Origin of the sequence: Gordonia desulfuricans NBRC 100010 (genome assembly GCF_001485495.1) — a bacterium.
Lineage (GTDB): Bacteria > Actinomycetota > Actinomycetes > Mycobacteriales > Mycobacteriaceae > Gordonia > Gordonia desulfuricans.
The window spans coordinates 1-46,565 of the sequence record NZ_BCNF01000078.1 but is presented as its reverse complement, the minus strand read 5'-3'; the positions used below and the strand labels follow the sequence as shown (position 1 = coordinate 46,565).

44 protein-coding genes and 1 pseudogene are annotated in these 46,565 nt (G+C 68.3%); 17 read left to right on the top strand and 28 right to left on the bottom strand.

The window, feature by feature from the left end; genetic code table 11:
• Positions 1 to 156: 156 nt before the first annotated feature.
• From GD1_RS13485 to GD1_RS13450, 8 genes are all read right to left on the bottom strand, one after another.
• Positions 157 to 909 (bottom strand): sirohydrochlorin chelatase, encoded by a 753-nt coding sequence (locus GD1_RS13485; protein WP_020793803.1) that lies wholly within the window; start codon positions 907 to 909, stop codon positions 157 to 159.
• Positions 906 to 2,096 (bottom strand): uroporphyrinogen-III synthase, encoded by a 1,191-nt coding sequence (locus tag GD1_RS13480; RefSeq protein ID WP_059037496.1) that lies wholly within the window; start codon positions 2,094 to 2,096, stop codon positions 906 to 908. Before GD1_RS13480 ends, GD1_RS13485 begins: the two co-directional genes overlap by 4 nt.
• Complete coding sequence (nirD, locus tag GD1_RS13475) at positions 2,093 to 2,506, bottom strand: nitrite reductase small subunit NirD (protein ID WP_059037494.1); 414 nt, start codon at positions 2,504 to 2,506, stop codon at positions 2,093 to 2,095. Before nirD ends, GD1_RS13480 begins: the two co-directional genes overlap by 4 nt.
• Entirely contained in the window at positions 2,506 to 5,106 is a 2,601-nt protein-coding gene (gene nirB / locus GD1_RS13470; protein ID WP_059037492.1) for a nitrite reductase large subunit NirB, read from the bottom strand. The genes nirD and nirB overlap by 1 nt, the downstream gene beginning before the upstream one ends.
• A 30-nt stretch (positions 5,107 to 5,136) precedes the next feature.
• Positions 5,137 to 6,663, bottom strand: coding sequence for a nitrate/nitrite transporter (locus GD1_RS13465; protein ID WP_059037491.1), 1,527 nt, complete (start codon positions 6,661 to 6,663; stop codon positions 5,137 to 5,139).
• A gap of 220 nt (positions 6,664 to 6,883) precedes the next feature.
• Positions 6,884 to 7,738: a TIGR02569 family protein gene (locus GD1_RS13460; RefSeq protein ID WP_059037489.1), complete on the bottom strand. Its 855-nt coding sequence runs from the start codon at positions 7,736 to 7,738 to the stop codon at positions 6,884 to 6,886.
• 122 nt (positions 7,739 to 7,860) lie between these two features.
• A complete protein-coding gene (moeZ, locus tag GD1_RS13455) occupies positions 7,861 to 9,036 on the bottom strand; it encodes an adenylyltransferase/sulfurtransferase MoeZ (RefSeq protein WP_059037487.1) in 1,176 nt (391 codons plus the stop codon).
• Between the two features lie 129 nt (positions 9,037 to 9,165).
• Positions 9,166 to 10,296: a DUF3152 domain-containing protein gene (locus GD1_RS13450; protein ID WP_083534177.1), complete on the bottom strand. Its 1,131-nt coding sequence runs from the start codon at positions 10,294 to 10,296 to the stop codon at positions 9,166 to 9,168.
• A 126-nt stretch (positions 10,297 to 10,422) separates the two neighbouring features.
• Here GD1_RS13450 and fasR point away from each other — a divergent pair, with 126 nt between their 5' ends.
• Positions 10,423 to 11,103, top strand: a complete 681-nt coding sequence (gene fasR / locus GD1_RS13445) for an HTH-type transcriptional activator FasR (protein ID WP_059037485.1) — start codon at positions 10,423 to 10,425, stop codon at positions 11,101 to 11,103.
• Positions 11,104 to 11,229: 126 nt separating this feature from the next.
• Here fasR and GD1_RS13440 read toward each other — a convergent pair whose 3' ends face one another.
• Together GD1_RS13440 and GD1_RS13435 are read right to left on the bottom strand one after the other, a co-directional pair.
• On the bottom strand, positions 11,230 to 11,460 hold the full coding sequence (locus tag GD1_RS13440; RefSeq protein ID WP_059037508.1) for a DUF3107 domain-containing protein: 231 nt from the start codon (positions 11,458 to 11,460) through the stop codon (positions 11,230 to 11,232).
• A 224-nt stretch (positions 11,461 to 11,684) separates the two neighbouring features.
• On the bottom strand, positions 11,685 to 12,374 hold the full coding sequence (locus GD1_RS13435; RefSeq protein WP_059037483.1) for a ferritin-like fold-containing protein: 690 nt from the start codon (positions 12,372 to 12,374) through the stop codon (positions 11,685 to 11,687).
• Between the two features lie 280 nt (positions 12,375 to 12,654).
• Between GD1_RS13435 and GD1_RS13430 the strand changes: the two genes are divergently transcribed.
• Together GD1_RS13430 and GD1_RS13425 are read left to right on the top strand one after the other, a co-directional pair.
• Positions 12,655 to 14,286 (top strand): DEAD/DEAH box helicase, encoded by a 1,632-nt coding sequence (locus GD1_RS13430; RefSeq protein WP_059037481.1) that lies wholly within the window; start codon positions 12,655 to 12,657, stop codon positions 14,284 to 14,286.
• 49 nt (positions 14,287 to 14,335) lie between these two features.
• Positions 14,336 to 15,598, top strand: coding sequence for an Rv3212 family protein (locus tag GD1_RS13425; RefSeq protein ID WP_174519054.1), 1,263 nt, complete (start codon positions 14,336 to 14,338; stop codon positions 15,596 to 15,598).
• Positions 15,599 to 15,625: 27 nt separating this feature from the next.
• Here the strand turns inward: GD1_RS13425 and GD1_RS13420 are convergent, their stop codons facing one another.
• Positions 15,626 to 16,417, bottom strand: a complete 792-nt coding sequence (locus GD1_RS13420) for a ParA family protein (protein ID WP_059037480.1) — start codon at positions 16,415 to 16,417, stop codon at positions 15,626 to 15,628.
• A 74-nt stretch (positions 16,418 to 16,491) separates the two neighbouring features.
• Positions 16,492 to 17,013, bottom strand: coding sequence for a hypothetical protein (locus GD1_RS13415; protein ID WP_059037505.1), 522 nt, complete (start codon positions 17,011 to 17,013; stop codon positions 16,492 to 16,494).
• A 502-nt stretch (positions 17,014 to 17,515) separates the two neighbouring features.
• Here GD1_RS13415 and GD1_RS13410 point away from each other — a divergent pair.
• Positions 17,516 to 18,466, top strand: a complete 951-nt coding sequence (locus GD1_RS13410) for a diacylglycerol/lipid kinase family protein (RefSeq protein WP_059037478.1) — start codon at positions 17,516 to 17,518, stop codon at positions 18,464 to 18,466.
• A 368-nt stretch (positions 18,467 to 18,834) separates the two neighbouring features.
• A complete protein-coding gene (locus GD1_RS13405; RefSeq protein WP_006330074.1) occupies positions 18,835 to 19,089 on the top strand; it encodes a WhiB family transcriptional regulator in 255 nt (84 codons plus the stop codon).
• A 118-nt stretch (positions 19,090 to 19,207) separates the two neighbouring features.
• Here GD1_RS13405 and GD1_RS13400 read toward each other — a convergent pair whose 3' ends face one another.
• The gene (locus GD1_RS13400; RefSeq protein ID WP_059037476.1) at positions 19,208 to 20,704 is read right to left on the bottom strand and encodes a sensor histidine kinase; all 1,497 of its coding nucleotides are present in this window, start codon (positions 20,702 to 20,704) and stop codon (positions 19,208 to 19,210) included.
• A gap of 190 nt (positions 20,705 to 20,894) precedes the next feature.
• Between GD1_RS13400 and GD1_RS25765 the strand changes: the two genes are divergently transcribed.
• Positions 20,895 to 20,969, top strand: coding sequence for a 50S ribosomal protein bL37 (locus tag GD1_RS25765; protein ID WP_373855324.1), 75 nt, complete (start codon positions 20,895 to 20,897; stop codon positions 20,967 to 20,969).
• A gap of 90 nt (positions 20,970 to 21,059) precedes the next feature.
• On the opposite strand, the gene rsrA is transcribed toward GD1_RS25765, so the two are convergent.
• Both rsrA and GD1_RS13390 read right to left on the bottom strand, forming a co-directional pair.
• Positions 21,060 to 21,389 carry a mycothiol system anti-sigma-R factor gene (rsrA, locus tag GD1_RS13395; RefSeq protein WP_059037475.1) on the bottom strand — a complete coding sequence of 110 codons (330 nt, stop codon included), beginning with the start codon at positions 21,387 to 21,389 and terminating at the stop codon, positions 21,060 to 21,062.
• The gene (locus tag GD1_RS13390) at positions 21,386 to 22,231 is read right to left on the bottom strand and encodes a sigma-70 family RNA polymerase sigma factor (protein WP_082366031.1); all 846 of its coding nucleotides are present in this window, start codon (positions 22,229 to 22,231) and stop codon (positions 21,386 to 21,388) included. The genes rsrA and GD1_RS13390 overlap by 4 nt, the downstream gene beginning before the upstream one ends.
• 131 nt (positions 22,232 to 22,362) lie before the next feature.
• Between GD1_RS13390 and ybaK the strand changes: the two genes are divergently transcribed.
• Both ybaK and GD1_RS13380 read left to right on the top strand, forming a co-directional pair.
• A complete protein-coding gene (gene ybaK, locus GD1_RS13385; RefSeq protein WP_059037473.1) occupies positions 22,363 to 22,857 on the top strand; it encodes a Cys-tRNA(Pro) deacylase in 495 nt (164 codons plus the stop codon).
• A 35-nt stretch (positions 22,858 to 22,892) separates the two neighbouring features.
• The gene (locus tag GD1_RS13380) at positions 22,893 to 23,678 is read left to right on the top strand and encodes an SOS response-associated peptidase (protein ID WP_059037504.1); all 786 of its coding nucleotides are present in this window, start codon (positions 22,893 to 22,895) and stop codon (positions 23,676 to 23,678) included.
• Between the two features lie 370 nt (positions 23,679 to 24,048).
• Here the strand turns inward: GD1_RS13380 and GD1_RS13375 are convergent, their stop codons facing one another.
• The 3 genes from GD1_RS13375 to GD1_RS13365 all read right to left on the bottom strand — a co-directional run bounded on the left by GD1_RS13375 (position 24,049) and on the right by GD1_RS13365 (position 27,879).
• The gene (locus GD1_RS13375) at positions 24,049 to 25,053 is read right to left on the bottom strand and encodes a zinc-binding alcohol dehydrogenase family protein (protein ID WP_059037502.1); all 1,005 of its coding nucleotides are present in this window, start codon (positions 25,051 to 25,053) and stop codon (positions 24,049 to 24,051) included.
• A gap of 51 nt (positions 25,054 to 25,104) precedes the next feature.
• The gene (locus GD1_RS13370) at positions 25,105 to 26,586 is read right to left on the bottom strand and encodes a flavin-containing monooxygenase (protein WP_059037471.1); all 1,482 of its coding nucleotides are present in this window, start codon (positions 26,584 to 26,586) and stop codon (positions 25,105 to 25,107) included.
• 105 nt (positions 26,587 to 26,691) lie between these two features.
• Positions 26,692 to 27,879, bottom strand: coding sequence for an ATP-grasp domain-containing protein (locus GD1_RS13365; protein ID WP_059037469.1), 1,188 nt, complete (start codon positions 27,877 to 27,879; stop codon positions 26,692 to 26,694).
• A 148-nt stretch (positions 27,880 to 28,027) separates the two neighbouring features.
• Between GD1_RS13365 and GD1_RS13360 the strand changes: the two genes are divergently transcribed.
• Positions 28,028 to 29,272 (top strand): MFS transporter, encoded by a 1,245-nt coding sequence (locus tag GD1_RS13360; protein ID WP_059037466.1) that lies wholly within the window; start codon positions 28,028 to 28,030, stop codon positions 29,270 to 29,272.
• A gap of 22 nt (positions 29,273 to 29,294) precedes the next feature.
• Here GD1_RS13360 and malQ read toward each other — a convergent pair whose 3' ends face one another.
• The gene (malQ, locus tag GD1_RS13355) at positions 29,295 to 31,439 is read right to left on the bottom strand and encodes a 4-alpha-glucanotransferase (RefSeq protein ID WP_174519053.1); all 2,145 of its coding nucleotides are present in this window, start codon (positions 31,437 to 31,439) and stop codon (positions 29,295 to 29,297) included.
• Between the two features lie 128 nt (positions 31,440 to 31,567).
• Here malQ and GD1_RS13350 point away from each other — a divergent pair, with 128 nt between their 5' ends.
• Positions 31,568 to 32,188: a cysteine hydrolase family protein gene (locus GD1_RS13350; RefSeq protein ID WP_053778131.1), complete on the top strand. Its 621-nt coding sequence runs from the start codon at positions 31,568 to 31,570 to the stop codon at positions 32,186 to 32,188.
• A gap of 33 nt (positions 32,189 to 32,221) precedes the next feature.
• Here the strand turns inward: GD1_RS13350 and GD1_RS13345 are convergent.
• The 4 genes and pseudogenes from GD1_RS13345 to GD1_RS13330 all read right to left on the bottom strand — a co-directional run bounded on the left by GD1_RS13345 (position 32,222) and on the right by GD1_RS13330 (position 36,232).
• Positions 32,222 to 33,580: pseudogene (locus tag GD1_RS13345) on the bottom strand (MFS transporter).
• A gap of 133 nt (positions 33,581 to 33,713) precedes the next feature.
• Positions 33,714 to 35,084: an FAD-binding oxidoreductase gene (locus GD1_RS13340; protein ID WP_059037464.1), complete on the bottom strand. Its 1,371-nt coding sequence runs from the start codon at positions 35,082 to 35,084 to the stop codon at positions 33,714 to 33,716.
• Complete coding sequence (locus GD1_RS13335) at positions 35,081 to 35,731, bottom strand: NAD(P)H-binding protein (RefSeq protein WP_059037462.1); 651 nt, start codon at positions 35,729 to 35,731, stop codon at positions 35,081 to 35,083. Before GD1_RS13335 ends, GD1_RS13340 begins: the two co-directional genes overlap by 4 nt.
• Positions 35,732 to 35,962: 231 nt before the next feature.
• Positions 35,963 to 36,232 carry a GlsB/YeaQ/YmgE family stress response membrane protein gene (locus GD1_RS13330; protein WP_020791178.1) on the bottom strand — a complete coding sequence of 90 codons (270 nt, stop codon included), beginning with the start codon at positions 36,230 to 36,232 and terminating at the stop codon, positions 35,963 to 35,965.
• 172 nt (positions 36,233 to 36,404) lie between these two features.
• Here GD1_RS13330 and GD1_RS13325 point away from each other — a divergent pair, with 172 nt between their 5' ends.
• Both GD1_RS13325 and GD1_RS13320 read left to right on the top strand, forming a co-directional pair.
• On the top strand, positions 36,405 to 36,884 hold the full coding sequence (locus tag GD1_RS13325) for a MarR family winged helix-turn-helix transcriptional regulator (protein ID WP_059037461.1): 480 nt from the start codon (positions 36,405 to 36,407) through the stop codon (positions 36,882 to 36,884).
• A gap of 72 nt (positions 36,885 to 36,956) precedes the next feature.
• Positions 36,957 to 38,822: an MFS transporter gene (locus GD1_RS13320; protein ID WP_059037459.1), complete on the top strand. Its 1,866-nt coding sequence runs from the start codon at positions 36,957 to 36,959 to the stop codon at positions 38,820 to 38,822.
• Positions 38,823 to 38,917: 95 nt separating this feature from the next.
• On the opposite strand, the gene GD1_RS13315 is transcribed toward GD1_RS13320, so the two are convergent.
• The 3 genes from GD1_RS13315 to GD1_RS13305 all read right to left on the bottom strand — a co-directional run bounded on the left by GD1_RS13315 (position 38,918) and on the right by GD1_RS13305 (position 40,288).
• Positions 38,918 to 39,133 (bottom strand): hypothetical protein, encoded by a 216-nt coding sequence (locus GD1_RS13315; RefSeq protein WP_053778134.1) that lies wholly within the window; start codon positions 39,131 to 39,133, stop codon positions 38,918 to 38,920.
• A gap of 99 nt (positions 39,134 to 39,232) precedes the next feature.
• Positions 39,233 to 39,790 (bottom strand): hypothetical protein, encoded by a 558-nt coding sequence (locus GD1_RS13310; RefSeq protein WP_059037456.1) that lies wholly within the window; start codon positions 39,788 to 39,790, stop codon positions 39,233 to 39,235.
• Positions 39,791 to 39,916: 126 nt separating this feature from the next.
• On the bottom strand, positions 39,917 to 40,288 hold the full coding sequence (locus GD1_RS13305; protein WP_020792442.1) for a hypothetical protein: 372 nt from the start codon (positions 40,286 to 40,288) through the stop codon (positions 39,917 to 39,919).
• On the opposite strand from GD1_RS13305, the gene GD1_RS13300 reads away from it, so the two are divergent.
• Positions 40,287 to 40,760: an NUDIX hydrolase gene (locus GD1_RS13300; protein ID WP_059037454.1), complete on the top strand. Its 474-nt coding sequence runs from the start codon at positions 40,287 to 40,289 to the stop codon at positions 40,758 to 40,760. The genes GD1_RS13305 and GD1_RS13300 overlap by 2 nt on opposite strands.
• A 19-nt stretch (positions 40,761 to 40,779) precedes the next feature.
• On the opposite strand, the gene GD1_RS13295 is transcribed toward GD1_RS13300, so the two are convergent.
• Positions 40,780 to 41,433 carry an alpha/beta hydrolase gene (locus GD1_RS13295; protein ID WP_162128768.1) on the bottom strand — a complete coding sequence of 218 codons (654 nt, stop codon included), beginning with the start codon at positions 41,431 to 41,433 and terminating at the stop codon, positions 40,780 to 40,782.
• 230 nt (positions 41,434 to 41,663) lie between these two features.
• On the opposite strand from GD1_RS13295, the gene GD1_RS13290 reads away from it, so the two are divergent.
• From GD1_RS13290 to GD1_RS13275, 4 genes are all read left to right on the top strand, one after another.
• Entirely contained in the window at positions 41,664 to 42,641 is a 978-nt protein-coding gene (locus GD1_RS13290) for an alcohol dehydrogenase catalytic domain-containing protein (RefSeq protein ID WP_059037452.1), read from the top strand.
• A gap of 89 nt (positions 42,642 to 42,730) precedes the next feature.
• Positions 42,731 to 43,561: an aldo/keto reductase gene (locus tag GD1_RS13285; RefSeq protein ID WP_020791569.1), complete on the top strand. Its 831-nt coding sequence runs from the start codon at positions 42,731 to 42,733 to the stop codon at positions 43,559 to 43,561.
• A 42-nt stretch (positions 43,562 to 43,603) separates the two neighbouring features.
• Positions 43,604 to 44,797 (top strand): aminotransferase class I/II-fold pyridoxal phosphate-dependent enzyme, encoded by a 1,194-nt coding sequence (locus tag GD1_RS13280; RefSeq protein WP_059037451.1) that lies wholly within the window; start codon positions 43,604 to 43,606, stop codon positions 44,795 to 44,797.
• A 5-nt stretch (positions 44,798 to 44,802) separates the two neighbouring features.
• A complete protein-coding gene (locus GD1_RS13275; protein WP_059037449.1) occupies positions 44,803 to 45,966 on the top strand; it encodes a serine hydrolase domain-containing protein in 1,164 nt (387 codons plus the stop codon).
• Positions 45,967 to 46,196: 230 nt separating this feature from the next.
• Here GD1_RS13275 and GD1_RS13270 read toward each other — a convergent pair whose 3' ends face one another.
• A complete protein-coding gene (locus GD1_RS13270) occupies positions 46,197 to 46,436 on the bottom strand; it encodes a hypothetical protein (RefSeq protein ID WP_020791965.1) in 240 nt (79 codons plus the stop codon).
• Between the last annotated feature and the right edge of the window lie 129 nt (positions 46,437 to 46,565).

Genomic DNA, 46,565 nt, shown 5'->3' with positions numbered 1-46,565 from the left:
ACCGTCGACCCACCGAGGTTTCGACACGGGTCCTCGCGATGCTCGGCCCCGGCTCAACCACCAACTTCCGTTGCGGCAATTGATGGTTGAGCCGACACGGAGCGTAACGAGGCACCACCCACTTCGAGGTGGTCACCGACATCGCCGACAGCGACGTCAGTGCAGCAGCGGCGCGGTGGTGCGGTAGGGACTCACGGCCGCACGCATGCGGGTGACGATGAGGTCGACGATCGCCGGGTCGGCACCGAGGGGCTCGGTGACGGCATCGGCACCGTAGGTGAACAGCCGCTGGTGGAACAGACCGGGCGCCAACAGATGTGACGCCACCACGACGCGACGGCCGGTGCTGCGGGCCTGTGCGATGGCATCGGGAACAGTGGGTGTCGCAGTGGCGATGAAGCCCACCTCGACGTGCCCACCGATCAACGACTCGAGCTGGCGGGCGGCCAGCGACACCTGCGCACAGGCGGACGGATCGGAGGAACCGGCTGCGGCCAGGACCACCGCATCACCGGGACGCCAGCCCGCCTCGACCAGGCGACGACGGGTGACATCGGCGATCACCGGATCGGGTCCGAGCGCACGGGTGACGATGGTGTCGGACCGTCCCGCGAGGGCAACATGCTCGGGAATGTCTTTGCGCACATGGTATCCCGATGCCAGGAAGGCGGGCACGAGCACTGCCGGGCGGCCATGGTCGAGGTCGGCGATCACCTCGCTGGGCGTGGGACCCAGCACGTCGACGAAGGCCGTGCGGGTGCAGCCCACCTTGGCGGCCACCAGCTCGGCGATCTCGGCGATCACCGCGACGCCGTGCGGATTGCGGGTCCCGTGCGCCACGAGCACCGGGTGCACGTCGGCCAGCCGGTCGCCGTGTGGAAGTCGGAACTGCTTGGTATGTCGAATCATTCGTCCCCCGTCTCTTCGGGTTCCTCGGCCTCGTCGTATTCCAGGTCGACGGCCAGCCGATAACCGCGTTTCACCACGGTCTGGATCATCTTGGAGTCACCGAGGGCCGCCCGCAGGCGTGCCACCGCGACTTCCACCGCATGGGTGTCGGCACTGTCACCCGGTAGTCCGCGCAGCAGTTCCTGCCGCCCGACCACCCGTCCCGGCGACTTCGCCAGCATCTTCAACAACAACTGTCCGGTCGCGGACACGTCCCGCATCTCACCGTCGACCAGGACCGCCTGACCGCGGATCGCGGTGTCGTGGCCGGCCACCCGCAGGGTGCGGCTCCGGCGCGGCAGCTCGTCGGTGATCAACCGCACCAACGCACCCAACCGGAATCGGCGTGGATAGGCCGTCGGGATCTGCAACGCCTCCAGCGGGCCCGCACTGACCGAGCCGACACACATCACCGGCACCGCCGTGCGCATCGCGTGCACGAACGGCTGCAGCTTTCCCAGTTCCTTGGCGCGGGTGAGGATCGCCGCAGCGGCCGGTGCACTGGTGAAGGTGATGGCATCGAGGTCGGCCCGGATGGTGGCCGTGATCATCTTGTCGATCCGGCCCACATCGGGATGCATGTTCCACCGGTACACCGGCACGGCCAGGACATCGGCACCGGCCGCACGCAACACCGCGCAGAAGTCCGGCAGCGGCTCCCACTCGGTGGTGGCACCGTGCAGCTGCACCGCCACCCGTACCCCGTCGACACCCTCGGCCAGCAGGCGGTCGAGCACCTCCGACGACGACTCGCTCTCCGGCGACCATTCCTCCCGCAACCCGGCGGCACGGATCGCGCCCTTGGCCTTCGGACCACGCGCGATCAGCCGGCTCTTGTCCAGCGCGGCCACCAGCGCCTCGGCCTCACCCCACCCGTCGGCGGCCTCCACCCAACCGCGGAAACCGATTCCGGTGGTGGCGACCATGATGTCCGGCGGATCGGCGATGATCCGACCGGTCACCCGCTCGAGTTCGGTGTCGTCGACGAGCGGCAGAATCCGGATCGTCGGCGCCAGCATCACCTCGGCACCGCGACGCGTCAGCAGGGCCGCGAACTCCTCCGATCGCCGGGCCGCGGTGATCCCGATGGTGAATCCCTCGAGGGGCAACTCGTCCGGCACGGTGGCCGGGCGGCGGCTGTCGCTCATCGTGTCCCATCGACGGCAGCGGCGAAGTGGACCTCGACGACACCGTCGACCACCCGCACCGCCAGCGACGGCACCGCGACGGTGTCGTCGTCGAGGCACACCCCCGACCGCAGCGAGAACACCTGCTTGCCGATCGGGCTCGCCACGGTGGGCTCGCCGCCGTGGTCACCGGTCAGCCCGCGCGAGAGCACCGCGGCGCGGGCGAACGGGTCGATGTTGCCGATCGCGTGCAGCCGCGACCGTCCGACGGCCTCGCGGTCGGTCTCCGACGCCGGGATGCGGAACAGCGCGGCCTGCGCCCCGTGCGGTCCCAGCACCCCGACGCCACGTCCGACGACGAGCTCGTCGAGTGCACACACGCGCACCCAGACGCCCGTCTGAGTCTGTTCGGCAGTGTCGATGATCGTCATCAGCGCACTCCTTCCGATTCCAGCGGGACATCCGTCCCGGCCGATTCCACGAGGACACCGGCCCCGACCGACGCCGACCGAACGGTGGGCAGGTCGAGCAACACCGGGACCTTGCGCTCGTCTCCCTCGGTGAACCGGATGGTGGGGTCTGACACCTCCGGAGCGTTCACGAACGACACGAACCGCTTCAGCTTGTCCTCGTCTTCCAATACTGCGGCCCACTCATCACGGTAGCCCGCGACGTGGAGCTCCATCGCCGCCTCCAGCTCGGCGGCCAGCCCCAGGCTGTCGTCGCAGACCACCGCCTTGAGGTGGTCCAGTCCGCCCTCGAGCGACTCCAGCCACGGCGCGGTGCGCTGAAGTCGGTCGGCGGTGCGGATGTAGAACATCAGGTACCGGTCAATGTAGGCGACGAGCGTCTCGTCATCCACACCACCGGCCAGCAGCTGCGCATGCTTGGGTGTCTGACCGCCGTTGCCGGCGACGTACAGGTTCCATCCGTGCTCGGTGGCGATCACACCGACGTCCTTGCCGCGGGCCTCGGCACACTCGCGGGCACAGCCGGACACACCGAACTTCAGCTTGTGCGGCGACCGCAGACCGCGGTACCGCTTCTCCAGGAACACCGCCATCCCCACCGAGTCCTGCACACCGTAGCGGCACCAGGTGGAGCCGACGCAGCTCTTGACCGTCCGCAGGCTCTTGCCGTAGGCATGCCCCGACTCCATGCCCGCATCGACGAGGCGACGCCAGATCTCGGGGAGCTGATCGACCCGGGCACCGAACAGATCGATCCGCTGACCACCGGTGATCTTGGTGTACAGGTCGAAGTCGCGGGCGATCTCACCGATCACGATCAGCTGTTCGGGGGTGACCTCGCCACCCGGCATCCGCGGGACCACCGAGTACGACCCGTTCTTCTGCATGTTCGCCAGGAAGTGGTCGTTGGTGTCCTGCAGACCGGCCTGCTCGCCGTCGAGGATGTGATCGCTCGACGTCGACGCCAGGATCGACGCGACGGTGGGCTTGCAGATCTCGCAGCCCGATCCGGTGCCGTACCGGTCGATCAGTTCGGAGAAGGTGCGGATGCCGGTGACGGACACGATCTCGAACAGCTCGGCGCGCGACTGCGTGAAGTGCTCACACAGCGACTTGCTGAGCTGCACGCCCGACGCCTCGAGCAGGGCCTTGATACTCGGCACGCAACCACCACAGGTGGTGCCGGCCGAGGTACACCCCTTGACCGCCGCGATGTCGCAGGCGCCCTCGGCGATGGCCGAACAGATCGTCCCCTTGGAAACGCCGTTGCACGAGCAGATCTCGGCATCGTCGGGCAACGCGTCGATACCGACGCCCGCGCCGCCGCCCGCCGGGGTGATCAGTGCCGCCGGGTCACCCGGGATCGCGCGACCGACCATCGGCTTGAGCATCGCGTACGCCGACGCGTCACCCACCAGGATGCCGCCGAGCAGGGTGGACGCATCGTCGGAGATGACGACCTTGGCATACTTGCCGGCCACCGGATCGGAGTAGACGATCTCGAGGGCGTTCTCGGTGGTGCCCATGGCATCACCGAAGCTCGCGACGTCGACACCGAGCAGCTTGAGTTTGGTGGACATGTCCGCACCGGGGAACTCCGCGGCTCCGCCGAGCAGTTGTTCGGCGACCACCTCGGCGGTGGAGTATCCCGGGGCGACCAGCCCATAACAACGCCCCTCGACCGCGGCCACCTCACCGATCGCGAAGATGTCGGGATCATCTGTGCGGCAACCGGTGTCGACGAGCACACCACCTCGTTCGCCGACCGCCAGACCGGCATCGCGGGCGAGTTGATCACGCGGGCGCACACCGGCCGAGAAGACCACCAGTGCCGCGTCGATCACCGACTCGTCGCTCAGCGTCACCGACACCCCGCCGGTACCGTTGTCGGCGATGGCCGACGTGCCGACCCCGGTGTGCACATGCAGCCCCAGATCGGTGACCAGGTTGGCCAGCACCGCACCGCCGCCGTCGTCGACCTGCATCGGCATCAGCCGCGGGGCGAACTCGACGACATGCGGGGTCATCCCCAACAGCCGCAGGGCATTCGCCGCCTCGAGGCCGAGCAGCCCGCCACCGACCACCACGCCGACCGCACCCGGTCCGGCGACCTCGGCCACCGCGCGGATGCCGTCGAGATCGTCGAGAGTGCGGTACACGAAGCACTTCTCGTGATCGTGACCGCTGACCGGCGGGACGAACGGGTACGAGCCGGTCGCGAGCACCAGCGCGTCGTAGTCGACGGTACGACCGGAGTCGGTCACCACCCGGCGTCCGGCACGGTCGACGGAGGTGACCGTCTCCCCCAACAACGACTCCACCGCGATGTCACCGTCATAGGTGTTGCCGCTCAATGCGAGTGCGGTGCGATCCCACTCGCCCACGTAGGAGGACAGGCCCACCCGGTCGTATGCGGGTTCGGCTTCCTCACCGATCACCACGACGCGCCAGGTGCCATCGGTGTCCCGCCGGCGCATCTCCTGCACGAATCGATGTCCGACCATTCCGTGTCCGGCGACCACGACGGTGCGCGACGTGTTCATCTCGGTTCCCTTCGTCATGCGTGTACTGCTCTCGTCTGCCAGGCCCGGTCAGGCCTTCGCCTCGACGGTCTCGGCGTCGGTGGCTTCTGCGGTGTCGGTGGACTCTGCGCTCTTACCGGAACCCTCCAGTGCCGCAGCGATTTCCGGTGAGACCACGTGGATGTCGTCGGTGTGGCTGTAGTTCGGGTCGAGGACGACCTCCCGGCGGGCGTAGAACCACCAGGTGATGACACCGGCGATCACGTAGAAGGCCAGGAAGATCCAGAACGCGATGGTGGCCGACTGGTTGGCCTTGTAGCTACTGCGCAGCACCAGGTTGATCGCGACGCCGCCGAGCGCGCCGACCGCACCGGCGATCCCGATCAGTGCTCCCGACATCGACCGCGACCACAGGGTGCGGGCCATGCCGTCCACACCGGTCAGGTTGCGGGACTTGTGCTCGAAGATCGTCGGGATGATCTTGTAGACAGAGCCGTTGGCGATACCAGAGATGGCGAACAGCAGGATGAACCCGACGATGAATCCGGCCAGCTGCGGCGTCTCGATCTTGTGGCCCGCATGTCCGTCGGCGACGGTTCCGGCGATCACCAGGATGATCGAGGAGGCGACCATGCCGACGAAGCACCACAGGGTGACCTTGCCACCGCCGAAGCGGTCGGCGAACTTCCCCCCGAGCGGACGGAACAGCGATCCCAGCAGCGGACCGATCCAGGCGATCTGTGCGGCCGAAAGTGCTGCCGCGGCGGCGGTCTCACCGGATGACTTGAACGAGATGTTGAGCACCTGGCTGAACGCGAAGGAGAAGCCGATGAACGATCCGAAGGTGCCGATGTAGAGGATGGAGATCAACCAGCTGTCGTAGTGCTTGAGGCAGTCGATCATCGCACGGCCGCTGGAGGTCTGGTGATCGAGGTTGTCCATGTAGATCGCGGCACCGACACCGGCGATGGCGAGACCGACAAGGTAGATGGCACAGACGATCTCGGGCTTGTCCGAGGCCAGCCAGATCACCAGCAGGCCGAGCAGCTGCACGGCCGGCACACCGATGTTGCCGCCACCGGCGTTCAGTCCGAGAGCCCAGCCCTTCAGCCGCTGCGGATAGAAGGCGTTGATGTTGGTCATCGACGAGGCGAAGTTGCCGCCGCCGAATCCGGTGAGCGCTGCGACGAAAAGGAACCAACCGAAGCCGAATTCGCCCGGGTTCATCATCAGCATCATGGTGAGGCCGGTCGGGATGAGTAGCACCACCGCGGAGAAGATCGCCCAGTTCCGGCCGCCGAATCGCGCAGTGGCCTGGGTGTAGGGGACGCGCAGGCAGGCACCGACAAAGGTGGCGGTGGCCGCGATCACGAACTTCTGGTCGGCGTTGATACCGTACTCGGGTCCCATGAACAGGGCCATCACCGAGAACAGCGACCAGATCGAGAAGCCGATGTGTTCGCAGATCACCGACCAGACGAGGTTGCGGCGGGCGATCAGGGCGTTGCCGCCCTCCCAGGCAACGGTGTCCTCGGGATCCCAGTCGGTGATCGTGTGGTCTCTTCGCAGATTGTCCAGCAGGCGTGAGGTTGCCATGTGGTGTCCCATCGGGTTGGTGACAAGTGACTGTGGCGTCGGGGCTGTGGCCGTATGACCGACGATCAGCGTCGATCGTTGAACCAACGGTAGGGACGCCGTGTTGCGCCACTTGTCACGGTCGTGACTGAGAAGTCACGTTGTTCTCACATCCACCACCTGGGGGTGTGAGCCGGATGGGACGATGCGAACGCACCGACAGAACTGCGCGTACCTGCGGTTATACCATCAGACGGACGATGTCGACGACCCGTTTGAGACCGGGTAGCGCGCCGGCGGTGGACCGGGGGTGCAGGGCATGGACGGCAAGCCGGAACATGGTGGCCCGCAACATCATCTGCGGCCACTCCGGCTGATCGGACCAGCGGCGGACCAGATCGTCGTCGGCGCCACCCCAGGCGAGGGAGTCGACGACGACCACCGCCGCCGCCCACGACGCCGGGCGCCAGTAGGGCACGATGTCGGTGATCCCGGGTGCCGCCGCCCCGGCGAACAGCACGGTCCCGAACAGATCCCCGTGCACCACTTGGTTTTTCAGCTCGACCGGCTTACGCAGGGTCGCCAGGGTCTTGAGGATCGCGACGCTCTCCTGCCCGTCCGCCGACGTCGGCTCGGCCATCCCCGCGGCGCGCGCGGTCCGCAACGGCACATCCTCCCAGGCAGCCCGGTCGGCGGCGTTGAAGACGTCGACGTCGGTGTGCGGCGGCGCGGGCTGCTGCAGCAGGAACCGAGGACGGTCCAGATCGGCGATGGCCTCGTGCAGCCGGTCGGCCACCGACACCACCTCGTCGTGACGTGGCTCGGGGGTTCCGGCGATATAGGTGTCGGCCCGCCAGCCGGACACCACATAGCGACCGTCGGTGGCCCGGAACGGACGGGCGATCCGCAGCCCCTCGACATAGAGGTTCTCACGTACCGACGCCGACCACGCGGCACGCGCGTGGTCGGGAACCAGCGACAGCACCACCTCGCCGACACGCCAGCCGCCCAGCCACGAGTCGCCCATCGCGATCGGCGGGTGGGAGGTCAACCCGAATGTGTTCAGCACATGATCGGGCGGCTCGACAGTGTTCACATCTGCAGAGATTACCGAGCCCGCCGGGCAATCCCCGGGAACGACGCGGTGACGTGCCCCTGCGGACGCCGGGCCGGACGATCGGCCGATCGCGGTGTCGGTGGGCCGGTTCGCGCCGGAACTCAGTAGACCGGCAGCTCTTTGTCGACCTGGCTCGCCCATGCGGTGATCCCACCCTGCAGATGCCTGGCGTCGGCGAACCCCGCGCGCTTGAGGGCGGCGAGGGCCTCGGCCGAGCGGATCCCGGTCTTGCAGTAGAGCACCGTAGGACGATCCTGCGGGATGTCGGCGAGCGCTGCCCCGGACAGGATGCGGTCCTTGGGGATCAGGGTGGCGCCGTCGATGTGCACGATGTCCCACTCGACCGGCTCACGCACGTCGATCAGGGCGATCCGGTCACCGGCGTCGATCTTGTCCTTGAGTTCGGTGGCCGTCAGCGTCGATCCGGCCGCCGCCTGCGCAGCCTCGTCGGAGACGACGCCACAGAACTCCTCGTAGTCGATCAGTTCGGTGATCTTCGCCCCGTCGGGGTCCTTGCGGATCCGGATGGTGCGGTAGGTCATGTCCAGGGCGTCGTAGACCATCAGCCGACCGAGCAGTGGCTCGCCGATGCCGCAGATCAGCTTGATCGCCTCGGTGCCCATGATCGATCCGATCGAGGCGCACAGGATGCCCAGCACGCCGCCCTCGGCGCACGAGGGCACCATCCCGGGCGGCGGGGCCTGCGGATAGAGGTCGCGGTAGTTGATTCCACGGCCGTCCGGGGCGTCCTCCCAGAACACCGACGCCTGACCCTCGAACCGGTAGATCGATCCCCACACGTACGGCTTGTGGGCGAGCACGGCGGCATCGTTGACGAGGTAGCGCGTGGCGAAGTTGTCGGTGCCGTCGAGGATGAGGTCGTACCGGGAGAACAGTTCGACGGCGTCCTCCGGCTCGAGGCGCTGATCGTGGATGTTCACCGTCACGAACGGGTTGATCTCGCGGATCGAGTCGCGCGCCGACTCCGCCTTGGGCCGACCGACATCGGACTGGCCGTGGATCACCTGACGCTGCAGGTTGGACTCGTCGACGACGTCGAACTCGACGATGCCGATGGTCCCGACACCGGCCGCCGCCAGGTAGAGCAGGGTCGGTGAGCCGAGGCCACCGGCCCCGATCACCAGCACTCTGGCATTCTTCAGTCGTTTCTGCCCGGTCATCCCGACGTCCGGGATGATCAGGTGCCGGCTGTAGCGCGCGACCTCCTCGTTGGACAGTTCGGCCGCGGGTTCAACCAGCGGTGGCAAAGACGACACAGCTGCCTCCGATCATCGACGACGGATCAGGCCGCGGGGATGCGACCGACTGGCAGGGTCAACGATGCCCCGCGGTGGTGCATTCCCCACGTGCGCCCGGTCCGCACAGGTCGCGCGGACGGGTTCTCGTCAGGTCGGCGAATGTCCGGGGAACGGCCACGGGTTGGGCTTGCACACGAAGGCCGGGTCGGCCTTGATGTCGGGGTCGAGCGCCAGGATCTGGGCGTTGGCGGTCCCGAAGGACTGCTGCATCATGATCGGCGCGAGCGCCCCGTTCGCCGGACACGGCACGTGGTGCTCGTACCCGATACCGTGACCGACCTCGTGGTTGACCAGGTACTGCCGGTAGGCGACGTCGTCACCGGCATAGGACAGCGCCCCACGGACCCAGCGGGCCTCGTTGAGCGTGACCCGCTTGTCCGGGGGGTAGAAACACGACGTCTCCAGCTTGATCTGGTATCCGCACAGTTCCCGTGTGGTCCCGGTGGAGCCGAGCGAGATCCGCAGGTCCGGCTCGCCCCGGTCGATCCGCCGGAACGAGACCTTGCCGTCGCCGATCCAGCTGCGGTCGTTGGCCAGGGTGGTGTCGACCATCTTCGCGAACGACCGGTCACCACCGAAGTCCTGCCCGTTCAGGCCGTCCTCCACCTCGACGGTGTAGGTGTAGGCCTGTCCCCCGGTCCCGACCTGTCCGGTGGTGCCGGGCACCACGTGGAAGGTCTTCTTCCCGGCGACGGTGAACGCGCCTCCCGGCGGCAGGACGCCGGCGGTCAGTTGCGCCTCCTGGATCTGCCCGGTCGGTGCACCGATCGGGGTGGTCTCCTCGGTCACGAGCGCATTGCGGGCCGACGGATCGGGCGCCACCTCGGACGCATTGCTCCCGCCGTCGGAGTCACGGATGGTGAACACGAGCAGGATCACGGTCAGCACCACCAGCACCGGGATCGCATACGCCCGCCAGCCGTAGGTCGCGACGAATCGTCGCAGCGCATTCGGCTGCGGTTCGTCGGCGTCGTCACCGGCGGAATCCCGACCGCGGTCGCCCCGGGCACGCCCGACCTCGTCGGTGGGATCCCAGCGGGCCCGCAGCGGCTGATCGGGAAGCGGACGAGGTCGTCTCGGTACATCCCCCGACCCGACCCGCCCCGACCCACCACGTGCGGTCCGCGGTCCGGCCTCCCCGGCCCGGACCCGCCCCTCGGTGCGGAACGCCCCCGGGTCCTTCGACTCGTTCCCGGGCGCATCTTCTGTGCGGCTCACGTGTCACACCTTCTCACAGGATGGCACGAATACCACGGAGGACATCGTTCCGGCGGACCGGGAACCGTGCCCCAACCGCGACGATGCCGCCGCCGATCGGCGTCACCCCCCGAGTACCCTCGAACCATGTCTACAGCCGCCAAGGCCTCCTCCGGGCGAAACGGAACCCGGCTCCCTCGGAGCGCACGGCGCATGCAGTTGCTCGAAGCCGCGAGCGAGATCTTCGTCGAACGCGGATACCACTCGGCGGGGATGGACGAGATCGCCATCCACGCGGGCGTCAGCAAGCCCGTGCTGTACCAGCATTTCCCGTCGAAGCTCGACCTCTACATCGCCGTGGTCGACTCGCATGCCGAAAAGCTCGTCGCCGACGTCAACAAGGCCCTGCTGACCACCACCGACAACCGCAAGCGCGTGCGGGCGGCGGTCGAGGCGTTCTTCGACTTCATCGACCTGGACAACTCCGGCTACCGGCTGATCTTCGCGTCGGATGTGATGGACCCTGCGGTCATCCGCCGCACCGAGGGCGCCACCGAGGCCTGCGTCGACGCCGTGTACGGGCTGGTCATGCAGGATTCCGGACTCGACCCCTACCGGTCGCGGATGCTGGCGGCCGGGCTGGTGGGTGCCAGCCAGGTGAACGCCCGCTACTGGCTCGAGGCCAAGCGGCCGATCGACAAGCAGACGGCCGTCGACACCACCGTCGCCCTGCTGTGGGGCGGGCTGTCGCATGTGCCGATGCAGCCCGGCGGTTCCTTCGGTGATCCGGTCGTCGTCGCCCCGGCCGACGACGGTCAGGCCGACTGACACCGAACCCGGCGCACCGGGAGGACCCGGCCGGCGCACGAGCCCGACGAGCACAGAAACGACCGACGGCTGCCGTCCCCGCGAGGGGAACCGGCAGCCGTCGGTGTCTGCGGTGAACGCGACCGGTCAGGAACCGAAGCCCACCCGGCGTCCCTCGGCGGCGCCGACCTCGACGTAGGCGATCTTGGTGACCGGCACCAGGAACCGCGACCCGCGGTCGTCGGTGAGCACCAGGAGTTCCTGCTTCCCGGCGAGTGCGGCCTCGACCGCGGCGAGTGCATCCTCGGCCGGCAATGCCGAGGCGATCGACAGTTCGCGCGGGCTGTCGGTGATGCCGATCTTCACTTCAACGGTCATGGCCACCCTTCGGTTGTGGTTGGAGCTCGTGCGCGGGCTCGACGGTGACGCATCGTCGCCGAACATCCGCTCGCCGAACCAGGTTAATCCAGCGTCGCCGACCGATGTCAGCCGCTCCGCTATGGGCTGAACCGCATCCCCGGAGACGAGCGCGGCCCGCAGGGCCGATCCGGGACGGAAGGCGCGGGCGTCCGCGGCCTGCGGAACCCGGCCGCAACCCGGTCTCAGCCGAGACCGAGATCGGCCATCCGCTGCGCATGCCGTGCCGAGACCGTCTCGAAGAAGTCGGCGACGCCGTGCAGCGACGACGCCCCGGCGAACAGCAGATCCATCACGTCGTCCTCGGCGGCGAGCACCCACTGCGTGTGGGTCACCGCCTCCCCCAGCAGGCGTCGGCCCCACAGCGTCAACGGGGAACGCAGGTCGGGATCGGCCGCGATCGCGGCGTTGACGTGGTCCCGCGCGAACTGGGAATTACCGGTCTCGGCCATCACCGACGCCACCACCTCACGCACCGACGCGGGCAGCATCTGGGACAGCTCGTTGTAGAAATCGGCGGCCAGGCCATCGGCGACATACGCCTTGACCAGCGCCTCCAGCCAGGTCTTGGGCGTCGTCGCGTCGTGATACTGGTCGAACACCTTGCGGTAGCGCACCACCGACTCCACCGGGTCGAGTCCGCGTCGCGTCACCTGCTCGGCGAGCATCTCGTAGTGCGCGAACTCCGAGGTCGCCATGCGGGCGATGGCGATGCCGGCATCCTCGTCCGGGGCCATCGACGACTCGGCGACAAGGCGGTAGAAGGCGGCGTATTCGCCGGCGAGCAGGACCGCGAAGAGCTTGGCGATCGCACCGTCGTCCGGGTCGATCGAGGATGTCGGGAGGGGCTCGGACGCATCGGCAGACGGCGACATGCACTGATGGTAACGGGTCCGCCGAGGCCACCACGTACACTGATGGTCGGTGTAGTACCGCGGACGTTGCGTTCCACCCACGTGGATGTCCGGCAGCCCGACTGCCCCGCGACCGCGGACCACCCGGCATTGTGCGCGCACTTCGAGCCCACACCCGCCGTCCGACGCGGCCCCCGACGGCCGCGCGACGGCCCGCGAGATACGTCGATTCCCGGCGCTCGCGGTCATGTGGAGCCTTTCGTGCGTGCTCGAGCAGATACGAAAGGCACACGAAAACCACATGACCGATACCGGAACCGAATCAGACGTGCAGACGACCATCGTCGACGAGACCCACAGCTCGCCGACCTTCGCCGAGCTCGGCGTCGACCCCCAGATCGTCGAGGCGCTCGCCGACGACGGCAAGACCCACACCTTCGCGATCCAGGAACTCACCCTGCCGCTGGCGCTGGCCGGCGACGACCTCATCGGTCAGGCCCGCACCGGCATGGGCAAGACCTACGGCTTCGGCGTCCCGCTGCTGCACCGGCTGGCCAACGCCGCCGACACCGGGGTGCGCGCCCTCGACACCACGCCGCGGGCGCTGATCATCGTCCCGACCCGCGAGCTCTGCCTGCAGGTCACCGGCGACCTCGAGGTGGCCGCCCGCAAACTCGACGTCACCCTCGCCGACGGCACCGAGCGCAGGATCCGGATCACCGCGATCTACGGCGGCCGCCCCTACGAGTCGCAGATCTCCGAGCTGCAGGCCGGCGTCGACGTCGTCGTCGGCACCCCCGGTCGCCTCCTCGACCTGGCCAACCAGGGTCATCTGATCCTCGGCAAGGTCTCGGTGCTGGTGCTCGACGAGGCCGACGAGATGCTCGACCTGGGCTTCCTGCCCGACATCGAGCGGATCATCTCGGCACTGCCCGCCGACAAGCAGACGATGCTGTTCTCGGCCACCATGCCGGGCCCCATCGTCACCCTTGCCCGCACCTTCCTCAACCGGCCGACCCACATCCGCGCCGAGCACGCCAACGACTCCGCGGTGCACGAGCGCACCACGCAGTACGTCTACCGCGCCCATGCCCTGGACAAGGCCGAGCTGGTCGCACGCATCCTGCAGGCCGAGGGTCGCGGCGCCACGATGATCTTCACCCGCACCAAGCGGACCGCACAGAAGGTCGCCGACGACCTCGCCGAGCGCGGCTTCGCGGTCGGCGCCGTGCACGGCGACCTCGGCCAGGTCGCGCGCGAGAAGGCGCTCAAGCGCTTCCGCAACGGCGACATCGACGTCCTCGTCGCCACCGATGTCGCCGCCCGCGGCATCGACATCGACGACGTCACCCACGTCATCAACTACCAGTGCCCGGAGGACGACAAGACCTACGTGCACCGGATCGGCCGCACCGGTCGCGCGGGACGTACCGGTACCGCGGTGACCCTGGTCGACTGGGATGAGCTGCACCGCTGGGAGCTGATCAACAACGCCCTCAAGCTCGAGGTCCCCGCCCCGGCAGAGACCTACTCCACCTCCGAGCACCTGCGTGAGGAGCTCGGTATCCCGGAGTCGGCGACCGGGCGGATCGCCAAGCCCAAGCGCGAGCGTGAGTCCGACGAGGGCGAGCGACGTCCCCGGGCCGAGCGTCCGGCCCGTACCCGCACCCGTCGTCGGACCCGTGGCGGCAAGACGGTGAACGACGATGCGGCCGAGAACACCGGCGACGCAGCCGCCGACTCCGCGGTCGCCACCCCGGACACCGCAGCCGAGGGTTCCGCAGCCGAGGGCAAGAGCGACGGTGAGGGCACCGACGGTGCACCCCGTCGCCGGCGCCGTCGTCGCGGCGGCGCCCGCCGCCGCAGCGGTGGGGACGCCGGCACCACCGAGAGCGCAGACGAGAGCGCCCCGGCCGCGGCTGCCGCCGAATAACTCAGGGGCAGAAGCGATCTCGACGCCAACCGAGCATCAGGAACCGCCGGTGCGGACACCGATCACACCGGAACGCAGGACCCGCGTCGACCTGGTGGTCAGCGCTGTCATCGTCGTGGTGCTCGTCGTCGCCGGTGTGGCGGTCTGGTACGTCTCTCCCGCTCGCCACGCCGACGACGTCCAGGCCACATCGGACTCCCCGGCGTTCGCACCTGCCGACGTCGTACCGGCCGCCTTCGTCGCCCGCTGGCATGCGGCGTCGGCGGCCACCGGCACCCCGGCGATCACCAAGTCGCTGATCGTCACCGCCGACGGCGGCGAGGTCACCGGCCGTGACCCGGAGACCGGGCACCAGGTGTGGCGCTACTCCCGCGACATCCCGCTGTGCACCGCCGCGGCGGCGTGGCCGAACAGTGCCGACGAGGTACTCGCGGTCTATCGCAACTCCCGTGGATGCTCGGAGGTCACCGCCCTCGACGGTGGCACCGGGCGCCGCGTCGGCAACCGGACCAGCGACGCCGACGACACCCTGCATCTGGTCACCGACTCCGGCTATGTGCTGGCGCAAGGGCCCGGCCGGCTGGAGACGTGGGGATCCAATCTGGTCCGCGGCATCGAGTACGGCCGGGTCATCGCCCCGGTCAATCCCGACGTGCAGCCCGGCCGGACGGACTGCACCCTGTTCTCCTCGGCCATCTCCGGCGATCGCCTCACGGTGATCGAACGCTGTGCCGACGATCCCGGGTACCGGCTGACCGTGCTCGGGGCGCTGCTCGACAGCAACGAGAAGGTCACCCAGTACGGGTCGTCGCTGATCACCGACATCGCGACCGGCCCACCCCCGGTGGTCATCGCGATGAGCGGGTCGGCGATCGCGGTCTACGACGGCGGGACCAACGCGTCCGCCCCGAGCAGGCCCACCATCCGACTGTTCGACACCGACGGCGCACCGGCGGGCACCGACATCGTCCAGGGCAACCCGGCACCCCCGGCCGACAGCATCCCGCTGACCTCCGGCGGGGTCATCACCTACTTCACCGGCACCGCCACCGTGGTGCTCGACGCGCAGTCGCTACGTCCGCGCTACCTGGTGCCCTCGACGCTGGGTCCCGGCGAGATGATGGCCGGGGAGTTGCTGCTCCCGGGACCGTCGGGGGTCAGTGTGCGTGATCCCGCGACCGGCAGACCGGTGCGGACCATCGCGCTGAAGCGCGAGGGATACACCGGTGGCACGGTGAGCCTGCGGGTGGCCGGCGAGTCGGTGGTGGAACAGCGCGGCCCGACCGTCGAGGTGTACGGCCCCGCCGGCTGACAGGGCCCACCGCGATCCGCCCGAAGGTCAGCTCGGGTCGAAGGTGCGGACCGGTTCCCCGGCATCCCAGTACTTGCGGAGGTTCTCCGCGAGCTGACGGTATGCCATGGCGCCCTTGTTCTTTCGGCCACGCATCACCGACGAGCCGGATGCCGACGCCTCGGCGAACCGGACGGTCCGCGGGATCGGCGGGTCGAGGACGGGCAGACCGTAACGGTCGGCGACGTCGGACAGCACATCGCGGCTGTGGGTGGTACGGGCGTCGAAGATGGTCGCCACCGCGCCGAGCATGGTCAGGTCCGAATTGGTGATCTGCTGGACCTCGGTGACCGTCCGCAGCAGCTGGCCCACGCCACGATGGGCGAGCGTCTCGCATTGCAGCGGGACGATCACCTCGTGCGCGGCGGTGAGCCCGTTGAGGGTCAGCACCCCCAGCGACGGCGGGCAGTCGATGAGGATCACGTCGAAGTCCTCGGCCACCTCGACCAGCGCCCGCTTGAGCGCGTACTCCCGCCCCGGACGCATCAACAGCAGCGCCTCGGCACCGGCGAGATCGATCGTCGCCGGCAGCAGCGTCACGTTGTCCTCGGTGTCGAGCAACACGTCGGCGATCTCTTCGTCCCCCAGCAGCACGTCGTGCACCGACCGCTCGAGCTGGTCGGGATCATGCCCGAGCGAGAACGTCAGACACCCCTGCGGATCGAGATCCACGACGAGCACCGACACATCCAGATCCGCCAAAGCCGCACCCAACGACGCCACGGTCGTCGTCTTGGCCACCCCACCCTTTTGGTTCGCAATCGCGAGAATGCGCGTCATGCACCCCACCTTACGGCCGGTACCGCCGCCGCACGGACCTACCGACCCCACCGATCACCGTGAGCGCAGGACGCTCACCTGGATCGACGCCCCTTCCCGGAGCCCCCGCTCCGCGGACTGCTGCCGCCGGGACGTCCCGACGACGGCGGGCGGGGCGGGGCGTCGTCCTCGACCAGGTCGGCGGAGATCCACCGCAGCGATGCCGGGGTGAACAGCATCACCAGGGTGGTCAGGGCGAGCAGGGCCAGCGGGACGGCGAAGATCGCCTGACCGCTGGTGAACAGGTAGTAGGCCACCGGGAGCAGCAACAACTGGGCGACCAGCGAGATCGCGCGGCCCCAGCGGCGGCCGACGAGCAGCGCCACGCCGCCCACCAGGACGCCACCGAAGATGATGCCGAACCACAGGGCGGTGCCGTAGCCGCTGATGAAGTCCTCGTGATGGCCGGCCATCTCACGAATCACCAGGACGACCGCGAAGATCAACGCCACCGCACCCTCGAACGTGGTCAGCGCACCTGCCACCCGGATCTGGGTGGGCGGCGCCTCCACGGCCTCGGTCCCCGCGTCGTTCTCCGGGTCTTTGCTCTTGCTCACCCGTCCAGAGTAGAAGGTGTGCGCACGTACGCTCTGCGCACCTGAGCCGTCGTCGACCTCTCCGACGCCGACGAGGCCCCGCAACGCCCCCTCTGCCCCGAAACCCGGGGAACGCCCGAAACCCGGGGAACGCCCGAAAGTGAGGGAACGCCCGAAAGTAGGGGAAAGTCACCTTCCCCTACTTTCGCCATCGTCCCCGAGTTGCAACACGGGGAAGACGTCGAAACTCGGGGAAGAAGCACTTTCCCCTGGTTTCAGGGAGGGAGAACGGCATCGGGAGCGGTCACAGACCTCGGGGAAGAAGCACTTTCCCCTGGTTTCAGGGGTGACGAGCGGCATCGAGAGCGGTCACGAACCTCGGGGAAGGAACACTTTCCCCCGGTTTCAGGGGTGACGACGGATTGCGACGACGGGCGACGCGCGGCACCCGGACACGCGGTCACAACGACGCCGCCTGCGCGAAGCGACCGCTCACCCCATATCCTCAGGAGTCGTGCGCGTCATGCTCATCGTCAATCCGTTCGCCACCGCGACCAGCCCCGCGGGTCGTGATGCCCTGGTCAACACCTTGAGCTCACACTTTCCGGTGGATGTGGAGCACACCACACACCGCGGTCACGCCGGCGAACTCGGGGCCCGGGCGGCCGCCGAGGGCTACGACGCGGTGATCGTGCACGGTGGCGACGGCTCGGTGAACGAGACGGTCAACGGCCTCCTCGGCGCACCGTCCGCCCCGCCCCGCGACCGGTTGCCGATGCTCGCGGTGATCCCCGGCGGGAGTGCCAACGTGTTCTCGCGCACCCTCGGCATCGACCGGGATCCGTTGCGGGCGACACGTCAGGTGATCGAGCTGCTCGACCGCGGCGAGCATCGTCGGATCGGCCTGGGCCACTCCGCCGACCGCTGGTTCGTGTTCAACGCCGGTATGGGCATGGACGCGATCATCGTCCACGCGATGGAGGACAAACGTCAGGCCGGCAAGGCCGCCACACCGGCGCGGTATCTGTGGACCACGGTGCGCAGCTTCTTCAGCAACGCCTCGGACACAAAGACTTTCACGGTCACCACCGCCGACGACAAGCCGCTCGAGAACGTGCGATTCGCCTTTGTCAGCAACACCAGCCCCTGGACATACCTGGGCAGCCGGGAGATCCGCACCAATCCGACAACCGGATTCGACACCCGCCTCGGCGTCTTCGCCGCCACTTCTACCGGCGTCATGGCCAATCTCCCGCTGGCCACCCGGCTGCTGACCCACCGCAACCCCAAGGCCCGGCATCTGTTCCGCACCGACGACGTCGAATGGGTGGAGTTCAGCGCCGACGAACCCCTCGACGTCCAGATGGACGGCGACTACATCGGCGCGCACACGGCGATCCGTTTCGACCATCGTCCCGATGCCCTGGACGTGGTCGCACCCCTCCCTCAGAACGGCACAATCGACCCGAAGTGAGCCAACCGGACATCCCGGACGGCTGTGACCGGAGCCACTGCTGTGGTGGAACTCACCACACCTGCTTGGCCTGATCATGCCGGAGGACGGGTTCCGACCTGCAGAATTCGCCCACCTGAACCGAGGATCGAGCGTATAGTAGATCATCGTGGTTCGAGCTGACCCACCGCCCCCCGCCAAGGGCGCTCCACCGACAGTGATATTGCCCACGTGTTAACCGAAGCCCATTGACTTCGTCTGGATTCGTGAAAGTATTCACAAGCAACAACGCGGAAACATTCGGTGCCTCCGCGTGAACTATCGGTTACAGCCACAACCACCCGCATAGAGGTTTTCGAGTGGTGCGCAAAGCACCTGAAGGAGAAGTAATGGACTGGCGTCACAAGGCCATCTGTCGCGACGAGGATCCGGAGCTGTTCTTCCCAGTGGGAACCAGCGGTCCGGCCATCGCCCAGGTCGCCGACGCAAAGCTCGTCTGCGCGCGTTGCCCCGTCACCGCCGAGTGCCTGTCGTGGGCCCTGGAATCGGGCCAGGACGCCGGCGTCTGGGGCGGAATGAGCGAGGACGAGCGTCGTGCACTGAAGCGTCGCACCGCACGCACCCGTACCCGCAGCAGCGTCTAGCGAGTACCCACGCCGTCCTCCACCGGCGGCGCACAAGAGACCCGGCCACGGCCGGGTTTTTTGTTGCCCCGGCGATCGACGGCACCCCGTCCGGGGTTGGGGCAACAGCGATCCCGCCTCACACCGGGATGGTCACCAGCACTTCGGTTCCCGGTCCGGCAGGGTTCGGACCGGCGGTCACCTCGCCGCTGAGTTCGATCGAGACGAGGGTTTGCACGATCCGCAGCCCCAATTGGTTCGACGACGCGAGGTCGAAACCCTCGGGCAGCCCGGAGCCGTTGTCACGCAGCGCGATACGTAGGCGACGCACATCACGGTCTGCCTCGATGTCAATGCGCGCATCGGGTTTGGGCTCGGCGAAGCCGTGTTCGATGGCGTTCTGGATCAATTCGGTGAGCACCATCACCAGTGGCATCGCACGGTCGGATGCGAGCACACCGATGCGATCGTTGTGCCGCACCGTGATCGGGCTCTCCCCCGAGGCGACGTCGACGAGCATCGGCACCAGACGATCCACGGCCTCGTCGATGTCGACCTCCTCGTCGACACTGCCGGAGAGCAGTTCGTGGACCAGGGCGATCGAGGCGACCCGGCGCACGGCCTCGGTCAGCGCCACCCGCACCTCGCTGTTCGGGGTCCGGCGCGCCTGCAACCGCAGCAACGCCGACACCGACTGCAGGTTGTTCTTCACCCGATGGTGGATCTCGCGGATCGTCGCGTCCTTGCTGATCAATGCCAGATCGCGACGTTTGACCTCGGTGACGTCACGGATCAGGACCACTGCACCCGAGCTCCGGCCGCCCGGACGCAGGCCCACCGCCCGGATGAGTACGGTCGCGCGGCTCGCGTCGACCTCCATCCGCATCCCGATGTCGCGGTACGGCCCGGCCGGTGGTTCGTGGACGCCGGCCGCGCCGTCGAGCATGATGCCGAGATCCTCGGACTCGAACGGATCGGTCAGCAGCGAGGCCGCGACCTCCGACAGCCGGGTCCCCGACAACTCCGACGTCCACCCCATCCGATGGAACGCCGACAACGCGTTGGGACTGGTGTAGACGGCGATGCCACGCTCGTCGAGCCGGATGAAGCCGTCACCCGCGCGCGGCGTCGACAGCCCCCGGGGATTGCCCTCGGGCAGCGGGAAGGTGCCGTCGGCGACCATCTGACTCAGGTCGTTCGCCGAGTCCTGATAGGCCAGTTCCAGCGGCGACGGCAGTCGCGGGTGGGTCAGGTCGACCGCGCGGGTCAGCACGCCGATCACCCGGCCCTCGTATCCCACCGGAACCGCCTCGCGGCGGATCGCCATGGCGCCCATCCACGCCGGGTCCTCGTCGCGGACGATGCGCGCGGTCGCCAGGGCCCGCAGCACCTGCGGGTTGGCCCGCGGTTCGATGACGGTGCCGACCTCGTCGTTCGGGAAGACCGTCGAGGCCGTGTTGGGGCGGCACTGGGCGACGGTGACGACCTCGCCCTCCTCGGTGCGCACCGACAGCAACAGGTCGGCGAACGACAGGTCGGCGAGCAGCTGCCATTCGGCCACGAGGCGCTGCAGATGGGCCGCGGCATGGTCGGCCAGGGTGGTGTGTTCGGCCAGCAGATCGGCCAGGGTGGACATGTCGGATCGGCCTCAGCGCACCGCGCGGCCGGCGTCGACGACTCCTGTCATGGACATAACGTAGCCCACCGCCGTCGGGCTCCGGTCCGCCGGTGCACCGCCGGCGCCGGCCCGCACGGGTGGGCGATTCTCGATCCGGTGGGGCGACGTGGGACAATCGTCGGGTACAACTCGACGAAGGAGGCCCCTCATGGGTAAGCGGGGACGCAAGAAGCGCGCACGCAAGAAGAATGCAGCCAACCACGGCCGTCGTCCGAACGCCTGAGCCCCGCGCTCGGCAACAGACGAGAAGAGCCCGGACGGAGATGTCGGAACACCGACAACCCGTCCGGGCTCTTCGTCTGTCCGGGGCCGCTCAGGGAGCGGTGTCGCCACCGGTCGAGTAGTACGTCTCGGTGATCGTCACCGATTTGCGGATCTCCACACGCAGCCGGTCGCGCAGACCCGCAGGGGCGTGGTCACCACCGCATTTGCGCCCGATCAGTGCCTTGAGCTGGCTCTCGATCCCGAAGTGGGCCAGGCACGACGGACAGTTGTCGAGGTGTCCCTGCAGGCGTTCGCGGGCACCCGGGTCACACTCGTTGTCGAGGAGCAGCCAGACGTCGGCGATCACCGCCGAGCAGTCCAGCGAGGTGAACTCGGGATCGTCGTCGGAGGGCTTGAGTACGCCGGAACGATCGGTCATCGGGATACCTCGCTCTTGGCGGTCTTGGCGGTGGCCGACCGGTTGAACCCGCGCTCGCGGGCGACGTCGGCGAGCAGCCCACGCAGTTGTCGGCGGCCACGATGCAGTCGCGACATCACCGTTCCGATCGGCGTATCCATGATCTCGGCAATCTCCTTGTAGGGCAGTCCCTCGACGTCGGCGTAGTACACGGCCATCCGGAAGTCCTCCGGCAGCGCCTGCAGCGCATCCTTGATCTCGTCGTCGGGCAGGGCGTCGAGTGCCTCGATCTCGGCCGAACGCAGTCCGGTCGAGGTGTGTTCGGCGGTGGCGGCGAGTTGCCAGTCGGTGATCTCGTCGGTCGGGTACTGCGCGGGCTGACGCTGCTTCTTGCGGTACCCGTTGATGTAGGTGTTGGTGAGGATGCGGTACAGCCAGGCCTTGAGGTTGGTGCCCTCACGGAACGACGCGAACGCCGAGAACGCCTTGACGTAGGTCTCCTGGACGAGGTCCTCGGCGTCTGCCGGGTTGCGCGTCATCCGCAGGGCGGCGCCGTACATCTGGTCCAGCAGCGGCAGCGCGTCGCGCTCGAAACGCTCGGTCAGCTCCGCGGCGGTCTCGTCGGGGTCGGCGCGGCGCGGCGCGGCCGAGCCGTGGCCGGCCTCGGCCTGATCGCCCTCCACCTGCTCGGGGTGCCCCTGATCGGCCTGCTGCGGCGCGGCGGGGTCGGGTTCGGTCACTGCGATCCCTTCGGTGATGACGCCTGGGGACGGTCCGTCGGGCCGTCCGATGATGTCGATCAAGTCTACCGATCGCCTGTCGCCGACCGCGCGAGGTGGATCGAGCAGTGTCTCTGCGCCCACGCCTGCACCCGCCTTCCGCTGTGCTCGAATTGGTGTGCCCCGACCGGGTCGTCTGGGCCCCGACTGCTGGTCACAACACCTCGACGGCGACAATTGTTCCGATTCGTGTCAGACATCGCGCAGGAGAGTCCGTGGCCGCCACCCCCGCCATCGCCGCACTCGGCAAGGCCCGCATCACCCATGAAGTGCACCGTTACACCCACGACCCCCGCAGTGACGCCTATGGCGCCGAGGCGGTCGACGCCCTGGCCACCACGCTGGGGGTGCAACCCGCGCAGATCTTCAAGACGCTGGTGATCTCGGTGAGCGGTGGGGCCCGCGATCACCTGGCCGTCGCGGTGCTGCCGGTGCCGCAGAAGCTGTCGTTGAAGGCGGCCGCGGCCGCACTCGGAGCGTCGAAGGCGGTGATGGCCGAGGCCAAGGCGGTGACCCGGTCGACCGGATATGTGCTCGGCGGGGTGTCGCCGATCGGCCAGCGCACGTCGCTGCCGACCGTCGTCGACGCCTCGGCGCTCACCTGGCCCCGGGTGCTGTGCAGCGCCGGCCGACGCGGGCTCGAGGTGGAGCTGACACCGGCCGACCTCGTCGCGGTCACCGGGGCGGTGACCGCCGAGATCTGCGCCTGAGGCCGTCGTCGGTGGCGCGTGCCACCATGGGTGGCATGTGCGGACGCTATGCGGTGACCACCGACCCGGCGAAGCTCGCGGCCGAGATCGACGCGGTGAACGAGGTGCCTGCGCCTCTCGACCCGCCGGGCGACGGGGCCGACGGCGACAACAGGGCTGCCGCGGTGCGCTCCCCCGGGGTGAACTACAACGTCGCGCCGACGACGTCGGTGATGACCGTGGTCAAACGCCACTCCCCCGACGATCCCGACGACGATCCGCTGTTGCGTGTCCGCGCGATGCGCTGGGGACTCGTGCCGTCGTGGGCCAAGGAGCTCGGCAAGGGTCCGCTGCTGTTCAACGCCCGCGCCGAGACCGCCGCGGAGAAGAGTTCGTTCCGCAACTCGGTGCGTTCCAAGCGGTGTCTGGTGCCGATGGACGGCTGGTACGAGTGGAAGCCCGGCCCGCCCGATGCGAAGGGCAAGCCCACCAAGATCCCGTTCTTCATGTCGCCGCACGACGGCACCCGCCTGTTCATGGCGGGACTGTGGTCGGTGTGGCACGACCGCTCCGACCCCGACGCCGCACCGCTGCTGAGTTGTTCGATCCTGACCACCGATGCCGTCGGCCACCTGCGTGAGGTGCACGATCGGATGCCGCTGATCATGCCCTTTGCGAACTGGGACGCCTGGCTCGATCCCGATCACCGTGCCCCGTCGGAGTTGCTGGCCCCGCCGGGCGAGGAGATCGCCGAGGCGATCGACATCCGTGAGGTCGCGCCGCTGGTCAACCGCGTCGCCAACAACGGACCCGATCTCCTGGCACCGGTGGGTGCGGAGTAGCCATCGGTGGTGGTCGGCCGTGGCGGTGGCGGTGGTCGGCGGTGGTCACCCGACGAACCCGGCCGACAGAGGTTTCGACACGCATCGTCGCTACGCTCCTCGCGGCTCAACCACCAAACCAGGTGGGCGGCCGACGAACTCGGCCGACAGAGGTTTCGACACGCACCGTCGCTACGCTCCTCACGGCTCAACCACCGTGCCACGCACGGCACGCGACGACGAAGTCGGCGCAGACAAGCACCGGCGCCGTCGCCTGTCTGGACTGACGAAGAGCGAGGGAGCTTGCGACCGAGGCGATGAGGAGGGAAGACGGGCGGTAAGGCGCACGGCACGCGACGACGAAGTCGGCGCAGACAAGCACCGGCGCCGCTCAAACGGTCAGGACTGCGGCTCCGTCGAATCTTCCGGCTTTGAGATCGGCGAGGGCGGTGTCGGCGTGGTCGAGTGGGTAGGCGTGGGTGGTGGCGGTGACACCGTATTCGGCGGCGAGCGCCAGGAACTCGTGGCCGTCGGCGCGGGTGTTGGCGGTCACCGATCGGATCTCCTTCTCGTAGAACAGTTCCTGCTCGTAGTGGAGAGCAGGGATGTCGGAGAGGTGGATGCCTGCGATGGACAGGATGCCGCCGCGGTCGAGGGCCCGCATGGCCACCGGTACGAGTTCACCGACCGGCGCGAAGGTGATCGCCGCGTCGAGGGGTTCGGGTGGGCTGTCGTAGGCGTCGCCGGCCGATGCCGCACCGAGCGACAGGGCCAGTTCCCGGGCCTGCGCACCGCGGGTCATCACGTGTACCCGGGCGCCCTGTGCGATCGCGATCTGGGCGGCGAGGTGCGCGCTGCCGCCGAATCCGTACAGGCCGAGCCGACCGCCCGGGGGCAGCGAGGCACGTTTGAGTGCCCGATAGCCGATGATCCCGGCGCACAGCAGCGGTGCGAGTGTCACGTCGTCGATGCCTGCCGGTAGCGGGTAGGCGAAGCCGGCCGGGACGGTGACGTACTCGGCATAACCGCCGTCGACGTCCCAGCCGGTGTATGTCGATGCCGGGCACAGGTTCTCGGCACCACGGACACAGTAGGAGCAGGTGCCGTCGGTGTGGTGCAACCATGCCACCCCGACCCTCTCGCCGAGCGTCAGGCCGGCCGCTTCGGCGCCGGGGCCGACGGCGGCGACCTCGCCGACCACCTCGTGGCCGGGCGTCACCCCGGGGCGGTGTACCGGGAGATCGCCCTCGCTCACATGCAGATCGGTGCGGCACACCCCGCAGGCGTGGACGGCGACCAGTAGTTCGCCGGGGCCGGCGACCGGGACGGGTTTGTCGACGAGGTCGAGCGGACCGCTCTCGATCGGACCGGGTCGGTTGACTGCCCATGCGCGCATGTCACCACCGTAGGTCGCCGCGGCCGTCACCGAACAGGGCCGAGAGTCCGTTCAGTGGAACCGATAGTCGTCGAGCGGGAAGGTGTCCATCGCACGCAGGGTGGTCAGGGTGGCGTTGGGCCGCAGCAGGGCCGCCTCGCCCTGATGGTTGAAGTAGTAGCTGTGCGAGCCCGCACAGTTGCCGAGGTAGAACACCGAGTCGGCGAGATGGTCGGTGACCTCGTCGAGGAAGGCGTCGTTGGCCTCTCCGGTGACCTCGAAGGTCGACGCGCCGCGGCGGCGCAGTTCGCCGAAGAGTCGCCCGATGTGGCGCATCTGACCCTCGATGGTGGTGAAGTACGACAGTCCACTGTACGAGTAGGGACTGTTGAGCGACAACAGGTTCGGGTATCGGGGCATCGTGATGCCCTGGTATGCCTGGAATCTCGATTCACGCCACCAGGCGCCCAGGCTCAGCTGATCGCGGCCGACGATCTCGAAGGCGGGAAAGTTCGTGTCCCACAGGTCGAATCCGGTGGCCAGGACGAGGGTGTCGATCTCGATTCGACGGCCGTCGCCGGTGACGACGGCATCGGGTTCGATCCGCCCGATCCCGTCGGTCTCGAGGGTCACGTTGGGGCGGGTATAGGCACGGAAGTAGCTGTTGGAGAACGTGGGTCGCTTGCAGCCGAGGTCGTAGTGCGGGGTCAGCCGGCGTCGCAGGTCGGCGTCGGACACCTGCGCACGCAGATGTGCTCTCGCCAGCAACGCACCGGCCTTGTTCCCGAGTCTGGCCTGCCGGAAGTGCAGCACGCCGAACACCATCAGCATCTCCAGCAGGGAGGTGTTGACCAGCCGGACGGCCCGCTGCGTCGCGGGAATCCGGGCGAAGAGGCGTTGGACGGCCCGCGGGATCGGGAAGTCGATCTTGGGGACCACCCAGATCGGGGTGCGTTGGAAGACGGTGAGTTCGGCGGCGACCTCCGCCGCCTCCGGGATGAGCTGGACGGCGGTGGCGCCGGTCCCGATCACCGCGACGCGTCGGCCGGTGAGATCGACGGAGTCGTCCCAGGCGGCGGTGTGCAGGACGGTTCCGGTGAAGGTGTCCATGCCCGGGAAGTCCGGGGTGGACGGCTGGGACAGGAATCCGGTGGCCGTCACCAGGTATCGACAGGTGCGGGTGGCACCGTCGGCGGTGCTCACCGTCCACAGCCCGGATTCGTCGTCCCACCGGGCTCCGGTGACCGACGTCCCGAACTCCATCCGGCGGGTCAGGTCGTACTTCTCGGCGACATGCTCGGCGTACCGTTTGAGTTCCGGGCCGGGTGCGAACAGTCGGGACCAGAACGGATTGGGTTCGAACGAATACGAATACGTCACCGAGGCGATGTCGACGGCGAGTCCCGGGTAGTGGTTGACATGCCAGGTGCCGCCGAGATCGTCCTCCCGCTCGACGATCGCGACGTCGTCGATGCCGAGGCTGGCGAATTCGATCGCCGCGCCGATCCCGCCGAAGCCCGCTCCGACGATGAGTACCTCGTTGTCCGGTCGCATCCGCCCAGCCCCCATGAGTGCCATCACCTGGTGACGGTAATCGCAGATCGGCCGTGGGGTAACCCCCTCGGTCACCGGCGGGGCCGTCCCCGCCGGTGGCGTCGGTCAGCTGATCGGCGAACCGTCGTAGAGGACGTCGAAGAACTGGGTGGCGACGAGGGTCTCACCCTTGTCCTTGTTCATGCCGAGATGCTTGCGGTAGGCGAAGATGTGCTGCAACGACAGTGCCGAGTACAGCAGCGGCATGTGGTCCTTGTTCTGGTCGTAGACGCCGGTCGCACCCATGGCGGCCTTGAAGTTGGCGGCGGCGCGCGACGGATGCATCAGCGCATCACGCAGCACCGCGGCCTTGATCATCTTCTTGCGTCCGGCCGGGACGACGACCAGCTCACCCGGGTTGAACAGCGCGGTGTCGAACTCCTCGGCGGTGGCGACGGTGCAGCCGGCGGTGGGGCGCGGATTGCACTCCACCATGTGGTGCACGCCGTCCTCGGTCATCAGGTAGTCGAAGCTGATCTGGCCGTGCCAGTTGAGCTCGCGGGCGATGCGCTGCGCGGTCTCCAGCGACTCCGGTGAGTCGACCGACTCGTAGATGATGCCGCCGCGGTTGTCGATGGTCAGCGGATGCTCGTAGCACGCGTGCAGCACCACCTCGCCGTGGTGGACGACGCTCCAGCTGCAGCGGTCGACACCCTTGAGGAACTCTTGCACCAGCCACGGGTCGTCGGCGCTGGGGTGGATGGTGTCGACGTCGGCCTCACCGGCGAGCGGGCCGGTGTTGGTGGCGATGTCGAGGCCGCCACGACCGAACGCGGCCCGCGCGAACCAGTGTTCCCAGTGGCCGAGCGCAGCCTTGAACTGCTCGTCGTCGGTGGCGGTCAGGGTCTCGGCGACCGGCAGCCCGAGGTCTTTGCACAGCTGCGCGAAGCTGACCTTGTCGTGCACCTTGCGCAGGGTCTCGAGGTCGGGGAAGAACAGCTCGACGTCGCGGCCCTCGGCGATCCGATCCCGATGTGCGGCGAGGTAGAAGACCTCTTCGAACATCGGCAGCAGCCAGTTGATCTGCTCGGCGTCGATGGTCTCGATGATCTTGTCGACGAACGCCTCGGTCTCCTGGGTGGGAGCCGGCACGGTGATGTGCTTCTTGGCGCCCCGCGAGTGGCTGCCCGGTGCGGCGCGGAAGGTGTCGCTGGCGATCAGGAAGCGCTTGGTCTCACCGAGCTTGTGGATCTCGTCGACGGCGAAGGGCATCCGGGATGTGGTCGCGAGAATCCGCGGCTCGACACTCTGCATGACTGGCGACTCTAGTGGATCCGGACATCGGGTGCCCAGGTGTCGGCGCGCCATGTCACAAACCGGCAATCGGCACGTACCCGACCCGCCGGATATCGTCGACAAGATGTCACGGAATAGGCGTGCGGCCAGCGACGCTGGGTTGGGCATGGCATCGACCGACCGGACCGGCCACTCGGCCCCGCCGTCCTCCCGACGTGTACCCCGACGACGTCCGCTGACCGGGGGACGCGCCTATGCGGCCGCGGTGGCGGCCTTCCTGGTGGTCATGATGGGCACCACCCTGCCCACCCCGCTGTACTCGATCTACGGCTCCGAACTCCACTTCGGCGTGACCACCACGACGGTGATCTTCGCGGTCTACGCCGCCGGGGTGATCGCGGCACTGGTCGTCTTCGGCCGGTGGTCCGATGTCGTCGGGCGACGCCCGCTGTTGCTCGCCGGCGCGGTGCTGTCGGCGTTCAGCGCCCTCATCTTCCTGACCTCCGACGACATCGTCGGGCTGCTCACCGGGCGTGTGGTGTCCGGGCTGTCGGCGGGGATCTACGCCGGTGCCGCCACCGCAGCGGTGATCGAGCTGGCGCCGTCGTCGTGGCGATCGCGTGCCCCGGCGGTGGCGACCGCGGCCAACGTGGGCGGTCTGGGGTTGGGGCCGCTGGTCGCCGGGCTGCTCGCCCAGTACGCGCCCGCTCCCCTGTCCCTGGTGTTCGTCGTCGACCTGGTCGCACTCGCGATCATCGGTGCCGGGATCTGGTTCATGACCGAGCCGCTGCGGTGGACGGCCGACCGTGAGCTGTCGGTGCAGCGGTTGTCCGTGCCGTCGGAGGTACGGCCGATCTTCGCCGGCCCGGCGATCGCCGGGTTCGCCGGGTTCGCGGTGATGGGAACCTTCACCGCGGTGGCACCGTCGTTCGTCTCCCAGGTGATCGGCATCGACAACCACTTCGTGGCCGGGGCGGTGGTGGCGCTGCTGCTGGGGACCTCGGCACTCACCCAGATCGTCGGCCGGCGCCTGCCGACCGCGCCGTCGTTGATCGCCGGCTGCGCGATCCTGACCGTCGGGGTGGGCGTGGTGGCGGCGAGCCTGGCCACCGCATCCCTGGCCCTGCTCCTCACCGGTGCCGTGGTGGCCGGTGTCGGGCAGGGCATCTCGTTCAGCAAGGGACTGGCCGCAGTGGTCACCGCCGCCCCGGAGGACCGCCGCGCCGAGGTGACCTCCACCTACTTCGTGGTGGTCTATGTGGCGCTGTCGATCCCGATCATCGGCCAGGGCATCGCCGCATCGCACTGGGGTCTGGTCGACGCCGGGGTGGCCTTCAACATCGGTGTCGGTGTGCTCTGTGTGATCGCGATGGTGCTGGTGGCGGTGGCGGAGAAACGTTCGACCCGGTGACGGCCACGTCCGCACGCGCGGACTATCCGACCCCCGACTCCTTCAACGCCTCGGCCAGCGCGGCGAGGCGGCGATCGGTGGCGAGGTCCTCGACGGTCACCGGCTTCCCCTCGTCGTCGGCGAGCGGAATACGCCAGTTCGGGTACTGGTGGGAGTCGGTGCCGGGCTGATTCTGGATCCGCCGCTCCCCCACCGCATCCACCAGCGCCACGCCGAGCAGGACCGAGGGACTGCAGGCGATCAGCCGGTACAGCGCGAGGACGGTCCGTTCATCGGTGAGCGGGATGTCCGGTGACCAGAGCCCCCGTTCGACGGCCAGCGCCAGGATCGCATCCCGGTCACGTTCTTCACGTGCCCGCTCGTCGTCGACACTCTCGGTGAGCAGTCCGAGTCGGTCCCGCAGGGCGATGTGGTCGCCGGCGAGGTAGCCGACGGTCGGCGGCAGATCGTGTGTGGTGACCGATGTCAGGCACAGTTCCCGGTAGTTCTCCGGCGGGATCGGCGCATACGGCCCGTGCTCGAACCACAGGATCGAGCACCCCAGGACTCCCCTGTCGCGCAAGGTGTCCTGCACCCATGGCTCGAAGACCCCGAGGTCCTCACCGATGATCACCGCACCCGCTCGCTGCGCCTCGAGCGCCAGGATGCCCAGCAGCGCCTGGTGGTCGTAGTGGACGTAGGTGCCCTCGGCGGCGGAGTTGCCCTCGGGAATCCACCACAGCCGGAACAGGCCCAGGATGTGGTCGACGCGCAGCCCGCCGGCATGGCGCAGCACCGTGCGGATCATGTCGCGGAACGGCTCGTATCCGGCCTGTGCCAGTCGAATCGGATGCCACGGCGGCTGACTCCAGTTCTGGCCCTGCTGGCTGAATCCGTCCGGCGGGGCGCCCACCGACGCCCCGGTCGCCAGGACGTCCCCGAGCATCCAGACGTCGGCGCTGTGCCGTCCCACACCGACCGCGAGGTCGGCGATCACCCCGATACTCATCCCCGACGCGAGCGCCGTCTGCTGCGCCGCGGCCAGCTGTTCGTCGCACAACCACTGCAGCCAGGTGTAGAACCCGACGCGGTCCTTCACCTTGCGGCGCCGGCGCCGGACCTCCGCCGGATCGGTGAGCACCCCCTCCCATTTGGGTGACTCGAGGCCGTACTTCTCGACCAGGGCACACCAGGTCGCGAAGTCGCGCAGCCCGTCACCCTCGCGCATCCGGAACCGGCGGTAGGCCTGCTTGCGCTCCTTGCTCAGCGGCACCTCGTAGATCAGCTCGAGAGCGGCGAGTTTGGCACGGAACGCCTTGTTGCGCTTGATCTTTTCGGTAGAGGTGTTCTCGGTGACGAACTTCTTCGCGAGCCGGCCGACGCGCGCCCGCTTGTGGTCGGGGAGTTCGGCCATCTCGGGAATGTCGGTGACGCGCAGATAGATCGGGTTGACGAACCGGCGGGTGGTGGGCAGGTACGGCGAGGCCTCCACCGGCGGACGCGGCTGCGCGGCGTGCAGCGGATTCACCTGGATGAAATCGGCACCGTGGGTCGCACCGGCGATCTCGGCCATCGCGGCGAGATCGGCGAAGTCGCCGATCCCCCACGACCCGGCCGAACGCACACTGTAGAGCTGGGTCGCGATCCCCCACCGTTGCGACCCGAGGAGGTCGTCGGCGGTGGACAGCCGTCGCGGTGTGACGATCAGGGGTGCCGACGCCGTGCCGCCACGGCCCGGATCGGTGGCCTCGATCGTGTGGTAGCCGGGCTCGAGGTCGCCGGGCACCGCGAATGTCGCCCGACCGACCAGGGTGCCGTCGACGTCGCGCGGGTCCCACCAGTGGTCGAGCTGATGGGCGTCGCGAAGCTCACCGCCCTCGGTCCGGATCCGCACGTCCACCGGATCTCCGTGTGGCACATGGATCCAGAACCACGCGTCGTCGTGTTCGGTGACCACGGTGACCGGCGGGACGAACGCCCGCCAGGGTGCGACGTCGAGTTCGGCGAGTGCCTGCCCGACCCGCTCGTCGTCACCGGCGTCGACGCCGAGCGCGCCGAGTACCGCGATCAGGGTCTCGTCGGAGACCTCATGTGTGTCGGTGTCCCATCCCACGTACCTCGTGGCCACCCCGGTACGTCGCGCCAGTTCTGCCAACCGTTCTCGGCCGTGATCGGTCACGCCCGTCATGGTCTCAGGATTCGGCCGGTCGCGCGCGGCTTGCGGTGGACCCGGACAGCGACTTCAATCGGGTGTGGCGCAGATCATGTCCTGCACCACACGACGACCCGCGCACACGACTGTCGACGGAGGACCTCATGGCCGATGCACTCACCCTCGATCCCGCGACCACCGCACTCGTGCTGATCGAGTACCAGAACGAGTTCACCAGCCCCGGCGGCGTCCTGCACGACGCGGTGGCCGAGGTGATGGACAAGACCGGGATGCTCGACAACACCACCGCGGTGGCCGCCGCGGCGCGTGCCGCCGGGGTCACCGTGATGCACGCCCCGATCACCTTCGCCCCCGGTTACGGCGAGCTGACCCGTCATCCGTACGGCATCCTCAAGGGGGTCGTCGACGGCAACGCCTTCGTCAAGGGCACCTGGGGTGCCGAGATCGTCGAGCAGCTCTCCCCCGCCGACGGCGACATCGTGATCGAGGGCAAGCGCGGCCTGGACACCTTCGCCTCCACCAACATCGATTTCATCCTGCGCAGCAAGGGAATCGAGACGGTGATCCTCGGCGGATTCCTCACCAACTGCTGTGTGGAGTCGACGATGCGGTCGGCCTACGAGAACGGCTACCGCGTGATCACCCTGACCGACTGCACCGCGGCCACGTCGGTCGCCGAGCACGACAACGCGATCACCTACGACTACCCGATGTTCTCGCATCCGGTGGAGGCCTCGGAGATCCTCACCGCGCTCGGCGGCTGATCTCCGTCTCCTGGGGCCAGGGCCGGCCCGGCCTCAGAGATGCAGGTCGGCCGGCCTGATCAGCTTGGTGGCGACGACGCTGATCAGGCCGGTCGCCACGAGATAGCCCGCGGCGATCCACGGGGTCCCGTGTCCGGCCCCGATCAGTGCGGTGAGGATCAGCGGGGTCAGTCCCGAGGCGTAGATGCCGGAGAACTGGTAGACCACCGACAGTCCGGTGTAGCGAACCGGAGTCGGATAGAGACTCGCGAACAGCGTGCCCTGTGCCCCGTAGAACAGGGCGTGGACCACACCGAACACCACGACCAGACCGACGGTGAACCACAGCAACGACGCCGTGCCGAACAGCACGAACACCGGATACACCGAAACGGTGTAGGCGATCATGCCGGCCAGCTAGACGCGGCGCGGGCCGTGGCGGTCACTGAGCAGACCCGACACCGGCAGCAGCACCGCCATCACGAGTGCGGCGACGGTGACCGCCGCCAGCACCGGCACCCGCGCGAGGTCGAGCTGGGTGGTGGCATAGGCGATCGCGAACACACCCCAGGTGTTGAACGCCGATCCCTCACCCCAGCGGGCCAGCAGACCGAGGACGGTGTTGCGGGTGTTGGGCGGCACCACGACCTCACGCAGCGGCGCCGACGACTTCTGGGCGAGCGCATCGACCTCCTGGAAGGCCGGGGTCTCGTCGACCTTGAGCCGCACCACGAATCCGATGGCGACGAGCACGATGCTCACCAGGAAGGCGATGCGCCAGCCGTAGGCGAGGAACTGCTCGTCGTCGAAGATCACCTGCAGCAGCGCGAAAACACCGGTGCCCAAAGCCAATCCGAGGGCCAGGCCGACCTGCGGGATGCTGCCGAACAGGCCGCGGCGGCGTTTGGGGCTGTGTTCGACGGCCAGCAGTACCGCACCGGCCCACTCGCCGCCGAGGGCGAAGCCCTGCAGGATGCGCAGGCACAGCAACAGGATCGGGGCCAGCACGCCGACCTGCGCGGCGGTGGGCAGCACACCCATGAGGGCGGTGGCCACACCCATCAGCACCATCGTGACCGCGAGGGTTCGCTTGCGGCCGATGCGATCACCGATGTGGCCGAAGACGACACCGCCGATCGGCCGGACCACGAACCCGACGGCGAAGGTGGCGAAGCTGAGCATGGTGCCGACAAAGGTGCTCGTGTCCGGGAAGAACAGGGTGTTGAAGACCAGGCTCGCGGCCGTGGCGTAGAGGAAGAAGTCGTACCACTCGATGGTGGTGCCGAGCAGACTCGCGGCCACCACCGTCCGAAGCCGACGCCGACGCTCGTCGTCGGTCTCGTCGGCGAAGGCGTCGACCACCTGCCCGGTCACAGCGCCGGTCACACCGTCACCGCCGGAAGGCGGGCTCATCAGTACACGTGAGGTCACAGAGAGGTGAGCCTAGACAGGGATCGCAACCTTGCCCAGACTCGGAATCACCGTGAACGAAACATCCGCTGCCGGTTGAGCAGTCGGCCGCAGCACGGTCAGTCGAACAGCACGGTCAGCCGAACAGCACTCCGGGATTGAGCAGACCCTGCGGGTCCAGCGCATCCTTGATCGCCCGCATCGTGGCCAGGTCCACCGCCGATCGACCGAGGTGGGTCCACGCCGACTTGGCACGGCCGATACCGTGCTCGGCGCTGATGCTCCCGCCGTGCCCGGCGATGACCGCGAACACCGCCTCGGTGAGGCCGTCGGCGTCGTCGGGTGGCACGTCGAGCAGGTTGACGTGGATGTTGCCGTCCCCGACGTGGCCGAACAGGATCGGACGACACCGATGATCGCGGGAACCGGCGAGTGCCTCGAGGTCGGCAACGGCGTCACCGAGGGCATGGATCGGCACCGAGACATCGAGTTTGACGACCGGTGTGGCGGTCGAGCGCGAGATCGACTCGGTGTGGCGTTCGCGTACCTCCCACAGCGCGCGGCCCGGCCCGGGTTCGACCACCGCGTCGAGTACGCCGTCGGCGGTCTCGAGCACGCCGAGGAGTACGTCCTGCACACCGCCGGTCCCCGACACCTCGAGCAACAGGTAGAAGGGTGCGGCCGTGGCGACGGGGCGCCGCCCCCCGTGTTCATGGACCAGGGTGACACCGGCGTCGGTCATCAGTTCGGCGGCCTCGATCGTCAGCCCGGCATCGCGGGCGGCGCCGATCAGGGCGGTGGCATCGTCGACGGCGCGCAGGGCGATCACCGCGACCTCCGCGCCGGTGGCCGGGCGCACCAGCCGCAACAGCACCCCGGTGATCACCGCCAGGGTGCCCTCGCTACCCGCAAGCAACCCCGGGATGTCGTAGCCCACATTGTCTTTCACCAGCGGTGACCAGCGACGCAGAATCCGGCCGTCGGCGAGTACCGCCTCGATGCCGAGCACCTGGCTCCGGGTGTTGCCGTGGCGGATCATCCGCACCCCACCGGCATTGGTGGCCACCACCCCACCGGCGGTCGCCGATTCCCGGGAGGCGAGGTCCACCCCGAACATCAGCCCTGCGCGGCCTGCCGCGGTGTCGATCGTGGCGACGCTCGCCCCGGCCTGCACACCCACACTCTGTCCGACGATGTCGATCTCGTCGACGTCGGTCATCCGTGCGGTGCTGAGCAGGATGGTCGGCCGCGACCCGTCGGGATGTGACGGCGGCACGGACCCGCCGACGAGGCCGGTGTTGCCGCCCTGCACACAGATCCGCACCCCCTCGGCGGCACACAGGGTCACCACTGCGGCGACCTCGTCGGTGGTGCGTGGGCGGACCACCGCGTCGGCATGGCCGGTGTAGCGGCCCATCCAGTCGGTGAGATAACCGGCGGTGGCGTCCGGATCGGTCAGGACATGTGCGGTCCCCACGATCTCGCCCAGCCGCCTCGTCGGGTTCACCGAGAGTCCGCGCTCAGCGCCTCGGTGATCGGTACGTCACCGTCGTTGAACTCGATGGTCCGGCCGATGGTCGTCGGATCGGCGAGGACCGCAGCGGCCACCAGCGCGACGTTGTCGCGGCTCACCTCACCTTTGTCGACGCCGACGGCGATGCGGCCCGACCCGGCGGTGTCGGTGAGCCGGCCGGGCCCCAGGATGGTCCACTGCAGTGACGTCTGGGCCAGCCGGGCATCGGCTGCGGCCTTGGCCTGCGCATATGGATAGAACGAGTTGTCCTCGGGGACACCGTGATCGGGTCCGGCCCCGAAGTACGACACCATCACGTACCGATCGACCCCGGCCGAGGCGGCGGCCGCCATCGACGCGATCGCGGCATCGCGGTCGACGGCGTAGGTCCGTGCGGGGTTTCCGCCACCCGCACCGGCCGACCACACCACCGCGTCATGTCCGGTGAGGACCGGTGCCAGTCCCGCGACGTCCAGTGTCTCGACATCGGCGACAACGGGTTTCGCGCCGGTGGCGGCGACGTCGCCGGCGTGCGCCTCGTTGCGGATCACCGCCGTCACCTCGTCACCACGATCGGCGAGGATCTTCTCCAGCCGTAGGGCGATCTTTCCGTGCCCGCCGATGATCACCACGCGAGACATGCGTTCCTCCACTCCATTCCAGGTTTCACGAGGCCGTTCCCGGTCACCCGCGTTCACCGACGATCGGTTTCATCAAGAGATCGGTTCCACAAGAGGTCGGCTTCACGCGGATTCGGCGTACACGGCGGGTCGCCGCGAAACCACAGCCTACGAGAGCCTGCCACCGAAGAGAACCCGCTGCCGACGAGAATGCCCGCGACACAACCACAGTCATGCCGCGGACCGTTCGGATCAGGCCTTGGTGCGACCTCTGACCAGGCCGACGATCCACAGCAGGATGCACGAGCCGGCCAGGCAGGTGACGAAGCTGAAGATCAGCCCGCCGCCCTTGACGTCCACGCCGAACAGACTCAGCAGCCAGCCGCCGATGAGACCGCCGACGACGCCGACCACGATGTTGAGCAACACCCCCATCTGGTCGTCGGTCTTCATGATCTTGCTTCCGATCCAGCCGGCGAGACCGCCGATGATGATCCAGCCGAGAAAACCCAGTCCGAGCATGTTGACCTCCAGTTCGACACCAGATCCCTCGACCCTACGCGTGTGTCCGGATCGGTGGGTGCGACACGAGGTGACCGGCGTCGGCAGGCCACTGACCAGCCCTTTACGGTTCGTTTACTTAGCTACAAGCAACTAGTATCTCATCCGTTCCCTTCGACGGATCGAGATCCCCATGCCCCAACCGACCGCCTCCGCGAGCACCTCACCGGCGTCCGACACCCCGGACGTCGTGGTGCTGTATCACGACCTGGTGCGGATCACCCGCGCACTGCGCACCGCCGGCCGCGGCGGCCTGACCGCGGGCCTGTCGTCGGCGTTGTGGACGATCCTCGCCCACGGTCCGTTGCGGCTGTCGGACCTCAGTGACCGTGAGGGCGTGAGCATGCCGACCATGTCTCGCGTGGTCGGCACCCTCGAACAGCACGGCTACGTCGAGCGCACACCCGATCCCGACGACGGACGCGCCCGGCTGCTGGTCGCGACCGACCTCGGCCGCGACTACCTGCGTGAGGCCAGGTCGCACAAGGCCCAGGTGCTCACCACCGCCCTCGACCAGCTCGACCCCGTCACCCGGACGAACCTGCAGAACGGTCTGCGCGCCCTCGCCGACACCCTGGCCGATCCCGAGACCGAGCCGATCCCCGAGAACTGACCGCCGACACCTGATCCCGCACAGATCCGAACAGCCCGCTTCCCGACCACCCGCGATCTCAGGAGACACCACATGACCGCCGCCTCCCCGGCCGTCGGCACCACCGCCGACGATCTGGGGCCCCACTACAAGTGGATCGCCCTCTCGAACACGACGCTCGGCATGCTGATCGCCACGATCAACTCGTCGATCGTGCTGATCGCGCTGCCCGACATCTTCAAGGGCATCGGCGTCAACCCCCTCGATCCCGGCAACACCAGCTACCTGCTGTGGATGATGATGGGTTTCCTGGTGGTCACCGCGGTGCTGGTGGTGAGCTTCGGTCGGCTCGGCGACATGTTCGGCCGTGCCCGGATGTACAACATGGGTTTCGCGATCTTCACCGTGTCGTCGATCCTGCTGGCGATCACCTGGTTCGACGGCAGTGAGGCGGCCATCTGGCTGATCTTCTGGCGCGTGATCCAGGGCATCGGCGGCGCGTTCCTGATGGCGAACTCGTCGGCGATCCTCACCGACGCCTTCCCCGCCAACCAGCGGGGTCTCGCGATGGGTATCAACGGTGTGGCCGCGATCGCCGGGTCATTCCTGGGCCTGATCATCGGCGGTGTCCTCGCACCGATCCAGTGGCACTACATCTTCCTGGTGTCGGTGCCGTTCGGCATCGTCGGCACCGTCTGGGCCTACCTGAAGCTGCGCGACACCGGGGTGCGCCGCCGCGCCAAGATGGACTGGTGGGGCAACCTGACCTTCGCCGTCGGGCTGGTCTCGATCCTGGTGGGCATCACCTACGGCATCCAGCCCTACGGTGACTCCGACATGGGCTGGACCAACCCGTGGGTGCTCGCCGCACTGATCGGCGGCGCGATCGTGCTGGGCGCCTTCGTGGTCATCGAGACCAAGGTGGCCAGCCCGCTGTTCGAGCTGTCGTTGTTCGGCAACCGCTCGTTCGCCTTCGGCAACCTCGCCAACCTGATGGCCTCCATTGGCCGTGGCGGTCTGCAGTTCATCCTGATCATCTGGCTGCAGGGCATCTGGCTGCCGCAGCACGGCTACGACTACACCAAGACACCGCTGTGGGCCGGCATCTACATGGTCCCGATGACGATCGGCTTCCTGATCAGTGCACCGGTCTCGGGCGCGCTCTCCGATCGTCTCGGCACCAAGTGGTTCACCACGATCGGCATGCTGATCACCGCGGGCACCTTCGGCGCGCTGATCGCGATCCCGGTGGACTTCACCTACTGGGTGTTCGCGCTGATCCTGCTGATCAACGGTATCGGGATGGGTCTGTTCGCCTCGCCGAACCGTGCCGAGGTGATGAACAGTCTCCCGGTGACCTCCCGCGGTTCCGGTGCAGGCATGATGACGACCTTCCAGAACGCCGCGATGGTGCTGTCCATCGGCCTGTTCTTCTCGCTGATGATCGCCGGTCTGAGCGAACATCTCCCGTCGGCGATGTTCGAGGGCCTGACCGCCGGCGGTATGCCCGCGCAGGCAGCCGACGGGATCTCGAGTCTGCCGACCGTCGGCATCCTGTTCGCCGCATTCCTCGGCTACAACCCGATCAAGGAGGTCGGTGGCCAGGCGCTGCAGGGTCTGCCGCAGGCGAGCGTCGATCACCTCACCGGCCTGGAGTTCTTCCCGCATCTGATCAGCGATCCGTTCGCCGACGGTCTCTCGGCCGCATTCACCTTCGCCCTGGTCTGCTGTGTGATCGGCGCGGTGGCGTCGTTGTTCACCGGCGGCCGCAACAGCAATCCCGAGTCGGTCGAGGCCCGGCTGCCGCACGAATCGCTGGGCGCCGAGCTCGCGGCCGTGGCCGCCGAGGCCTCCGGAGAGGCTCCCGCCGAGCTGGTGGCCGACACCCCCGCAGTCGGCGATCGCGTCACCGGCGACCGGGGTGCCGATCGGCCGGACCCCGAGGTCGCACGGCGCTGATCCGCTGTGCGACCGCAACCCGGTGAGCTCCATGCGATGATCTCCACTCCGCTGATCCGGGTCGGCCGGTGCCATCCGGCATCGGCCGGCCCGGTTCAGAAGGTGGCGGGCGGCTTCGGGCCGTTGCCCGAGCGGGAGATGCGGTACAGGGCGATGGCGCCGTAGACCGCGAGCCCGATGAAGCCGATCCAGATCAGTCCCTTGATGATCGGGCCGAGCATGGCGAGCGCGATGAGCGCCACCGCGATGATCGCGAGGACCTTCCAGAAGCCGAAGGCGGTGCGGTTGGTGGGTTCAGTTGATGTGTTCATGTCCCCACCATGCCCGCCTGGCGCCCCGATTGCACTGGTCAGAGCGGGTTCTGGGGGAAAGATCAGGGGTTACCCCGACGCATCGCATCGCCGGTTCCCTCAACTCGCCCGGGGTAGCCACGTCGTGACGGTGTAGGTACATCCCAGCTCCCCCGGACTGACGATGCCCCGCCGGTCGCGGAACCAGGTGATGCAGACGTCGGCGGCACAGTCGACCGACCGGGTCACCATGTATCCGTGGGTGCAGTCCCGGAACCGGTCCTCGTAGTTCCACCGGTCGAGCAGGCCCCGCGGCACCACATAGCCCGCGACCGAGGGGATCTCCATCAGCGTCGTCGACAACCGGACCAGCAGCGAACCGTCGCGCAAGACCATGATCTGAGCGCACGGCACGTCGTCACCGGGATCGGCCCCGGCCACAGCATCCGGCTCACCCACGGCGTCCGGCTCGACCGGGGCCTGGTCGTGATCGGTGGCGTCGTGACCGGCGGGGCCGAGGTCGAGGACCGCCCCGCGTGGCATCCCCGACACCGACTCGGTCAGCCAGTCGCGCATCGCCGTCCAGTCGATCCCCGGACGGGCCGGGTCGGGATTCTCTGCTCGACGACGGTCTCGGCCGGGGTCGTTCGGGTTCGGGAAGTGGTCGGATGTGGACATCGGGACCTCCTGAGTGGTCGCCGCGCACGGGCTGCACGGTCATCCGTTCTGGGATGACCTCAGTGAAGCACCGCCCACCGACAAAACGTCGAACGCGAGTGCGAATCCGTGCCGCCCAGGTGTCCCCTACTCGGCGTCGCGGGCCTGCTGCGACTGCCGCTTCTGCTCCTCGTACTCCTGGGCGATGTTCTCGTGATCGACGGTGATCAGCGGCTGACCGCCGAACTCCCGGTAGAGCGCGAAGATCGCCAGGATGACGCCGAGGATCGCGCACAGCCAGGTGCTGCCGGGAACGTCCCCCCACCCGCGGTTGACCACGTCGACCACCGCCCACACCACGCCGAGCAGGCCGATCGCCACCATGACCACCCAGATTCCGAGGCCTCGCACCGTCATCACTCCTGTCGTGTCCGCATCGCCGTGATCTCCGACGGTGATCTTGCCATGCGCCCGCCCCGCCGGGCCGGGCACGCCGGGTCCGGGCAAGATGTCGGTCATGCCGATCCCCGAGTTCATCCGCGACCTCCGCACCCATGTGGGCCATGCACCGCTGTGGTTGTCCGGGGTCAGCGGAGTGGTCGTCGACGACGCCGGCCGTGTGTTGCTGACCCGCCGTGCCGACACCGACGAGTGGGCGGTGGTCTCCGGAGTGCTCGAACCCGGCGAGGGACCGGCCCGCGCCATCGTCCGCGAGATCGGCGAGGAGACCGGTGTGCGCGCCGAGGTCGTCCGCCTCACCAGCGTCGACGTCACCCCGATGATCACCTACCCCAACCGGGATCAGACCCAGTACCTCGACGTCTGCTTCCTGGCCCGCCACCTCGACGGCGAGCCGCGCGTCGCCGACGACGAGAACACCGCGGTGCAGTGGTTCGCACCCGATGCGCTGCCCGAGCCGCTCGCCGAGACCACGCGACTGCGACTGGAGAAGGCCCTCGCCGGAGCCGAACAGGCCTGGTTCCGGCGCTGACCGGGCGCCTGCACCGAACTCAGACCGTCCCGCCGGCTCCGTCGGTCGCGGCGGCCAGGAATGCTCGCACATCGTCGATCTCGGCCTGGTTGACGCCGTGCGCCAGACCCGGATAGATGCGAACCTCGAGGGTGGAGTGGCCGGGCAGCCAGTCGATGGTCCGCTCGATCGCCACCGGGGCGATCACCGTGTCCTCGCGGCCCCGCCCCCAGAACACCGGCGGCCGGGTCCGGGCGAGCTGCTTGTCTCCGGGGAACTCACCGCCCTGGACGAATCCGCCCAGGATCACCGTGGCCGCGATGCGGTCGGGGCGGGTGCGCAACAACTGGGTGGCCATCAGTCCGCCCTGGGAGAACCCGACCGCCACGATCGGTGTGCCCGCGGGGAGCGTCGCGTCGATCCACTCCCAGATCAGTTCGGTGGCCGCGGCGACCTTGGCCGGGTCGGGTACGCCGGGTGTCTCGATCGGGAACCAGGCGTACGACCCGGGCTGCAGGGTCCGCGGACCACGCAGCGACGCCCACTGCAGAGCGGGGGCGATCAGTGGCGCGAGAGGTGCGAGGTCGTGCTCGTGGGAACCGAATCCGTGCAGGCAGACGACCACTGCACGGGGATCCGCTGCACCGGGATCGTCGAAGGTGTCGGTCGAGCGGATGTCGACGAGGGTTGTCACGGTGACCGGCTCCAGGCTTCGGTGGGTGTCGGGGTGTCGCGCTGCGCCGGCGAAGGCACCGGCCCGCATCCGGACTCTAGTCCGATTTCCTGGCGGATGCACTCCCCGACCGCCCACACCTGTACCGACGAACCGCCCCTGTCGGACACCGGGCCCGGGTCTTGCGATCCGGCCCGCGCAGATCTCGCGGAATCGGAATATCGAGCGGTCGCGCCGCCATTGAACCGGTCATGAGCATTTCCGAAGAGAACCCGCTCGATGTCGAACCCTCCGCCGTGATCGCACGCCAGGCCGTCGCGCTCGGATACGGCGAGCCGACCGAGGTGATCGATCTGATCACCGCCGAACTCCCCTCCCCGCAAGACGACCAGGTCCGGGTGAAGGTCCGTGCCGTCGGACTCAACCCGGTGGACGCCACGGTCGTTCGCGGATTCATGGGGACCGACGAATCCAAACTGCCACTACACCCCGGCTATGAACTCGCCGGCACCGTCGAGGCGATCGGTGACGAGGTCGCCGACTTCGGCGTCGGCGACGAGGTGGTGGTCTACCCCACCACCGGAGCCCTCGCCGACCATGTGATCGTCGACGCGTCCCGGCTGCGACGCCGACCCGCAGAGGTGTCCCCCGAGATCGCCGCCGGACTGCTGCTGGCCGGGGCCACCGCCGCCGACACCCTGGCCACCGCCGGGATCACCGCCGGCGACGTGGTCGTCGTCCACGGCGGTGCCGGAGCCGTGGGTGTGGTCGCGGTGCAACTGGCGACACGCGCCGGGGCAGCCGTCATCGCGACCGCCTCGCCGCGCAACCACGAGTACCTGAAGTCCCTCGGTGCCATCCCGGTGGCCTACGGCGCCGGCCTCGCCGACCGGATCCGGGAGGTCACCCCCGGTCCGGTGACCGCCGCGATCGACACCGTCGGTTCCGACGAGGCGATCGACGTGTCGTTGCAACTGGTTCCCGACCATTCCCGGATCGTCAGCATCGCCGCCTTCGGCCGGGCCGACGACGGCATCGTGCTGGTCTCCGGCGGCGGTGGGCAGAGCCTGCAGCACCGCCTCGACGCCATCGACGACCTGCTGGCCGCAGCCGCCGACGGTTCCCTCGTGATCGAGGTGGCACGCACCTATCCGCTCGATGATGCCGCACAGGCGATCGCCGATCTGTCGGCACGCCACCCACGCGGCAAACTCGTCGTCATCCCCTGATCCGGGCCCGTCACCACCGACGGCATCACCACCCCACGCGCACGGGCACATCCGGTGTGCGCACACCCACTTCGTACGAGAGGTCTTCCATGACAGTCCCGTCCATCACGCTCAACAACGGCGTCGAGATCCCTCAGCTCGGCTTCGGGGTCTTCCAGATCACCCCGGAGGACACCGCCGAGGCCACGCTCACCGCGCTGGAGATCGGCTATCGCCACATCGACACCGCACAGATGTACGGCAACGAACGCCAGGTCGGCGAAGCCCTCGCGAAGTCGGGTATCTCGCGTGACGAGGTGTTCATCACCACCAAGCTCAACAACAGCTTCCACGACTACGACGCCGCTCTCGCCGAGACCGATCGCAGTCTCGAACGGCTCGGCGTCGACGCCGTCGACCTGTATCTGATCCACTGGCCGATGCCCGGTGTCGGCGACTTCGTACAGACCTGGAAGGCGCTGGAGAAGGTCTATGCCGACGGCAAGGCCCGCGCGATCGGTGTCTCGAACTTCCAGGCCGCCCATCTCGAGCGGCTGTTCGCCGAGACCGACGTGGTCCCCGCGGTCAACCAGATCGAGGTCCATCCGTATCTGACCCAGGCACCGTTGCGTGCCTTCGACGCGCAGCATCAGATCGCGACCGAGGCGTGGTCGCCGATCGCACAGGGCGACGTCCTCGATGATCCGGTGCTGGAGCGTATCGCCGCCGAGGTGGGCCGATCCACCGCGCAGGTGACCTTGCGCTGGCACATCCAGCGCGGCGACATCGTCTTCCCGAAGTCGGTGACCCGCTCCCGCGTCGAGGAGAACTTCGCCCTGTTCGACTTCGAGTTGTCGGCCGAGCAGATCGCCGCGATCGACGCGCTCAACAAGGACAAGCGCCGCGGACCCGACCCCGACACCTTCAACTGGGTGCCCTGACCCGGGGCCGGACGGGGGTCTGCATGCGCGCACAATGAGCCCATGCAGATCTCCCGACGCGCGCAGCGGGTGGCCCCGTTCTATGCGATGGAGTTCGCCAAGAAGGCCGGCGAGCTCGAGGCGCAGGGCCATCACGTCATCCGGCTCAACATCGGCGAACCCGACTTCGGTGCTCCCCCGGCATTTCTGGAGGCCGCCCGCGAGCTCACCGACGGCCGTCCACTGACCTACACCGACGCGCTCGGAACCCCCGAACTGCGGGCGGCGATCGCCGAGTTCTACGCAACACACTTCGGCGCGCGGGTCACCCCGGCCCAGGTCGCGGTCACCTCCGGTGCGTCGGCGGCATTGCTGCTCGCCTGCGCCGCACTCGTCGATCCGGGTGACGGGGTACTCATCGGCGACCCGTCGTATCCGTGCAATCGGCAGTTCGCCGAGAGCTTCGGCGCCGAGGTGACGCTGGTGCCGACGACACCGGCGACACGGTTCCAGTTGTCGCCTGCACTGGTCGAGGAGGCCTGGACGGACTCCATCCGGGGCGCGATCATCGCATCGCCGTCGAATCCGACGGGGACGTCGGCCTCGCTCGCCGATCTCGTGGAGATGTGCAGGGCGATCGCCGGCCGCGGTGGGTGGACCATCGTCGACGAGATCTACCTCGGTTTGGCCGATCCGGGCGCCGACGGACATCCGCCGCGCAGTGTCCTGTCCACCGACGATCCTGCCGTACACGCGAATACTGTTGTGATCAACAGCTTCTCGAAGTACTTCGGCCTCACCGGCTGGCGTCTGGGGTGGGCGATCCTGCCGGAAGACGTTGTCGAGGTGGCCGAGCGGCTGGCACAGAACTTCTACGTCTGCCCGCCCACCCCGGCGCAGCTGGCGGCACTCGCCTGCTTCACCCCGGAGTCGCTGGCGGTCAGCGAGGACCGCCGTCGGGAGTTCGCCAACCGCCGTCGGCTCGTCCTCGACGGACTCGAGCGGATCGGGCTGCGGGTGCCGGTGGAACCCGACGGAGCGTTCTATGTCTACGTCGACATCTCGTCGACGGGGCTGGACTCGGGACAGTTCTGCGACCGTGCCCTCACCGAGGCCCATGTCGCGCTCACCCCGGGCAAGGATTTCGGCGTCGACACCGCCGCCGATCACGTCCGCCTCTCCTATGCGGCATCGACGGCCGATCTGGAGGACGCGATCGACCGCTTGGGCGCCTTCGTCAAGGAACTGGCAGGCTGACCCCGATGAGCACACCGAGGATCGACATCCGGGGCATCCTCCACTCCGACGACCTGCCCGGAGTGGTGGCCGGTGTGACCACCTCGGCGGCCACCATCGGACTCGAGGCGACCGGTCCCCGACTGGTCGGCGAGTCCGAAACCCTTGCCGCCGACGCCGTTCTGGCGCTGTTCTCGACCACCAAGCCACTGACCTCCACCCTCGCCCTGCAACTCGTCGACGACGGCGTGCTCGACCTCGACGCCCCCGCCGCCGAGTACGAGCCCCGGCTCGGCGGGATCGGTGTGCTCGACGGCGTTGACGACGATGGGACCGTCCGACTCCACGAGCCGTCGTCGCCGGTCACCCTCCGCCGTCTGCTCACGCACACAGCCGGTTTCGGTTACGACTTCTTCGACGCCGATCTCGCCGCGGTGGTGCGTGCCCGCAGCCTTCCCGACATCGCCACCGCCACACTCGAATCCCTGCAGACACCACTGCTGTTCGATCCGGGTACGCGGTGGGAGTACGGCATGAACATCGACTGGGCCGGCCTGGTGATCGAGGCGGTCACCGGCCGCCGGCTCGGTGCGGTCATGCGCGAGCGCCTGTTCGAGCCATTGGGCATGCACGACACCACATTCGCCCGCGACGAGCGGTTGCTCGACCGGGCCGCGACGCTGCACGCCCGCACCCCCGACGGTGCGCTCAAGGCACTACGCGCCCCGTCGCGGCCGGATACGCCCGAGCTGGACATGGGCGGTCAGGGCGCCTATTCGACGGCCGCGGACTACCTGCGTTTCCTGCGGATGTGGCTCAACGACGGTCGGACGGATTCCGGCGAGCAGGTGTTGTCGGCGCAGATGGTCGCCGAGGCCACCCGCGATCAGCTCGGCGACCTGCAGGTCACCGCTCTGCCCGGCGTCAATCCGCGGCTGACCAATCCGGTCGAGTTCTTCCCCGGCCACCGCAAGGGGTGGGGTCTGATCGCGATGACCAACGCCGACGACGCCCCGACCGGCCGCCGCGCCGGTTCCCTCGGCTGGGCCGGCCTGGCGAATCTGTACTTCTGGCTGGACCGGACGTCGGGCGTCGCCGGATTCTGGGCCACCCAGCTGTTCCCCTTCGCCGATCACACGGCGATGACCGCCGCCCTCGACTTCGAGGCCGCGGTCTACCGGGCACGCTGATCGTTGGTTGAGCAGGACGACCTCGCGCTAGCTGTAGTCGCCGGTGAGTCTGTCCAGCCACCCTGTGATCTCGTGGGGTGCGGGGGTGTTGAGGCGGGCGTGTTCGGCGGGGTCGCGGCGGATGGGGATGGGTGGGTGTAGGAGCTGGTAAACGGGTTCTTGCGGCGGGTCGCTGGGGGTTAGTGGGATGGGGTGACCCAGGACCGGGCGGGTGGCCATGTCGGGTTCTCCTATTGGGTGGGCGTGGTTTCGGGTGCGGCCTCGATGAATCCGAGGGCGAGTGTGAGGAGGTAGCGCATTCGGTCGGGGTTTCCGGTCAGTGCCAGGCGATCGCCGGTGTAGGGGTTTTCGATGGCGAGTACCGCGCCGGTTGTGTAGTCGGTGTCGCTGAGGTGTTTGTTCGCGGCGGATGCGGTGGGGTAGTAGGTGATTTCGCTGGTCATGGCGTCGATGTCGATTCGAGTACTCATGGCGCTGGGGGGGCTCCTGTGTGTGCGATCCGGGCTATGTCGCGGCGTGGCGGCTGGTGTGGTCGGTGTGGTGTAGGGCGGCGGCGATGACTGCCCCAAGGTCGTGGAGGTAGGGACCGGTGAGGTGGG

What these genes read in the sequence shown, in the direction of transcription:
- GD1_RS13485 (WP_020793803.1), bottom strand. Translation starts at nt 909, where the DNA reads ATGATTCGACATACCAAGCAGTTCCGACTTCCACACGGCGACCGGCTG.
- GD1_RS13480 (WP_059037496.1), bottom strand. Translation starts at nt 2,096, where the DNA reads ATGAGCGACAGCCGCCGCCCGGCCACCGTGCCGGACGAGTTGCCCCTC.
- nirD (WP_059037494.1), bottom strand. Translation starts at nt 2,506, where the DNA reads ATGACGATCATCGACACTGCCGAACAGACTCAGACGGGCGTCTGGGTG.
- nirB (WP_059037492.1), bottom strand. Translation starts at nt 5,106, where the DNA reads ATGACGAAGGGAACCGAGATGAACACGTCGCGCACCGTCGTGGTCGCC.
- GD1_RS13465 (WP_059037491.1), bottom strand. Translation starts at nt 6,663, where the DNA reads ATGGCAACCTCACGCCTGCTGGACAATCTGCGAAGAGACCACACGATC.
- fasR (WP_059037485.1), top strand. Translation starts at nt 10,423, where the DNA reads ATGTCTACAGCCGCCAAGGCCTCCTCCGGGCGAAACGGAACCCGGCTC.
- GD1_RS13440 (WP_059037508.1), bottom strand. Translation starts at nt 11,460, where the DNA reads ATGACCGTTGAAGTGAAGATCGGCATCACCGACAGCCCGCGCGAACTG.
- GD1_RS13435 (WP_059037483.1), bottom strand. Translation starts at nt 12,374, where the DNA reads ATGTCGCCGTCTGCCGATGCGTCCGAGCCCCTCCCGACATCCTCGATC.
- GD1_RS13430 (WP_059037481.1), top strand. Translation starts at nt 12,655, where the DNA reads ATGACCGATACCGGAACCGAATCAGACGTGCAGACGACCATCGTCGAC.
- GD1_RS13420 (WP_059037480.1), bottom strand. Translation starts at nt 16,417, where the DNA reads ATGACGCGCATTCTCGCGATTGCGAACCAAAAGGGTGGGGTGGCCAAG.
- GD1_RS13410 (WP_059037478.1), top strand. Translation starts at nt 17,516, where the DNA reads ATGCTCATCGTCAATCCGTTCGCCACCGCGACCAGCCCCGCGGGTCGT.
- GD1_RS13405 (WP_006330074.1), top strand. Translation starts at nt 18,835, where the DNA reads ATGGACTGGCGTCACAAGGCCATCTGTCGCGACGAGGATCCGGAGCTG.
- GD1_RS13400 (WP_059037476.1), bottom strand. Translation starts at nt 20,704, where the DNA reads ATGTCCACCCTGGCCGATCTGCTGGCCGAACACACCACCCTGGCCGAC.
- rsrA (WP_059037475.1), bottom strand. Translation starts at nt 21,389, where the DNA reads ATGACCGATCGTTCCGGCGTACTCAAGCCCTCCGACGACGATCCCGAG.
- GD1_RS13380 (WP_059037504.1), top strand. Translation starts at nt 22,893, where the DNA reads ATGTGCGGACGCTATGCGGTGACCACCGACCCGGCGAAGCTCGCGGCC.
- GD1_RS13375 (WP_059037502.1), bottom strand. Translation starts at nt 25,053, where the DNA reads ATGCGCGCATGGGCAGTCAACCGACCCGGTCCGATCGAGAGCGGTCCG.
- GD1_RS13370 (WP_059037471.1), bottom strand. Translation starts at nt 26,586, where the DNA reads ATGCGACCGGACAACGAGGTACTCATCGTCGGAGCGGGCTTCGGCGGG.
- GD1_RS13365 (WP_059037469.1), bottom strand. Translation starts at nt 27,879, where the DNA reads ATGCAGAGTGTCGAGCCGCGGATTCTCGCGACCACATCCCGGATGCCC.
- GD1_RS13360 (WP_059037466.1), top strand. Translation starts at nt 28,028, where the DNA reads ATGGCATCGACCGACCGGACCGGCCACTCGGCCCCGCCGTCCTCCCGA.
- malQ (WP_174519053.1), bottom strand. Translation starts at nt 31,439, where the DNA reads ATGACGGGCGTGACCGATCACGGCCGAGAACGGTTGGCAGAACTGGCG.
- GD1_RS13350 (WP_053778131.1), top strand. Translation starts at nt 31,568, where the DNA reads ATGGCCGATGCACTCACCCTCGATCCCGCGACCACCGCACTCGTGCTG.
- GD1_RS13335 (WP_059037462.1), bottom strand. Translation starts at nt 35,731, where the DNA reads ATGTCTCGCGTGGTGATCATCGGCGGGCACGGAAAGATCGCCCTACGG.
- GD1_RS13330 (WP_020791178.1), bottom strand. Translation starts at nt 36,232, where the DNA reads ATGCTCGGACTGGGTTTTCTCGGCTGGATCATCATCGGCGGTCTCGCC.
- GD1_RS13325 (WP_059037461.1), top strand. Translation starts at nt 36,405, where the DNA reads ATGCCCCAACCGACCGCCTCCGCGAGCACCTCACCGGCGTCCGACACC.
- GD1_RS13320 (WP_059037459.1), top strand. Translation starts at nt 36,957, where the DNA reads ATGACCGCCGCCTCCCCGGCCGTCGGCACCACCGCCGACGATCTGGGG.
- GD1_RS13315 (WP_053778134.1), bottom strand. Translation starts at nt 39,133, where the DNA reads ATGAACACATCAACTGAACCCACCAACCGCACCGCCTTCGGCTTCTGG.
- GD1_RS13310 (WP_059037456.1), bottom strand. Translation starts at nt 39,790, where the DNA reads ATGTCCACATCCGACCACTTCCCGAACCCGAACGACCCCGGCCGAGAC.
- GD1_RS13300 (WP_059037454.1), top strand. Translation starts at nt 40,287, where the DNA reads ATGCCGATCCCCGAGTTCATCCGCGACCTCCGCACCCATGTGGGCCAT.
- GD1_RS13305 (WP_020792442.1), bottom strand. Translation starts at nt 40,288, where the DNA reads ATGACCGACATCTTGCCCGGACCCGGCGTGCCCGGCCCGGCGGGGCGG.
- GD1_RS13290 (WP_059037452.1), top strand. Translation starts at nt 41,664, where the DNA reads ATGAGCATTTCCGAAGAGAACCCGCTCGATGTCGAACCCTCCGCCGTG.
- GD1_RS13285 (WP_020791569.1), top strand. Translation starts at nt 42,731, where the DNA reads ATGACAGTCCCGTCCATCACGCTCAACAACGGCGTCGAGATCCCTCAG.
- GD1_RS13280 (WP_059037451.1), top strand. Translation starts at nt 43,604, where the DNA reads ATGCAGATCTCCCGACGCGCGCAGCGGGTGGCCCCGTTCTATGCGATG.
- GD1_RS13275 (WP_059037449.1), top strand. Translation starts at nt 44,803, where the DNA reads ATGAGCACACCGAGGATCGACATCCGGGGCATCCTCCACTCCGACGAC.
- GD1_RS13270 (WP_020791965.1), bottom strand. Translation starts at nt 46,436, where the DNA reads ATGAGTACTCGAATCGACATCGACGCCATGACCAGCGAAATCACCTAC.